The organism is Belnapia rosea, from assembly GCF_900101615.1.
Classification (GTDB): domain Bacteria; phylum Pseudomonadota; class Alphaproteobacteria; order Acetobacterales; family Acetobacteraceae; genus Belnapia; species Belnapia rosea.
In genome coordinates, this window is the sequence record NZ_FMZX01000024.1 from 1 (window position 1) to 56,249 (window position 56,249).

General features: G+C 67.6%; 42 protein-coding genes and 1 pseudogene. 21 read left to right on the forward strand and 22 right to left on the reverse strand.

Annotated features, from left to right (window positions below; all coding sequences use genetic code 11):
* Nucleotides 1–130: 130 nt before the first annotated feature.
* Complete coding sequence (locus BLR02_RS31140) at nucleotides 131–277, forward strand: hypothetical protein (RefSeq protein ID WP_408735538.1); 147 nt, start codon at nucleotides 131–133, stop codon at nucleotides 275–277.
* 71 nt (nucleotides 278–348) lie between these two features.
* On the forward strand, nucleotides 349–834 hold the full coding sequence (locus BLR02_RS23605) for an ABC transporter substrate-binding protein (RefSeq protein ID WP_090664855.1): 486 nt from the start codon (nucleotides 349–351) through the stop codon (nucleotides 832–834).
* Nucleotides 835–900: 66 nt separating this feature from the next.
* Here BLR02_RS23605 and BLR02_RS23610 read toward each other — a convergent pair whose 3' ends face one another.
* Nucleotides 901–1,842: an IS5 family transposase gene (locus BLR02_RS23610; RefSeq protein ID WP_090664856.1), complete on the reverse strand. Its 942-nt coding sequence runs from the start codon at nucleotides 1,840–1,842 to the stop codon at nucleotides 901–903.
* A gap of 91 nt (nucleotides 1,843–1,933) precedes the next feature.
* Here BLR02_RS23610 and BLR02_RS23615 point away from each other — a divergent pair, with 91 nt between their 5' ends.
* From BLR02_RS23615 to BLR02_RS23625, 3 genes are all read left to right on the forward strand, one after another.
* Entirely contained in the window at nucleotides 1,934–2,713 is a 780-nt protein-coding gene (locus BLR02_RS23615) for an ABC transporter substrate-binding protein (protein ID WP_245704924.1), read from the forward strand.
* Nucleotides 2,714–2,929: 216 nt separating this feature from the next.
* On the forward strand, nucleotides 2,930–4,522 hold the full coding sequence (locus BLR02_RS23620; protein ID WP_090664858.1) for an ABC transporter substrate-binding protein: 1,593 nt from the start codon (nucleotides 2,930–2,932) through the stop codon (nucleotides 4,520–4,522).
* Complete coding sequence (locus BLR02_RS23625; RefSeq protein WP_176849768.1) at nucleotides 4,522–6,696, forward strand: N,N-dimethylformamidase beta subunit family domain-containing protein; 2,175 nt, start codon at nucleotides 4,522–4,524, stop codon at nucleotides 6,694–6,696. Before BLR02_RS23620 ends, BLR02_RS23625 begins: the two co-directional genes overlap by 1 nt.
* A 93-nt stretch (nucleotides 6,697–6,789) precedes the next feature.
* Here BLR02_RS23625 and BLR02_RS23630 read toward each other — a convergent pair whose 3' ends face one another.
* The 4 genes from BLR02_RS23630 to BLR02_RS23645 are packed head-to-tail and all read right to left on the reverse strand — an operon-like array spanning nucleotide 6,790 to nucleotide 13,358.
* Nucleotides 6,790–8,067 (reverse strand): NAD(P)/FAD-dependent oxidoreductase, encoded by a 1,278-nt coding sequence (locus BLR02_RS23630; RefSeq protein ID WP_090664859.1) that lies wholly within the window; start codon nucleotides 8,065–8,067, stop codon nucleotides 6,790–6,792.
* A 10-nt stretch (nucleotides 8,068–8,077) separates the two neighbouring features.
* Nucleotides 8,078–9,658 (reverse strand): ABC transporter substrate-binding protein, encoded by a 1,581-nt coding sequence (locus BLR02_RS23635; protein ID WP_090664860.1) that lies wholly within the window; start codon nucleotides 9,656–9,658, stop codon nucleotides 8,078–8,080.
* A gap of 28 nt (nucleotides 9,659–9,686) precedes the next feature.
* Complete coding sequence (locus BLR02_RS23640; protein ID WP_090664861.1) at nucleotides 9,687–11,339, reverse strand: hydantoinase B/oxoprolinase family protein; 1,653 nt, start codon at nucleotides 11,337–11,339, stop codon at nucleotides 9,687–9,689.
* Nucleotides 11,340–11,342: 3 nt separating this feature from the next.
* A complete protein-coding gene (locus tag BLR02_RS23645) occupies nucleotides 11,343–13,358 on the reverse strand; it encodes a hydantoinase/oxoprolinase family protein (protein WP_090664862.1) in 2,016 nt (671 codons plus the stop codon).
* Nucleotides 13,359–13,474: 116 nt separating this feature from the next.
* On the opposite strand from BLR02_RS23645, the gene BLR02_RS23650 reads away from it, so the two are divergent.
* From BLR02_RS23650 to BLR02_RS23670, 5 genes are all read left to right on the forward strand, one after another.
* Complete coding sequence (locus BLR02_RS23650) at nucleotides 13,475–14,077, forward strand: cupin domain-containing protein (RefSeq protein ID WP_176849769.1); 603 nt, start codon at nucleotides 13,475–13,477, stop codon at nucleotides 14,075–14,077.
* A 397-nt stretch (nucleotides 14,078–14,474) separates the two neighbouring features.
* Nucleotides 14,475–15,173 (forward strand): acrylate utilization transcriptional regulator AcuR, encoded by a 699-nt coding sequence (gene acuR, locus BLR02_RS23655; RefSeq protein ID WP_218127548.1) that lies wholly within the window; start codon nucleotides 14,475–14,477, stop codon nucleotides 15,171–15,173.
* A complete protein-coding gene (gene acuI, locus BLR02_RS23660) occupies nucleotides 15,151–16,143 on the forward strand; it encodes an acrylyl-CoA reductase (NADPH) (RefSeq protein WP_090664882.1) in 993 nt (330 codons plus the stop codon). The genes acuR and acuI overlap by 23 nt, the downstream gene beginning before the upstream one ends.
* Before the next feature lie 33 nt (nucleotides 16,144–16,176).
* Nucleotides 16,177–16,755: a peroxidase-related enzyme gene (locus BLR02_RS23665; RefSeq protein ID WP_090569098.1), complete on the forward strand. Its 579-nt coding sequence runs from the start codon at nucleotides 16,177–16,179 to the stop codon at nucleotides 16,753–16,755.
* Between the two features lie 334 nt (nucleotides 16,756–17,089).
* The gene (locus BLR02_RS23670; RefSeq protein ID WP_245704925.1) at nucleotides 17,090–18,304 is read left to right on the forward strand and encodes an ABC transporter substrate-binding protein; all 1,215 of its coding nucleotides are present in this window, start codon (nucleotides 17,090–17,092) and stop codon (nucleotides 18,302–18,304) included.
* Between the two features lie 93 nt (nucleotides 18,305–18,397).
* Here BLR02_RS23670 and BLR02_RS23675 read toward each other — a convergent pair whose 3' ends face one another.
* On the reverse strand, nucleotides 18,398–20,536 hold the full coding sequence (locus tag BLR02_RS23675; protein ID WP_176849770.1) for a molybdopterin-containing oxidoreductase family protein: 2,139 nt from the start codon (nucleotides 20,534–20,536) through the stop codon (nucleotides 18,398–18,400).
* Nucleotides 20,537–20,753: 217 nt separating this feature from the next.
* Between BLR02_RS23675 and BLR02_RS23680 the strand changes: the two genes are divergently transcribed.
* From BLR02_RS23680 to BLR02_RS23695, 5 genes are all read left to right on the forward strand, one after another.
* Nucleotides 20,754–21,182, forward strand: a complete 429-nt coding sequence (locus tag BLR02_RS23680; protein ID WP_090569108.1) for a DUF1810 domain-containing protein — start codon at nucleotides 20,754–20,756, stop codon at nucleotides 21,180–21,182.
* Between the two features lie 268 nt (nucleotides 21,183–21,450).
* Nucleotides 21,451–22,428: an alpha/beta fold hydrolase gene (locus BLR02_RS23685; RefSeq protein WP_176849771.1), complete on the forward strand. Its 978-nt coding sequence runs from the start codon at nucleotides 21,451–21,453 to the stop codon at nucleotides 22,426–22,428.
* 96 nt (nucleotides 22,429–22,524) lie between these two features.
* Nucleotides 22,525–22,722: a hypothetical protein gene (locus BLR02_RS23690; RefSeq protein WP_090664867.1), complete on the forward strand. Its 198-nt coding sequence runs from the start codon at nucleotides 22,525–22,527 to the stop codon at nucleotides 22,720–22,722.
* 195 nt (nucleotides 22,723–22,917) lie between these two features.
* Complete coding sequence (locus BLR02_RS29740) at nucleotides 22,918–23,094, forward strand: hypothetical protein (protein ID WP_176849772.1); 177 nt, start codon at nucleotides 22,918–22,920, stop codon at nucleotides 23,092–23,094.
* A 424-nt stretch (nucleotides 23,095–23,518) separates the two neighbouring features.
* On the forward strand, nucleotides 23,519–25,978 hold the full coding sequence (locus BLR02_RS23695) for a bifunctional metallophosphatase/5'-nucleotidase (RefSeq protein WP_176849773.1): 2,460 nt from the start codon (nucleotides 23,519–23,521) through the stop codon (nucleotides 25,976–25,978).
* A 704-nt stretch (nucleotides 25,979–26,682) separates the two neighbouring features.
* Here the strand turns inward: BLR02_RS23695 and BLR02_RS23700 are convergent.
* The 3 genes from BLR02_RS23700 to BLR02_RS23710 form a co-directional block, all read right to left on the reverse strand.
* Nucleotides 26,683–29,799 carry an endonuclease/exonuclease/phosphatase family protein gene (locus BLR02_RS23700; protein WP_090664869.1) on the reverse strand — a complete coding sequence of 1,039 codons (3,117 nt, stop codon included), beginning with the start codon at nucleotides 29,797–29,799 and terminating at the stop codon, nucleotides 26,683–26,685.
* 278 nt (nucleotides 29,800–30,077) lie between these two features.
* Nucleotides 30,078–30,866: an SDR family oxidoreductase gene (locus tag BLR02_RS23705; RefSeq protein ID WP_090569122.1), complete on the reverse strand. Its 789-nt coding sequence runs from the start codon at nucleotides 30,864–30,866 to the stop codon at nucleotides 30,078–30,080.
* Nucleotides 30,866–31,192 (reverse strand): nuclear transport factor 2 family protein, encoded by a 327-nt coding sequence (locus BLR02_RS23710; RefSeq protein ID WP_090569125.1) that lies wholly within the window; start codon nucleotides 31,190–31,192, stop codon nucleotides 30,866–30,868. Before BLR02_RS23710 ends, BLR02_RS23705 begins: the two co-directional genes overlap by 1 nt.
* Nucleotides 31,193–31,328: 136 nt before the next feature.
* Between BLR02_RS23710 and BLR02_RS23715 the strand changes: the two genes are divergently transcribed.
* The gene (locus BLR02_RS23715; protein ID WP_218127549.1) at nucleotides 31,329–31,658 is read left to right on the forward strand and encodes a winged helix-turn-helix transcriptional regulator; all 330 of its coding nucleotides are present in this window, start codon (nucleotides 31,329–31,331) and stop codon (nucleotides 31,656–31,658) included.
* A 172-nt stretch (nucleotides 31,659–31,830) separates the two neighbouring features.
* On the opposite strand, the gene BLR02_RS23720 is transcribed toward BLR02_RS23715, so the two are convergent.
* On the reverse strand, nucleotides 31,831–34,419 hold the full coding sequence (locus BLR02_RS23720; RefSeq protein WP_090664870.1) for an ATP-binding protein: 2,589 nt from the start codon (nucleotides 34,417–34,419) through the stop codon (nucleotides 31,831–31,833).
* A 570-nt stretch (nucleotides 34,420–34,989) separates the two neighbouring features.
* Between BLR02_RS23720 and BLR02_RS23725 the strand changes: the two genes are divergently transcribed.
* On the forward strand, nucleotides 34,990–35,784 hold the full coding sequence (locus BLR02_RS23725; RefSeq protein WP_090664871.1) for an alpha/beta fold hydrolase: 795 nt from the start codon (nucleotides 34,990–34,992) through the stop codon (nucleotides 35,782–35,784).
* Nucleotides 35,785–35,883: 99 nt separating this feature from the next.
* Nucleotides 35,884–37,569, forward strand: coding sequence for a GMC family oxidoreductase (locus BLR02_RS23730; protein ID WP_245704926.1), 1,686 nt, complete (start codon nucleotides 35,884–35,886; stop codon nucleotides 37,567–37,569).
* A gap of 402 nt (nucleotides 37,570–37,971) precedes the next feature.
* Here the strand turns inward: BLR02_RS23730 and BLR02_RS23735 are convergent, their stop codons facing one another.
* A complete protein-coding gene (locus tag BLR02_RS23735; RefSeq protein WP_090664872.1) occupies nucleotides 37,972–38,919 on the reverse strand; it encodes a LysR family transcriptional regulator in 948 nt (315 codons plus the stop codon).
* Nucleotides 38,920–39,062: 143 nt separating this feature from the next.
* Here BLR02_RS23735 and BLR02_RS23740 point away from each other — a divergent pair, with 143 nt between their 5' ends.
* The 3 genes from BLR02_RS23740 to BLR02_RS23750 all read left to right on the forward strand — a co-directional run bounded on the left by BLR02_RS23740 (nucleotide 39,063) and on the right by BLR02_RS23750 (nucleotide 40,699).
* Nucleotides 39,063–39,791, forward strand: a complete 729-nt coding sequence (locus tag BLR02_RS23740) for an SDR family oxidoreductase (protein WP_090664873.1) — start codon at nucleotides 39,063–39,065, stop codon at nucleotides 39,789–39,791.
* Entirely contained in the window at nucleotides 39,791–40,138 is a 348-nt protein-coding gene (locus BLR02_RS23745) for an Atu4866 domain-containing protein (RefSeq protein ID WP_176849774.1), read from the forward strand. The genes BLR02_RS23740 and BLR02_RS23745 overlap by 1 nt, the downstream gene beginning before the upstream one ends.
* 63 nt (nucleotides 40,139–40,201) lie before the next feature.
* Nucleotides 40,202–40,699 carry a nuclear transport factor 2 family protein gene (locus BLR02_RS23750; protein ID WP_090569150.1) on the forward strand — a complete coding sequence of 166 codons (498 nt, stop codon included), beginning with the start codon at nucleotides 40,202–40,204 and terminating at the stop codon, nucleotides 40,697–40,699.
* A gap of 345 nt (nucleotides 40,700–41,044) precedes the next feature.
* Here the strand turns inward: BLR02_RS23750 and BLR02_RS23755 are convergent, their stop codons facing one another.
* The 11 genes and pseudogenes from BLR02_RS23755 to BLR02_RS30150 form a co-directional block, all read right to left on the reverse strand.
* Nucleotides 41,045–42,490 carry an L-lactate permease gene (locus tag BLR02_RS23755; protein WP_245704927.1) on the reverse strand — a complete coding sequence of 482 codons (1,446 nt, stop codon included), beginning with the start codon at nucleotides 42,488–42,490 and terminating at the stop codon, nucleotides 41,045–41,047.
* A gap of 74 nt (nucleotides 42,491–42,564) precedes the next feature.
* A pseudogene (locus tag BLR02_RS23760) lies at nucleotides 42,565–43,016 on the reverse strand (transposase).
* Between the two features lie 138 nt (nucleotides 43,017–43,154).
* A complete protein-coding gene (locus tag BLR02_RS23765; protein WP_090664875.1) occupies nucleotides 43,155–44,735 on the reverse strand; it encodes a Na+/H+ antiporter in 1,581 nt (526 codons plus the stop codon).
* Between the two features lie 108 nt (nucleotides 44,736–44,843).
* The gene (locus BLR02_RS23770; protein WP_090569155.1) at nucleotides 44,844–46,235 is read right to left on the reverse strand and encodes a coiled-coil domain-containing protein; all 1,392 of its coding nucleotides are present in this window, start codon (nucleotides 46,233–46,235) and stop codon (nucleotides 44,844–44,846) included.
* A gap of 334 nt (nucleotides 46,236–46,569) precedes the next feature.
* A complete protein-coding gene (locus BLR02_RS23775; RefSeq protein WP_090569159.1) occupies nucleotides 46,570–46,827 on the reverse strand; it encodes a GlsB/YeaQ/YmgE family stress response membrane protein in 258 nt (85 codons plus the stop codon).
* Nucleotides 46,828–46,973: 146 nt separating this feature from the next.
* On the reverse strand, nucleotides 46,974–47,993 hold the full coding sequence (locus tag BLR02_RS23780; protein WP_090664876.1) for a YsnF/AvaK domain-containing protein: 1,020 nt from the start codon (nucleotides 47,991–47,993) through the stop codon (nucleotides 46,974–46,976).
* A 244-nt stretch (nucleotides 47,994–48,237) separates the two neighbouring features.
* Entirely contained in the window at nucleotides 48,238–49,368 is a 1,131-nt protein-coding gene (locus BLR02_RS23785) for a hypothetical protein (RefSeq protein WP_245704928.1), read from the reverse strand.
* Nucleotides 49,331–49,513 (reverse strand): CsbD family protein, encoded by a 183-nt coding sequence (locus BLR02_RS23790; protein ID WP_090569170.1) that lies wholly within the window; start codon nucleotides 49,511–49,513, stop codon nucleotides 49,331–49,333. Before BLR02_RS23790 ends, BLR02_RS23785 begins: the two co-directional genes overlap by 38 nt.
* Nucleotides 49,514–49,735: 222 nt before the next feature.
* Nucleotides 49,736–51,247: a helix-turn-helix transcriptional regulator gene (locus BLR02_RS23795; RefSeq protein ID WP_090664878.1), complete on the reverse strand. Its 1,512-nt coding sequence runs from the start codon at nucleotides 51,245–51,247 to the stop codon at nucleotides 49,736–49,738.
* A 293-nt stretch (nucleotides 51,248–51,540) separates the two neighbouring features.
* A complete protein-coding gene (gene fdhF / locus BLR02_RS23800; RefSeq protein WP_218128038.1) occupies nucleotides 51,541–54,279 on the reverse strand; it encodes a formate dehydrogenase subunit alpha in 2,739 nt (912 codons plus the stop codon).
* Nucleotides 54,276–55,955, reverse strand: coding sequence for an NADH-ubiquinone oxidoreductase-F iron-sulfur binding region domain-containing protein (locus BLR02_RS30150; RefSeq protein ID WP_090664880.1), 1,680 nt, complete (start codon nucleotides 55,953–55,955; stop codon nucleotides 54,276–54,278). Before BLR02_RS30150 ends, fdhF begins: the two co-directional genes overlap by 4 nt.
* Nucleotides 55,956–56,249 lie beyond the last annotated feature (294 nt).

Below are 56,249 nucleotides of genomic sequence, written 5' to 3' on the forward strand. Positions count from 1 at the left end.
ACCGTTACGGCGACGACCTCCTACACCACACCCAGGGACGCGACCTGTCCTGCCCTGGGCCGGGATCGTAGGCCCCGCAGGAATGCCGGGCGAGACAACGGAAGCGCTGAGCGCGGCTTTCGTGAGCGCCATGGAACACCGCAATATCCGGGACCGCGCGGAGGAACTCGGCTTCTCGCTCAACCCAAGCCCGGCAGGGAATTTCGCTCAGCTAATCCGGGATCAGCACGTAATCTATGGCCGCGTCATCCGCGAGGTTGGCCTGCCCGTGCAGTGACCAAGGCGCGCTGTCGTCCGGGAGAGCCTGCCGATAGCGTCCGAACCTTTTCCGATATGGAGACAAGGCCGATGCCCCTGACCCGCCGCACCCTGCTCGCCTCCACAGCTGCTGCGGCTGCAGCTGTGTCCAGCACCCCGGCGAGGGCGCAACAATCCATTATCAGGATCGGCGTGTTGAACGACATGTCGGGCCCCTATCGTGATGCGAGCGGGCCCACCTCAGCTGCTTGCGTGCGCCAGGCAGTGGAAGAATTTCGGAACGCGCACGGAGGTCTGGAGGTCGAAGTGTTGACCGCAGACCATCAGAATAAGCCGGATGTCGGGTCCAATATCGCACGGCAGTGGATTGACCGTGATGGGGTGGACCTGATCGTGGACGTCGGAAACAGTGCCGTAGCACTCGCAGTCAATAGCGTCTGCCGGGACAAGGACAAGGCCTATATCAACTCAACCGCTGGCACGACCGAGCTAACCGGCGCGCAGTGCAGCCCGGTCTTGGTTCACTGGACTTATGAGACCTGTGCGCGGATAGCGCATGAGGCGCTTTATGGCTGAGTGCGATTGCTGAGTTCAGCGGACTTGCAGTCCTGCCGGATGGAGGGCCCGGGAAGATTGCTCAGCTCATGCTGCTGGGTTGGTGAGCAGGGTGAGAGAGCGGCGAAGGTTGTAGGCGATGGCGGTGAGATGGACTTGCAGGGTAGCCTTGGCCAGCCCTCGCCATCGCATGCGGCGCAGTCCGTAGCTGCGCTTCCAGGTGCCGAAGATCTTCTCAATGCGGCAGCGGACACGGTGGATGTCGTAGTTCCAGCGGCGGAGCTTGCGCAGCGTGTCATCACCAGGGCGACCCCACATGCCGGTCTGCACGATGCGGGGTGTACCACCGCGGGCAGCGATCGCTGCGCCGAAGATGTGGCCACGATAGGCGCTGTCGGCATAGACCTCGCCGGGTGCTTCAGGCAAGGCGCCGCCGCCGGCTCGGCCGTCATGCACATTGCCCGGCGTCACGCAGAGCGCCTCGACCAGCGCGGTATCGGCATCGGCGCCGACATGGGCCTTGAAGCTGTGGATCGCCTTGCGCCGCTGATGGCCGGCCCAGCCCGCCTCCGGATCGGCATGGCTCGCCGAGGCGATCACGGTGGCGTCGACCAGCGTGCCGGTCTTGACCGTGATCGCCTTGGCCCGGAGCTGACTTGTGACCGCATCGAACAGCACCTGGTCGAGGCCGCAGGCCACAAGCTGAGCCCGCAGCCGCACGAAGGCTGTGCGCTCAGGCGTTGGCTCATGCGCCGAGAAGCCGCAGAAGCGCCGGAACGAGCCGCGATCATCGAGCGCTTCGGCCAGCCGCACGTTGGACAGGTCATGCCAGACCGCGATCAGCATGGCCTTGAACAAGGCCAAGGGCGGCCAGGCCGGCTCGCCCTTCGCAGCACAGGAGATATCCCGCAGCTGGTGCTCGACCGGCACCCAGTCGATCAACTCCAGCAGTCTGTCCAAGGTCGACTGACGTGCAGCACTTTCAGAGCTGAACACCAACATATCCTGGCCAATCCGACGACGCGCCATGGAAGCCTCCGCCGCTGATCGCTCACAGCGAATCAGAGCCAAGGCCCACCGTCCAGCGCTATCCGCGCACAGGTCTCATTACGACAACTACATGCTGTCGCGCTCCACTGGTGGAGCTCTCGTCAAGGCCGGCGGCGACAGCTGGTTCTTCATCACCGCCGACTATGCCTTCGGCCACTCCCTGGAGCAGGAGACATCGAGCTTCGTGCGCGAGGCTGGCGGCAAGGTCCTTGGAAGCGTCCGGCATCCCTTCCCGGCGACCAGCGATTTCGCCTCCTTCCTTCTGCAGGCCCAAAGCAGCCGCGCGAAGGTGATCGGTCTGTGCAACGCGGGCAATGATACCGTGAACACCGTCAAGCAAGCCGCCGAGTTCGGCATTACGCGGCGCGGCGTGAAGTTGGCAGGCATGCTGCTCTTCATCACCGACATCCACGCCCTCGGCCTCCAGACCGCGCAGGGGTTGGTTCTGACCGAAAGCTTCTATTGGGACCTGAACGACCGCACGCGCGCCTTCACCCGCCGTGTCCTGCCGAAGACCGGCGGCATGCATCCCGCAATGAGCCATGCAGGATGCTACGGCGGCACCATGCATTATCTCAAGGCGGTAGCGGACCTCGGCGTCGCCGAAGCCAAGCGCAGCGGTGCAGCGGCGGTGTCACGGATGAAAGCCATGCCGACCGATGACGACGCCTTCGGGGCCGGCCGGATCCGCGAGGATGGGCGTAAGCTGCACCCCTCATTCCTGTTCGAGGTCAAGAGGCCCGAGGAAAGCCGCGGCGGATGGGATTACTACAAGCTCCTGGCAACGACCTCCGCCGATCAGGCTTTTCGGCCGATCGACAAAGGTGGCTGCCGGCTCATCAACTCGTAGCGGCTGCTGAAGCGCATGCTGGCGGAGCGGGATGCCGACAGCGCCATCGCAGCCGTCCGGCTGGCCAGGCCTGCCACGGCCGCGCCCTCTTGTTCATCGCTCGAGACCGGCTCAACCTAGCCCCGAATCCGGCTGGGCAAACCGTAGTCCTCGGCCGCGCCGTTCGGTGCAGTCGTGACGCTTCTGCATGCCGAAGGCTGAGATGGAGACACGAGCATGACGATCCGCCTCACCCGCCGCGCTGCGCTCGGCGCTGTCACGGCACTCGCTGCGCCCGGCCTGTCGCAGGCGCAGCGTGGCGCCGACCCCCGCGTGCTGCGCTTCGTGCCCCAGGCGGCGCTGACCAATCTCGACCCGATCGCGTCGCTGGCCGGCGTGGCCGTCAATCACGGCTACTATGTCTTCGACACGCTCTACGGTATCGACGCCCGGATGCGCGCGCAGCCGCAGATGGCGGAGGGGCATAGCGTTTCCGATGACGGCCTCGCCTGGACCATCCGGCTGCGCGAAGGGCTGTTCTTCCACGACGGGGAGCCGGTGCGCTCGCGCGACTGCGCCGCCAGCCTCAGGCGCTGGGGCGGCCGCGACACCTTCGGCCGCACCCTGGCTGCGGTGGTGCGGGACTACGAGACACCCAACGACCGCACCCTGGTCATTCGCCTCGCCAGGCCCTTTCCCCTGCTGCTGGACGCCATCGCCAAGGCCGGCACCGCCCCGGCCTTCATCATGCCGGAACGCCTTGCGGCCACCGATCCGGTGCGGCCGGTGCCGGAGATGATCGGCTCCGGCCCCTACCGCTTCCTGGCCGACGAGTTCGTCGCCGGCAGCCGCGCCGCCTATGCGCGCTTCGACCGCTACCGGCCGCGGACGGAGACGCCGGAATGGACGTCCGGCGGCAAGGTGGCGCATTTCGAGCGCGTCGAATGGCACATGATGCCGGATGCCGCGACCGCCGCCTCGGCGTTGCAGGCAGGCGAGGTCGACTGGTGGGAGCAGGTCGCCGCCGACCTCATCCCGGTGCTGCGCCGGTCGCGTGACATCACCATCGCGAATGGTGACCCGGCCGGATATATGGGCGTGCTGCGCTTCAACCACCTGCAGCCGCCCTTCGACAAGCCGGCGGTGCGCCGCGCCGTGCTCGCCGCCATCGACCAGCCGGACTTCATGGCGGCGGTGACGAACAGCGACCCGAGCGCCTTCAATGTCTGCCACTCCTTCTTCCCCTGCACCACGCCCTATGGCCGCCCGCCGGCGCAGGACCCGATGGCCTCGCCCGGGCTCGACCGCGCCCGGGCCTTGCTGCGCGAAAGCGGCTATGCCGGCGAGCGGGTGGTGATGCTGAACCCGGCGGACTTCACCTCCATCGCCCCGCTCGGCGTGATCGGGCAGGACCTGCTGACGCGTATCGGCTTCAATGTGGAGTTCGTCACCACCGACTGGGGCACTGTGCTGAGCCGCACACTCAACCGCAACCCGCCCTCCCAGGGCGGCTGGAACATCTACCCAGTCTGGTGGAGCGGCATGGGCATCGTCACGCCGACACAGAACGCGCTGATCCGCGGCCAGGGCACCGGCGGCTGGAATGGCTGGTACGAGAGCGCCGAGATGGAGGCGCTGAACGCCGAATGGCTCAGCGCCCCGGATGAGGCGGCGCGGCTCGCCATCGGCATGCGCATGCAGGACCTTGCCTTCCGCGACGTCCCCAGCGTGCCGCTCGGCCAGTTCTTCATCCGCACCGCCTATCGCCGCTCGCTGACCGGCGTGCTGGAGGGGCCGCGCCCGGTGCCCTGGAATGCGAGGCGCGCCTGATGCCGGAGGTGCCGCCCGTCGCTGGCTATCTCGACCGTCTCTCGCGCCGCCCCGGCGAGCGCTTCACCGCCCATGTGAGCCTGCGCGACCCGGCCCCGTGCCGCGTGCGCGTCCTGCGCGTGGTCAGCGGCGACCCGAACCCCGCGGGGCCAGGCCTTGACCTGCGCCCGGTGCCGGGCCTGGAGGAGATCCGCTTTGAGGGCCGACACCAGCCGGTGCCGATCGGCTCCTGCGCCATGATCCGGCGCGGGCCGCGCTTCGGGGCGACGGAGCCCCGCTGCTGGTCGGCCCTGGTCTGGATGCGTGGCGAGCAGGCGGCGGCGACCGTCCTCTCGGCCGAGGGGGAGGGGCTGGCCCTGGCGCTGCGGGCCGGCACGGCGGGTGCCGAGGCCGAGGTGACGCTCGGCACCACCACCTGCCGCCTGGCGATGGGGGTGGCGCTGGCGCCGCGGTGCTGGCACCGCCTATGGCTTTCGCTTGATCCGTCCACCGGGCGCGTCCTGCTCGGCCAGTCCGGCGCCGGGGCCATGGAGACGGCCGAGGCGAGCCTGCCGGTGGGCCCGGCACCGGCGACGGATGGCGTGGTCGTCGCGGCGCGCGGGCTGGACGCCCCCCGCGACCACTTCACCGGCAAGATCGAGGCGCCGATGGCCGCCGCCGCCTTCGTCGCGGCCTGGCCCGAGCCGCTGGACGTTCCGGCTGAGGCCGCCGCGGCCCTCCGCGCCGCCTGGGATTTCTCCCGGGGCATCGGCACCGACACCGTGCACGACACCGGGCCGGACGGGCTGCACGGCGTGCTGGTGAACGCGCCGACCCAGGCGGTGGTGGGTGCGCGTTGGAGCGGCGAGGAGAGCTGCTGGCGCCACGCGCCGGGGGATTACGCGGCGATCCATTTCCACGCCGACGACCTCGAGGATTGCCGCTGGGCATCCTCCTTCCAGTTCGACGTGCCGGAGGGCATGGCGAGCGGCTGCTACGCCTTCCACATCGCCACCGATGCCGGGGAGGACTGGCTGCCCTTCTACGTCCTGCCGCCGCGCGGGCAGGCAGGGGCGGCGGTGGTGTTCCTGGCCTCCACCTTCACCTACCAGGCCTATGCCAACCACGCGCGCGGCAATGCGGACGAGGCCTACCGGGCGCGCGTCACGGCCTGGGGCGCCTATCCGCACAACCCGGACCAGTACGGCGCCTATGGCACCTCGACCTACAACCGCCACCCGGATGGCAGCGGCATCGCGCTCTCCTCCCGCCTGCGGCCGGTGCTGACGATGCGGCCCGGCTTCCTCACTTTCGACGATGCGCGCGGCTCCGGCCTGCGGCACTACCCGGCCGACACCCATCTGCTGGCCTGGCTGGAGGCGCAGGGCATCCCCTTCGACGTCGTCACCGACGAGGATCTGGACGACGAGGGCGCGGCGCTGATCGCGCCCTACCGCGTCCTGCTGACGGGCACCCATCCGGAATACCATACCGGCCGGATGCTCGATGCGCTGACCCACTACCGCGATCATGGCGGAAGGCTGGTCTATCTCGGCGGCAACGGCTTCTACTGGCGCATCGCGCGCGACCCCGCCCGCCCGCATCTGATCGAGGTCCGGCGCGCCGAGGGCGGCATCCGCGCCTGGGATGCGGAGCCAGGCGAGTACTACCACCAGCTCGACGGCCAGCTCGGCGGGCTGTGGCGGCGCAACCGCCGGCCGCCGCAGGTGCTGGTCGGCGTCGGCTTCTCGGCCCAGGGCCTGTTCGAGGGCACCAGCTTCCGCTGCCTGCCCGCGGCGCGCGCATCCGAGCATGCCTGGATCATGGAAGGCGTGCCGGAGGAGTTCGGCGATACCGGCCTGTCCGGCGGCGGGGCGGCGGGGTTCGAGCTCGACCGGGCCGATATCCGCCTCGGCACGCCCGCCAATGCCGTGATCCTGGCGCGATCAGGGCCGCCGCCGGCCTCTTTCGTGACCGTGCCGGAAGAGCTGCTGTCCCATGTCGCCACCGTCACTGGCGAGCCGCCGCGGGACCTGCAGCGCGGCGAGATCGTGTATTTCGCCGTGCCGGGCGGCGGTGCGGTCTTCTCCGTCGGCTCCATAACCTTCTGCGGCAGCCTGTGGGACGGTCGGGCCTTTGCCGGGCCAGTCTCCCGCCTGCTGGAGAATGTGGTGCGGCGCTTCATGGCGGCCTGACCGATATCCGTCCGGCGGCCATCCGAAGCCCAGGCTGGCATGTCGCCGCATGCTCACCGCTGCGCCTGCTACGGTGATCTGAAGCGCTGCATGCTAGATCCCCAGCCGATCCCGGATGCGGCCCTCCAGCACCTTGGCCATCACGCCGGCCCGCCAGAAGCCATGGAAGGGCATGGGCCGGATCGGCGTCACCGGCATGGCGATCTCCCCGGCCGGCGTGCCGGTCGCCAGGCGCGCGACCTCGCCACCCATCGCGGTCGAGAGGGCGACGCCGCGGCCGTTATAGCCCAGGCAGCAGATCAGCCCCGGCGCGGGCTGGTGGATGTGCGGGTAGTGGTCCGGCGTCATCGCCAACTGGCCGTTCCAGCCATGCGTCCACTCGGCCCCCTGGAGAGCGGGCCAGAGGCGCTCCGCATAGCGCAACAGATAGGCGACGGGGGAGGGATCCCCGATTGGGCGCTGCGGCCCACGGCCACCCATCAGCAGGCGGTTCCGCTGATCGACCCGCAGGTAGACGGTGATGTGCCCGCTTTCGTAGAGCGAGGCGCGCATCGGCATGACCTGCCGCACCACGGCCTCGGGCAGCGGCGCCGTCGCGGCGATCGAGCTGAAGACCGGCACCACGCTGCGGCGGAGCCCCGGCTGCAGATCATCCGTATAGCCGTTGGTGCCGAGGATCACCGTCTCGGCCGTGACCGTCCCGGTCGGTGTCGCAACCTGCCAGCGCCCCTCGGCGCGGGTCAGCGCGGTCACGGGGGTGCCGCCATGCACCGCGGCGCCGGCCTGCATGGCGGCGCGCGCCAGTCCGCGGGCATAGTCGAGCGGCTGCACATCGCCGCCGCTCGCATCGCGCATCACCGCGAGATAGCGGTCGGTGCCCGTCGCCTCATGGGCCGCATCGCGCTCCAGCAGCGTCACCGGCAGGCCGCGGCGCATGCCCTGCTCGGCGGAGCGGCGCACGCCCTCGGCATGTGCGGGCTGATAGGCGGCGCGCAGCGTGCCGCCCTGACGGGCGTCGCAGGCGATCTGCCAGCGCCGGATCAGGGCGAAGGTCGTCTCCGGCGCGCCCCAGGCGAAGCGGACCATGCGGGTGCCGAGTTCCGGCCCGAAATCCGCCTCGACCTGGTCGGGGTCGGGCTTGAGCCCGGGATTGACCTGCCCGCCATTGCGGCCGGAGGCGCCCCAGCCGGGCTCGTTCGCCTCCAGCACCACCACATCGACGCCACGCTCGGCGAGGTGCAGCGCGGTGGAGAGGCCGGTGAAGCCGGCGCCCACCACCACGACATCCGCCTGCCGGTCGCCCGCCAGCGGCGGCGTCTGCGGCGCCGGGCGGGCGGTCGCGGCGTAGAGGCTGGGCGGTAGGGGCGTCATCGGGCGGAGCCTAGCCCTTCTGCAGGTTGTAGAAGAGCGGCATGCCGGTGAGCATCCCCGTCAGGTTCCGGCGATAGGCGGTGAGGTCCCGCCACTGGCCCGTCGGGATATAGGGCACGTCGATGAAGGCCTGCTCCTGCAGCCGTCGCGCGATCGCCTGCCGGGCCGGCTGGTCCGGCGCCTCGACCCATTGCGCGCGGAGGGTCTCCAGGGCCTCGCTGGTCGGCCAGCCCGGCCAGGCGGAGAGGCCGTTGCCGCGCAGCGCGAGATGCGATGTCGGGTCCCAGAGGTCGAGGCCGGGGAGCAGCGTCGTCGTGCAGCTCCAGCCGCCCTGGTCGACCGGCCCGCGATTGGCGCGCCTTTGCAGCCAGACGCCGAAATCGACCGGAATGATTTCCACATTGAGGCCGGCGCGGCTGAACTGGTCGGCGGCGACGTCCACCTGCCGTGCCATCGTTCCGAAATTCACCGCCGACAGGAAGCCGATCTTCTCGCCCTTGTAGCCGGCGGCCTGGAGCGCGCTGCGCACCCTGGCCGGGTCACGCGGGGCGTTCAGCGCCTCCATCCCGGCATCGGAGGCCATGGGCGAGTTCGGGCAGAAGACGCCGACCTTGGCGTTCCAGAGCGCGGGGTCGTTGCCGGCGACCGCCGTCATGATCTCGGCCTGGTTGACCGCGCCGAGCAGCGCGCGGCGGATCGCCGGGTTGTCGAAGGGCGGCTGCAGGTGGTTCAGCCGGAGAATGCCCATATTGCCGGCCGGGTTGTAGCTGCCGACCACCACGTTGCGCTCGCGGCGCACCACCGGCAGCAGGTCGAGCAGCAGGTCCTCGTACCAGTCGATCTCGCCGCTGACGATGGCCGCGGCGGCGGTCGAATGATCGGGGATGATCTGCCATTCCACGCGCTCGATGAAGGCGCGCTTGGGGCCGGAGGTGAATTGCGGCACGCCGTCCGGGCGGGGCACATAGCCCTCGAATTTCTGCCAGACGGAGCGGGCGCCGTTCAGCCGCTCACTGGCGAGATAGCGGTAGGGCCCGCTGCCCACCACCTCCATCACCTGCTTGGTCGGGTCGGCGGCGAAGAGGCGCTCGGGCATCATCACCGGGATGTAGCTCGTGCTCTTGGCCAGCGCGTGCAGCAGCAGCGGGAAACGGTGCTTCAGCCGGAAGAGGATGGTGCGGTCATCGGGCGCCGAGAGCTCATCGGTCGCGGCCATGAGCATCTGGCCCATGACATCGACGCGGCCCCAGCGGCGAAGGCTCGCCACGCAGTCGCTCGCGCGCACCGGCTCATTGTCGTGGAAGCGGAGGCCCTCACGGAGGGTGATGCGCCAGAGCCTGCCATCCTCCTCGGTGACGTGGCCGGCCGCCATCTGCGGCTGCGGGTTCAGCGCATCGTCCATGCCATAGAGCATGTCGTAGCTGAGCAGCGCCAGGTAGCGGGTGGAGAAGGCGGTGCTGAAGAGCGGGTCGAGGATGGTCGCATCCGCATTCGGCTTGAAGCGGATGACGCGGGAGCCCTGTGCCTGGGCCAATGAGGGGGCCGCGAAGGCGGCGGCCCCGGCCGCTTGCAGGAAATGCCGTCGCTTCATGGTCCTGCCTCGCCTGTCAGGGGTGGAGCTAGCTGGCCCAGGAGTCTGCCATTGACCGGGTGATGATGCCGTCCTCAAGGTCGCGCGCGATCAGCGCCGCCGGGCGCTCCGCCGGCTGCCCGTAGCCGCCGCCGCCGCCGAGGCTGATGGTGACGACGTCGCCGCGCCGCAGCGGGAAGGAGACCTTGCTGTCGAGGCTGATGACCTCGTTGCTGCGGCGCACCTCGCATCGGCCCGAGGCACCCTTGCCGCCGCCGAAGAGCCCGGCCGCGGCGCCGGTGAAGCGGTCGCTGTAGTAGGAGACCAGCGCCTCCTCGGCGAGGATCTCGTAGCTGCGGCTGAAGCCGGCGCCGCCGCGCCGCGCGCCGAGGCCGCTGCTGTCGGGCCGCAGCGCGTATTCCGTGACGCGGAAGAAGGAGAAGTCCTGGTCCATCGCCTCGACCGGCGTGTTGGAGCAGTTGGAGAGCGGGTTGTCGACGGCGTCGCAGCCGTCATTGCCGATGCCGGCGCCATAGCCGCCGCCATAGACCTCGAGATAGACCGACCAGCCCTGCGGCCCGAGCCAGGAGAGGCAGAAGGCCGTCGTCGTGTCATAGCCCTGGGCGATGGCCCGCTCCGGCGTGGCCTGCGAGACCGCCATCATCACCGCGTTCCAGGCGCGCGAGGCCGAGATCATGCGGGCCCGCACCGGCGCCGGATGGTTCGGGTTGAGCAGCGAGCCTTTCGGTGCCGTCACGGTGATCGGCCGCAGCGCGCCGTCGTTGAAGGGGATGTCGGGGCTGGTCAGCGCCGCCTTGAGGCAGGAGACCGAGGCGGAGATCAGCGAGGCGAAGGGACAGTTGAGGTTGGTGCCGACCTGCGGATCGGTGCCGGCGAAATCGACGGCGATGGATTCGCCCGCGACAGTGACCGCGACGCGCACGGTGATGGGCCCGCGGCCGAGCCCGTCATCGTCCATCTGCGCCTCGCCGCGATAGGTGCCGTCCGGAACCTGGGCGATGGCGGCCCGCATCCGGCGCTCCGAATAGTCCTGCAGCGCGGCCATGGTGGCCTTCACCTTGGCCGTGCCGTAGCGCGCCGCGAGTTCCTGGACCCGCAGCACGCCGATATTGTTGGCGGCGATCTGCGCATCGAAATCGCCCATGGTCTGCTGCGGCACGCGGACATTGGCGCGCAGCAGCCGCTGGAAGCCGCCGCCATGCCAGTCGCGCGCCATGTTGAGCTTCATCGGCGGGATGATGAGACCCTCGGCATAGACGTCGCGCGCGGCGGCGTTGAGCCCGGGCGCGCCGCCGCCGAGGTCGAGGTGATGCGCGACGGAGGCGGCGAAGCCGATCACCTCGCCGTCGACGAAGATCGGGTGGAAGAAGAAGACGTCCTGCAGGTGCTGGCCGCCTGAATAGGGGTCGTTGATGACGAGGAAGTCGCCCTCCTCCAGCGTCTCCTTCGGGAACATCGCCTTGCAGGGCTGGAAGATCGGCCCGATGCTGCCGAGCTGCATCGGGATCAGCTCGGCCTGGGCGACGGTGAAGCCCTCGGCGTCGAGCAGCGCGGCCGAGCCGTCACGGGCCTCGCGCAGGATGGTGGAATAGGCGGAGCGGATGAGCTTCACGCCCATCTCGCGTGCGGCGGCGATCACCGACTGGCTGAGGATCGCGTATTCGACGGGATCGAGCTGCATGGCTCAGCCTTCCTTCCGTAGCAGCATGTTTCCGGCGGCATCGCGCGCGCCGCCCCAACCGGGCGGGACCCAGGTGGTGGAGGAGTAGCCCTCGATCAGTGCCGGGCCCCGCACCACCTCGCCGATGCCGAGCGTCGCGGCATCGGCAAGGCGGGCCTGCACCGTGGCGCCGCCGGTCACGACCTCGGCCGTCGCCGGGCGCGCCAGTTCGGCGGCGCGCTCCCGCACCTCGGGCAGGGCGTCGAGGCGGCGGCGCAGGCCGAAGCGGAGGCCCACCAGCTCCACCTTCCGCCCCGGCTCGCCGCCATGGAGATAGACCCGGCGGTGCTCCTCCGCGAAGCGCTCCGCCAGGTCGGCGGCGGAGAGCCCGGCGACCGCCGCCGGATCGACCGTGACCGGGATCTCGAAGGCCTGGCCGATGAAGCGCATGTCGAGTTCGAGGCTCGGCTCCAGCGGGCCGGTGAGTCCGAGCTCGGCGAATTCCGCCTCGGTCGCCGCGCGCAGGCGGGCGCAGTCGGCGGCGATGGCGGAGGGCGTCCCCTCGTCGAGCGCCAGGCGCCGCGTCGCACCGCGCACCTTCACGTAATCGGCGGAGAGCAGGCCGAGCGCCGAGATGACGCCAGGGTTGGGCGGGACTAGGATCTCGCGGATGCCGAGCTCCTCGGCGATCTCGGTGGCGAGCAGCGGGCCCGCGCCGCCGAAGGGCAGCAGCGCGTAGTCGCGTGGATCGCGGCCGCGCTCGGTGGAGACGAGCTGCATGGCGCGCACGATATTGGCGACGGCAAGGCGGATCGCCGCCGCCGCCGCACCTCGGATATCGGTGCCGAGACGCCGTGCCACATCCTCGAAGGCACGGTGGGCGGCATCGGCGTCGAGCGACATGCCGCCGCCGAGGAAGGCATCCGGCCGGATAGTCCCGCGCACCACATGCGCGTCGGTGACGGTCGGCTGGGTACCGCCACGGCCATAGCAGGCCGGCCCCGGCTCAGCGCCCGCACTGCGTGGACCGACGCGCAGCATGCCGCCGTCGTCGATCCAGACCAGGCTGCCGCCGCCCGCGCCCACAGTGACGATGTCGAGCACCGGCGTGCGGATGGGCAGCCCGTCTACCTCCGTCTCGGCGGCGAGCGCGGCCTCGCCATTCTGAACCAGCGAGACATCGGTCGAGGTGCCGCCCATGTCAAAGGTGACGAGGTTGCCGCGCCCGGACCGCGCCGCCTGCCGGATCGCGCCGACGACGCCGGCTGCGGGGCCGGACAGCAGGGCGGAGATGGCATTGCGCCGCATGGCCGCCGCCGGCATCCGACCGCCGTTGGACTGCATGACGCTGAAATGGCCGCGGAAGCCGGCGCCGGCCAGCGTCGTCTCAAAGCGGGAGAGGTAGCCGTCGATCACCGGCTGCACATAGGCGGAAAGCGCGGTGGTCGAGGCGCGCTCATATTCGCGGAACTCCGGCGCGACCTCATGGCTGGCGGCGATGGTGAGGCCGGGCAGCGCGGCCGCGATCAGCTCCTTCAGCCGCATCTCATGCGCGGGAGAGGCATAGGCGGAGAGCAGGCAGATGGCGACGGCGCGGTAGCCGCCGGCGGCGAGGGCAGGCAGCAGCTCGCGTGCCACCTCCGCCTCGTCGAGCGACTGGATGACAGTGCCATCGGCGCCGATGCGCTCGGCGACCTCGAAGCAGTCGCGCCGGCGGACGGGCGGCGCGGGCTTCGCATAATGCAGGTCGTAGATGCGGCGGCGGTCGTGCCGCTGCATGAAGAGGATGTCGCGGAAGCCGCGGGTGGCGATGGAGGCGATGTCGGCGCCGCGGCGTTCCAGGATGGCGTTGGTGGCGACGGTGGAGCCATGCACCAGGTCCGTCACCGCCTCAGCCGGGATGCCGGCGGCGCCGAGCGCGTTAAAGGCGCCGATATCGGGGCTGCGTGGCGTCGAGGGAACCTTGATGACGCGCACCTCGCCGCGATCGACCGCGACCAGATCCGTGAAGGTGCCCCCGACCTCGATCCCAACACGCATGCTTTGCTTCCAGACCTGCTGAAGGATAGCTTAACGCATCACGGTGGCTCTGCAACCAGATTGAAAATGCCCGGGTAAATTTTTCAATGAACGAGGAACGCCTTAAAGCCACGGTGATGGCTGACACATCCTCCCCGGACACCGGCCGGGCCGGGCCGGAGCGGGAGCCCGTACTCGGAGGGCGGCTGCGCGGCATGCGCCAGCGCCGGGAATGGACTCTGCAGGAGGTCTCGATCCGCAGCGGTCTTTCGGTCGGCATGCTGAGTCAGATCGAGCGAGGGGTTTCCTCGCCCTCGATCCGTTCGCTGCAGAAGCTCGCTGAGATCTTCGCGGTGCCGATCGGCTGGTTCTTCAGCGACCCGGGCGCCACGCCCCAGGGTCCGGCCTGGGTGCTGCGCCGGGCGCAGCGCCGCGTGCTGGACCTCTCGGCCAAGGGCATCACCAAGGAACTGCTGAGCCCGGAGGACGACGGGAAGATCGAGCTGATGCTGATCACCATCGAGGCCGGCGGCTCCTCCGGTGAGTCACCCTATCGGCATGCAGGGGAGGATGCCGGGACGGTGCTGGAAGGTGCGCTGGATCTTGAGGTGGATGGCGTTGCGAGTCTTCTGCAGGCAGGCGATTCCTTCCGCTTCCTCAGCACCCTGCCGCATCGCTTTGGCAACCGGGGGCCGCTACGGTGCATGGTCCTCTGGGCGGTGACGCCGCCGCTCTACTGACGTGCGAAGCCGCTTACGGCAGGCACCCACTCTCCTTTGGGCTGCATAGCCTAACGCGAGGCAACGACCCAACATGGTGAGGCTCGGCCGGCGCATTCACCTATGTGACGAAACCGGTGTGAAAGGCCCAGCTTACCCCGCCTTCGGACTCTCGGAGCCCGCTTCGGAACGGACGGGTAGGCCCGTAATGGGGTGAGCGGCGGTGGTCCGCAGCGTCCGAGGGGGGCTGGCGGCCTTCGGGGCTGCCAATGTAGACTCCTCGCCGCTGGGCGCACCTTCGCACGGACCGGGTGGTGCCGCCGCCTCGCGCACGACTACACCAACACCTTCTTCGTCCTCGCCGCCGCTACCGACCAGTGCCCCTTACATTAAGGAGACGATCGGTCTAATTGGTACCGTGGATATATTGCTTTCCGCTCAGGCCCCAAAACGCCGCGGCAGGCCACCGAAAGATGGTAGTGCCCATGCGGATACTAGGGAGAGGCTCCTTCGGGCTGGCGTTGCGATCCTGACGGAGAAGGGGTTTGCAGCGGTCGGCCTGGACGAAATCCTGAGCTCCGTCAGCATCCCCAAGGGATCTTTCTACCATTATTTCGGGAGCAAGGATGAGTTCGGCCTCGCGCTGATCGATGCCTATGCCGCGTATTTCGCCGCAAAGCTCGACCGCTGGTTCACCGACGCTGCGCGGTCTCCGCTGCAGCGGCTGAGCGATTTCGTGGATGACGCCAAGTCGGGCATGGCGCGCCACGGCTTCCGGCGGGGTTGTCTGGTCGGCAACCTCGGGCAGGAAATGGGCGTGCTGCCGGAGGTCTTTCGCGTCCGGCTGCACTGTGTCCTTCTCGACTGGCAGGCGCGAACCGCAGCCTGCCTGAATGCGGCGAGAGACGCCGGCGAGATCGCGCCGGACGAGGATTGCGGCATGCTCGCAACTGTCTTCTGGATCGGGTGGGAAGGCGCCGTGCTCCGCGCGAAGCTGGAGCGCAGTCCCGATGCCTTGGACATCTTCGCCCGCGGCTTCTTCGCCGCCCTGCGGCCGCGCCGCCTCTCAGCCTCCCTTATGCCAGGAGCCCCGGATGTTCGACGCTGTCCTGATTGAGAAGAGCGACCATGGGTCGCATGCCACGCTGACGAAGGTCGAGGAGGAGCGCCTCCCGCCTGGCGACGTCACTGTCCGCGTCGCCTATTCGACCCTGAACTACAAGGACGCGCTCGCCATCACCGGCAAGGGGCCCGTCGTCCGCAGCTTCCCCATGGTTCCCGGCATCGACTTCGCCGGCACCGTCGAGCAGTCGAGCGACCCGGCTTACACGGTGGGCGACAAGGTCGTGCTGAACGGCTGGGGTGTCGGCGAAGCCCGTTGGGGCGGGCTGGCCGGAAAGGCGCGGGTGAAAGGCGACTGGCTCGTTCCGTTGCAGTCGCCCTTCACCCTTCGCCAGGCCATGGCGATCGGCACCGCGGGCTACACCGCCATGCTGTGCGTCATGGCGCTGGAGCGGCATGGCGTCACGCCGGATGGGGGTGAGGTCCTGGTCACGGGCGCGGCCGGCGGGGTCGGCAGCGTCGCGGTCGCCCTGCTAGCGAAGCTCGGCTACCGCGTGGCCGCGATGACCGGGCGCCCCGAGGAGGCCGGCTACCTCTCGGCGCTCGGCGCGGGCGAGGTCATCGACCGCGCCGAGTATACGCAGCCAGGCAAGCCGCTGGCCCGCGAACGCTGGGCCGGTGCGGTGGACGTGGCCGGTGGCCAGGTCCTGGCGAATGTCTGCGCGGCGATGAAATACCGGGGCACGGTTGCGGCCTGCGGGCTGGCTGCCGGAATGGCGCTGCCCGCGACCGTCGCGCCCTTCATCCTGCGCGGCGTCACACTGGCGGGCATCGATAGCGTCATGTGCCCACGTGCCGAACGCCTGGAAGCCTGGCGCCGCCTCGCCAGCGACCTCGACTGCGGGAAGCTGGACGCACTCACCAAGGACGTCGCGCTGAACGAGGTCATCCCGGCCGCCGATTTTCTGATGGCCGGCAGGATTCGAGGCCGGATCATCATCCCCGTCAACCCAGACGCCAACTGAGCCCAGCTCTTAATTCCAGACGAAGGTGACGTGATGCCCACGCAGACCCAGTTCCCGATCAGCCGCTTTCCCGTGCCGACGCTCGAGGAGATGCCGGACGACATCCGCGAGCGGCTGCTCGTGGTGCAGGAGAAAGCGGGCTTCATCCCCAACGTCTTCCTCACTCTCGCGCACCGGCCGGAGGAGTTCCGCGCCTTCATGGCCTATCACGACGCCCTAATGGACAAGCCGGGCGTCCTGACCAAGGCTGAGCGCGAGATGATCGTGGTGGTGACCAGCAATGCGAACCAGTGCCAATACTGCGTCGTCGCGCATGGCGCCATCCTTCGGATCCGGGCGAAGAACCCGCTTATTGCCGACCAGGTCGCCATCAATTACCGCAAGGCCGACATCACGCCGCGGCAGAAGGCGATGCTGGATTTCGCCATGAAGGTCGCCTTCGAGGCCTATGCCGTGGGAGATGACGACCTCGCCTCCCTGGCGCAGCACGGCTTCGGCAAGGAGGAAGCGTGGGACATCGCCGCGATTGCGGCCTTCTTCGGCATGTCGAACCGGATGGCCAATGTCACCAGCATGCGGCCAAACGACGAGTTCTACACGATGGGCCGATGATCAGGGCCAGATAACCCCAAGCACGCCGCCATCGGCTGCAGGCTCCTGCGCTCGCTCGGACCAGCAGCGCGCGCAGATAGAGCGGTGCCTAAAGCCGCCGCTCATTATGCCCGAGCGCAGCCAGGAATGGCGCAAGCCAGCTGTCAGGCCATTCTGCGGAACTCGAGAGCATCAGGCTCCAGATGCCCGACAAGCCGCTTGCTGCACCAGCGGCAGGCCGCATACCCTTCTACCCAAATGAGACAAAGCCTCCGAAAGCAAAACGCCTCGCTTGTCTCCCATGCATCCAACGGTAGACAGCGCGGGCCAGAACCAAGGGCAGGGGGAATCCAAGGTGACGACGAGACGCTCTCTTTTGGCCGGGGCCGCCGCCGCCGTGCCGCTCATTGGCCGCAGCCGAGCACAGGGCGCGCCGGTGATGAGGATCGGCGTGCTGAACGACCAGTCCGGTGCCTATCGCACCAATGGCGGTCCGGGATCGGTCGCCAACACCAGGCTCGCGGTGCAGGAACTGGGGGCCGCCCGCGGCCTCAATGTCGAGGTGCTGGTCGCAGACCACCAGGGCAAGCCCGATGTCGGGCTGAACGCCGCGCGCCAGTGGTTCGACCGCGACGATGTGGATGTCGTGATGGACTTCCAGAACTCGGCGATCGCGCTGGCCGTCGCCGGGCTGGCACGCGAGAAGGACAAGGTGGCAATCGCCTGCAACGTCGGCACCAGCGACCTGACCGGCGCGCGTTGCTCGCCGAACACGCTGCATTGGGCCTACGACACTCAGATGCTGGCGCGCGTGATCGGGGGCGCGCATGTCCATGCCGGCAACGACACCTGGTTCTTCATCACCGCCGACTACGCCTTCGGTCATGCGCTCGAGAAGGACACCGCCAACTTCGTGAAGGCTGCGGGAGGTAAGGTGCTCGGGGCTATCCGGATGCCTTTCCCGGGAACCGACTTCGCCTCACCATTGCTGCAAGCACAGCAGTCGCGCGCCAAGGTCATCGGCTTCGCCAATGCCGGGACCGACACGGTTAACTGCATCAAGCAGGCCGCGGAATTCGGCATCACCCGGCGCGGCCCGAAGCTGGCCGGCATGTTGCTGCAGATCAACGACATCCACGCTCTCGGGCTGGAGGCCGCGCAAGGCCTTACCCTGGCAGAGAGCTTCTACTGGGACTTGAATGACCGGACCCGCGCCTATGCCAAGCGGATTGGCCCGGCCATGGGCGGCGCGATGCCGAACATGTCCCAGGCTGCCTGCTACGCCGCGGCGCTGCACTACCTGAAAGCGGCGGCCGATATGGGCGCCGCCGAGGCGAAGCGGAGCGGCGCCGCAGCCGTGGCGCGGATGAAGGCGATGCCGGCCGAGGACGACGTGTTCGGCCGCAGCACCCTCCGCGCGGATGGGCGCGTGCTGCACACCGCCTACCTGTTCGAGGCCAAGGCACCGCAGGAGAGCCAAGGCACCTGGGACTACTACAAGGTGGTCGCCACCGTGCCGCCGGAGCAGGCCTTCAGGCCGCTCAACGAGGGCGGCTGCACCCTGGGCTGAGGCTGACCGTCGGAATGGCCCATGCCTCCGGACGTGGCGGCGCTGGGCTTCCGCATATGGTGGCAGCGCAGCGCAAGACCGCGCTAGCGCTGTTCACGCGTCCTGCATGCCGGCATGGTGCACGACGCGCAGGCGGCACGGCAGTGCGCCGATATCCACCGATCCGCTCATCGGATCGGTTGCGCCACGGTAACTCAGCGCGGCATTGACGTTGATGTCCAGCGCGGCGAATTCGGGCCCCGGTGCCTCCGGCAGCCACCAGCCCATGCCGGTGGTCAGAACGCCGGGCTGGGTCCGGTCGGTGATCGTCACCCGGAGCCGGCAGGCGCCCGGGCCGCCCGGCAGTTCTACCTCGACCCAGTCCCCCTCTGTGACACCGCAAGCCGCCGCAGTGTCCGGATGGAGCCGGATCTCCGGATCCGGCGAGACCTTGCGTGCCCAGGCCTGATCTCGGAAGCGGGAGTGATGGTAGGTCTTTTCACGGAAGCCGGTCTGCAGCAGCAGCGCATGGTCCGGCGCCGCGGCAGAGGGCGGCGGCAGGAAGCCCGGCAAGGGGTCCAGTCCATGCCGCGCGGCGATCTCCGAGTAGAGCTCAAGCTTTCCGCTCGGAGTTGCGAAGCCGCGCCGCGCGAAGTCGCCCAGTTCGTAGGGGAAATGCGCGTAGCCGTCGCGGCGAAGCCCAGCCAGCGAGACCCCACTGTCTCCTAACAGGAAAGCGTTGAACTCCGCCTGGCTGCGCCAGGGCAGCAATTCGGCGGTGAGGGCGCCGCGGGCGCGCAGCCGATCAAGCAGATCGACCGCGATCTCCAGGTCGTTGCGCGCCTCGCCGCGTGCAGGTACGGCGGCGGTATAGGCGATGTTCGGCCCTGACGGATCAAGGGTGACCTCTTCCTCCTCCAACGTTGTCGTCTTCGGCAGGACGAGGTCGGCGATGGCCGCTGTCGGCGTCATGGTATGGGCCGCGACCGCCAGCACCTCCAGCGAGCGCAGCGCGGCCAAGGTACGGCGCGCGTCCGGATAGGTCACCGCGATATTGACCCCGCTGACATAGGCGGCACGGACCGGGTAGGGCCGGCCGGTCAGCATGGCCTCAATGACGGAAGGATTGTGGCAGGCGGTCTGCCAGCCCTCCGGCCCGGCCCAGAGCGGGTAGGCGTCAGCACCGATGGTCTGGCGCTCAATAGCCTCCGGCAGGCGGAAGCGCGGCTCGTGCAGCAGCTCGAGATAGGTGCGGAAACCGGCAGGTTTTTTGACCCGCCGGTTGCCGCCCGGGCGGTCCAGATTGCCGCTGATGGCGACCAGCGCATGAAAGGCGCGGTAGGTCTGCACGCCGTTGCTTGCTGCATCGATGCCGTGGCCGCCGACGAAACAGGATGGGCCCTCGGCGTAGAGCTTGGCGGCGCGTTCGATGGCCTCGGCCGGAACGCCGGCGATTGCGGCGGCCCAGTCCGGCGTGCAGGGCGCCACACGCTCCGCCAGCGCCTCGAAGCCATGACACCATCGTGCAACGAAGTCCGTGTCGTAGGCCCGGTCGCGGATCATCGCATGCAGCAAAGCGAGGCCAATGGCGCCATCGGTACCCGGTCGTGGCTGCATCCAGACATCGGCCATCTCCGCCGCCGGTGTCCGGAAGGGATCGAGCACCACCAGCCGCGCGCCGCGGGCCTTGGCCCGCCTGAGCTCGGCCCATTGGATAGGATCTGCGGCATGCGGGTTGCGCCCGACCAGCAAGGTGCAGCGGGTCGCCTCAATATCCTCGCCGCGGCCGATATTTAGCCCGGTGAGGCGGTCGCTGACCGCGCGGCAGCCGCCGCAGAGATCCTGATTGATCATCCAATTTGGCGAGCCGAGGCTGCGGAGCAGCAGCGCGACCACCGCACCGCGGCTGAAAAACGCTCCACTGACTGCGCCGACCAGCGCCAGCGGGCCGTGTTTAGAGCGCACGGCGGCTAGGCCATCGGCCAGCTCATCCAGCGCCGCGTCCCAGGACACCCGCTGCCACTGGCCACTGCCGCGCTCGCCCACCCGACGGAGCGGGTGCAGGAGGCGGTCGGGATGATCGGTCCAGTCCTGCAGGCCGCGAATGCCTTTGACGCAGAATGCGCCCTTCGATGTCGGATGCGCGGGGTTGGGAGCGATCCTGGCGACGCGGCCAGACTCATCCAGCGTCAGCAGGGCGCCGCAGAGCGTGCCGCATTCCCAACAGGTGCTCGGGATGATGGAGGCTGTCATGCCACGAAGGGTGTCACCCCGGACGGTGGTGCGTCTAGTCGGGGCATGCGAGGCGAGCGGTTGCGCTCGGGTTGGGAGGATCGCCTCGCCCGCAAGGAACGGCAGCGTCCCGGCTGCCGCCCACTCGGCCCGTATCGTCATCCACGCGCGATCCGGAGAAGGGGCGCGACAACGGTAAGCCTTCCGGAACCGGCCAATATCGACATAGCCTGGGGCTATGAACGACCTCTTCGATCTCGAGCGCTTCGTACGGGCCCAGGGGCCGGTGATGGCGGATGTTCACCGTGAACTCCGGGCGGGACGCAAACGAACGCATTGGATGTGGTTCGTCTTCCCGCAGCTCCGCTCCCTTGGCCGAAGCTCAACTGCCCAGCACTACGGGATCGCCTCGCTGGCCGAGGCACAGGCCTATATGGCGCATCCCCTCCTCGGGCCGCGGCTCATGGAATGTACCGAGCTTGTCTGTGCGGTTCAGCATCGGTCCGCGCGTGAGATCTTCGGCAGCCCGGACGACCTCAAGCTCCGATCGTCCATGACCCTGTTCGCGGCGGCGCAGCCAGAGGCGACGGTGTTCGCCGACGTGCTCCATCGGTACTTCGAGGGCAGGGCGGACCAGCTTACCATCGAACTGCTCGGGGCGGGCTGATATGCGACCAATCCAGCGCATTCTATGCAATGCGGCGGCATTGGCCGCGTAGGGCAGGATAGGGAAAGCCACTGGCCTCCTCATTGGCGTGTTGCTGAACCAGCCTCGCCATCCCCTTCCGTGAGGCGCAACTGCCTGCCCCAATCGATGGAATAAGGACTTGAGGGCCGGAACCTTCGCGGTATGAATCAGTTCACATCATGCTGCAATGCAGCATGGCGCTGCCGCCCGCAGGAATTCCTCTATGCCAATGTCCGCTACAACCCGAATGCTTGCCACCAGCCGAGGCCTGCTCATCGGCGCTGCCGCCTTGGCCGGACTTGCCGTAACGAATACTATTCTGGCGCGGCGGGCGGAACGCCAGCATCCGCCAAAGGGCCGCTTTATTACGGTGGACGGTGTCCGCCTGCATTACACAGATCATGGCCGCGGCCAGCCCATCCTACTCATCCACGGCAATGCGGTGAGCGGCGAGGATTACGAAACCAGTGGTCTCGCCGCGCGGCTACGGGAGCGGCACCGGGTCATCATTATCGACCGTCCCGGCTTCGGCCATAGTGAGCGGCCACGCGGCCGGCTTTGGACCGCGATGGAGCAGGCAGTGTTGTTGCGCCGAGCGATGCATCAGATAGGCGTTGAGCGGCCGATTGTAGTTGGTCACTCCTGGGGGGCGATTGTCGCGCTCTCCTTGGCGGCGCGATACCCGGCAGAGACGGCGGGGCTGGTGGTGTTGTCTGGCTACTACCACTGGACGCTACGGCCGGATGTGTTGCTGGTGGTGCCGGGTGCGGTGCCGGTGCTGGGAGACCTGTTACGTTACACAATCTCGCCCGCCCTGGGGTGGCTGCTGATGCCTCTGCTGAAGCGCGGCATGTTTTCGCCGGCGCCGATTCCGGCGCGGTTCCGCGCCGAATATTCGAATGCAATGGCCTTACGACCCTCGCAAATTCGTGCCACCTCGACAGATGGTGCACTCATGATTGCCGGCGCATTGCAGTTACGCGACGACTACGCGACGCTGCCGATGCCGGTGGCCATCCTCGCGGGGGAGGGTGACAAGGTGGTCTTCGCCAAGCGCGCCAGGCGGCTGCACGCCGAGATCCCCGGCAGCACGCTGGAGGTTCTGCCGTATGTTGGGCACATGGTGCATCATTCGGCGCTGGAGGAGGTAGCGACAGCCGTTGAGCGGGTTGCCGCGGCCGCGTTTCCCAACATCGTGCCTGGGGTGATGAACCAGGCCGCCTAGCTTGGTGTACTCATCAAACCGGCGGACAATGCACGGGCCCTGGCTGAACGTCGAAATCGCCTGTAACACCTGTTCTTGGGTCCCGCGAGAACCATCATGCAAGAACTCCACGGCTTCGCAGTCGGCCAGAGCGTCGAAATCATCCCCGGTCGGTACGATGGCGACATTCCGCGCGGCGCCTATACGATCCTGCGCCTGCTTCCTAATGAGGGTGCCGACCGCGAGTATCGCGTGCGCCACCAGCTCGACGGCCAAGAGCGTGTGGCGCGAGAGAGCCAACTACGTCCCATCTAACCCTGCCCCTAGGCTGAGGCAGCAGCCGGGAAAGCCTGGATGCGTCGGATCGGCCGACGGTACTGTCAACATGTCCCTCACCCTCGGTCACAAGCCAGGCATGCCCTTATCCAACCTGGTTGATTGCGACGAGCCTGAAGCCTCACATCCATCGAGGCCGGATAACAAGGATACCCCGTGGTTCAAGCCAATAAGATGAAGTCCGACGCCGTCGATCCGACTGAGGAGGCGCTGATCGAAGAGGAGGTCGCCTACCTCTCCAAGCGGCACCGCGTATCGCCTGCCATCGTGCAGGAGATCATCCGCCGCACCGGCACGAGCGAACGCTCTGCAGTCGAGCGCGAGATCCGCAAGGGCATGGCGCGCCGCTGAACTGGTCAATGGCGGGCCACCCCCGTGCTGACCTTGCCGACCCGCTTCGCCACGATACCCCTGTGCTTTGCACCGGCAGTCTCGCAGCGCAATTGATAGCACGCCGAGGTGTCGCTGGCCGGCGCCAGCCGTTGGCGTTCAGGGTAGTGCTGCGAACCTGGCACCGGGTCGGCGCACGGCTAGCAGCATTCTTCGGCGTCGATGACACGATCGAGCGCTGGCGCGGCAAGCGGATCAGCGCCAAAAGATCTATCGGGATACGGTAGTGGCTCCTCTACCCTCGCGTTCCTGGCCGCTCTGCTCCGCCAGCAGGTCACCCCCATCACCCGCCTGATGCTGATCTCGACCGGCTAGCCCACCACGCCAACCCGACACCATCGGGTGCCCTCGAACCAAAGGTGAGCGCCTGCCAACCCTGGCCGAAGTGCTGGCCAACGAGACCACCCGGTGGCAGCGCCTGATCGTGTCTGGCTGGGATGGCGGAAGCGAGCGCATTGTGGAGCTCTGCTCCGACACCGCCATCCCGCCACATGCCAGCGAGTTGCCAGCAGCGATATCCATTTTGGCTTCGCGCTTATTGGACGTCATTAACGTCACGGATATGTGCCGGACGGACGCTGCCGCTCCGCCTATTCGCTCCCACACGCCATCCGGCGCCACTAAGTTTACGGTAACGGGACGAGAGCCAATGGGCGCCAATTATACGCTGCAGATCCTGCATGCATCGGATTTCGAGGCGGGGCTTGCCGCCCCTGATCGTGCCCCTCAGTTCGCGGCGATCGTTGACCGGCTTGAGGATGCGTCACCGAACAGCATCACGCTGTCTTCCGGCGACAATTTCATCCCCTCGCCCTTTCTCAATGCCGAGGGTGATGCGAGCCTGGCCGAACCGCTGCGCGAAGCCTATGCCGCGTTGCTGGACGTACCTGTCGGGCAACTCCCCAGCCTCACCCAGGACCTCGGCCGCGTCGACATGGCCGTGCTGAGCGCCATCGGAGTGCAGGCCAGCGTTTTCGGCAACCATGAATTCGACCTTGGTACGACGGTGCTGGCGAATGCGATCGACTTCGCCGCAGGCGAGTATGGCATCACCGCGCTTGGCCCGCTTTTCCCCTATCTGTCTGCCAATCTTGATTTCTCCAGCGATGCGCCGCTCAGCCGCATTTATGCAGCCGAACTGCGCGACGCAGCCGACTATGCTGCCACTGCCGAGGGCATCGCGGCACCCGAGGCAGCGGCGGATGCACCACGCATCGCCCCCTGGACAACGATCGAGGAGAATGGCGAGACGATCGGCGTCCTGGGCGTCACGACTCAGATCCTCGCCTCCATCTCCTCCGTCGGCGGCGTCGAGGTGCTGGATCCGAATGGCGACGGTGCCATCGACAACACGGACGAGCTGGCATCGATACTCCAGCCCTATGTCGACCAGATGACGGCGCAGGGGATCGACAAGGTGGTGCTGCTCAGCCACCTGCAACAGTATCAACTCGAGCTCGACCTCGCCACCAAGCTCTCGGGCGTGGATGTCATCGTCGCTGGCGGCAGTCACGCGCTCTTTGCCGATGACGGCACGCGGCTCCGCGCCGGCGATGCGCCGGCCGAGGGCTACCCGGTGATCCAGACCGGCGCTGACGGCAACCCCGTTGCCGTGGTCAATACCTCGAGCGAATACAGCTATGTCGGCCGCCTGATCATAGGCTTCGACGAGAGCGGGGTCATCATCCCCGCCGAGACGGACACTGCCGAGAGCCGCCCTTATGCGACGACCGACGAGACTGTTGCCGAGCTTTGGGGAAATGGGGATCCCTATGCCGAGGGCAGCCGTGGCGCCATCGTGCGTGACCTCACGGATGCGGTCGATCAGGTCATTGATGCCAAGGATGGAGAGGTTTTTGGCTTCACCGATGTCTACCTGGAGGGCCGCCGCACCGCCGTGCGTGCGCAGGAAACCAATCTCGGCGACCTGACCGGCGACGCCAACCTCGCTGCGGCGCGCGAAGTGGACCCGACCACCGCTATCAGCATCAAGAATGGCGGCGGCATCCGGGCCGAGATTGGTACCTACGGAACGGATGCCGTGCCCGAGCCGCTACCGCCGCAGGCCAACCCCGATGCGGTTAAGCCGGCAGGTGGGGTCAGCCAACTCGATATCGAGAATGCACTGCGCTTCAACAACGGCCTCTCGCTGGTGACGGTCACCGCGGAAGGTCTGAAGGCGGTGCTCGAAGGCGCCGTCACCGGTGTTGCGCCCGGCACCACCCCAGGAGCTTTTCCTCAAGTCTCCGGCATCGAGTTCTCCTTCGACCCGGCCCTACCCGCGGGGGAGCGCGTGCAGAGCCTCGCCCTGGTGGATGACGCGGGGGTGCCGACCGAGGTGCTGGTGCAGGACGGCAACATCGCGGTCGATCCCGCACGCGAGTTCCGGGTCGTGACACTCAACTTCCTGGCCGAGGGCGGTGACGGCTATGCCTTTGACGAGTTCGCTACGGGCCGGGTGGACCTTTATCAGGGCGATGATAGCTCCTTCGCTGCCGAGGGGCGCGAGCAGCAGGCACTGGCTGACTTCCTTGCCGCCGAACACGGGACGCCGGAGACGGCCTTCGACGTGGCGGAGGTGCCAGCTGCGCAGGATGAGCGCGTGCAGAACCTTTCCGTCCGTGACGATACCGTCCTCGAAGGCGCGGCTGGTGGCGGTGGCGAAGAACCGGTTGATTGGCATGCGCTCGCCGCACAGGTTCTCGCAAACTTTGAGGCGACCGGATTCTGGTACCTCGACGGCGTGGGGCTCGACGCAATCGATCCCTCCGAGCCGCAGGACTGGAATGCCCTCGCGGCCCAGGTGACCGCGAACTATGAGGCGACGGGCGTTTGGTACCTCTGAACCAGAGGTTGGCAGGGAACGCACAGACATCTTGATCCGGGCGTGGCAGCCAGACCCCGGTTCCGCAGAAATGCGGAATACGCTTGCGCGCCTTGCAGGCTGGCTCGCGGGCGGGTCTGGGCAAAACGGAGTTCCAGCGCCTCGGAGCCGTCCGGCGGCAACACCAGGGAGCCCTGTGCCGAGGATATAGCGACGACACATCCTCGGCTCGGGGTGAGGATGGCCCGGCTGGCTCTGCCGTCGGCGTGGGTCCTCTCCATTCTCGAAGACCGCGCAGTTAATCGGACGTCGCTACCAACAACGCCTGTCGGAAGACGGCGAGTGGCACTTAAGCCTGTTTAGGCACCTCAGCTACTTATCCCCATCTACTCCTGAGGTGAACACCGCGAACCGCTTGGCGGGGCAGAAAGGCGGGGAGAATGTGGGCGGAGCGGCATCGGGCCGCCATGCGGTGGGCCCGAAACAGATAGTTTCCTCGCATACTGTGCGGGAGGTGGCGAATGGCCGGAGCGGGTTGAACCGCCGAGGCTACGCCAATCCGACAACCTTTCATGCCGGCAGCAGCTGGACACGAGAGGCGGCGGTCCAGGCTGCCTGATCCGCATCCTCAGCGCTTGAGTTCAAAGATGTCGCTCGTGCCTCACCGCACGGTGGGTTCGGCGTCCATGGCCCGTCCGTGCATGATCTCGCCAGCCAAAATCTCCTCATGAAAAAAGATAGTCACTGGCCCCTTCACCGAGACCCATTCCAGTCTCCGAGATCAGGATGAAGCGTCCCAGGGTCCCAGTGCCATCGACGATGTTATAGAGATACCGGCTGCCGTCTGGTGAGATGGATGCCACTGTGAGCCTTGCACTATCATCGAAACCTTCAAGGCGCAGGATATCAGTGTCAGCAGACGAGTAAGGCTTACCAGCACCCTCAAAGTCCAGGATGGTGTCGACTGTGCCGTCGGTGACGTCGGCTGCAAAGATCGTGAAGGTGTCATTGCCGTTGCCGCCGGCAACATTGTCCTGTCCAGCTCCGCCGCGGAGGACGTCACGTCCCTCGCCGCCATTGATGGCGTCATTGCCGCCCATGCCGTTGATCGCGTCGTTGCCGGCACCACCGACCAAGCGGTTCGCAGCCGCATCACCGCGGATCGTGTCATTACCCGGGCCGCCAACCACGTTCTCGATGCTGGCGAGCCGGTCCTGGCCCCCTTGACCGTCCTGGCTGACTCGCGCCGCAGCGAGATCGACCACTACCTGCTGAGTGGCGAGTATGTAGTCGGCGGTGTCGCTGCCTTCACCACCATCGAGCGTATCGTTGCCGGCAGCACCCCGCAACGTGTCGTTCCCGGGACCACCGAGCAGTACATCATTGCCGCCCAAACCGTTGAGCGCATCGTTTCCACCACCACCATTCAGTCGATCATCATGGTCGGTTCCGCGCAGGTTGTCATTCCCCTGCGTGCCACCCGGCGTGCCCGTATTGCCGCCAATCTTCAGGCGTAGCACCGAAGGATCGTGGTCGCTGGTCTGGGCAGCGAATTCCGAGTTGATATGGACGATGTCGTACTCCGCCACCTGTCGCAGCGCGTCGCTGACCAGGATATGGTCGAGGGACTGGGAATTGCCCTCGAACACATAGCCGTAGCGCTCGTCCTCGGGCAGCGTCTCGACCTGATCGTTCAGCACCCGCTCACCGCCGGGGACGAGGGTCGCCGTGGCGGCGATCGGGTCATCGCCGGGAACATCGTATTTCTCGATCCGGGTGAGTCCTTCCAGGACGCCCAGCGGCTCCTCGAACTCGAAATCATTGAGATCCCCGGCGACGACCACCTTGGCATTGCCATCAGCGGCCAGGAGACCATCGACGAAGCTGTTCACCGCCTGGGCCTGCGCCGCCCGCTGCACCTCGCCACCGTTGAAGGGTGGCTTCTCTTCACTCAGCAGGGCGGCACTGCCGCCCTTGGAGGTGAAGTGGTTGCTGAGAACGGTGAGCGTCTCGCCGTTGAAGGTGAAGTCCGCCGCGAGCGGCACGCGCGACTGATAGAATGGATTGTCCGGGTTGGTCGCCTGATCGGCGTAGCTGCCGGGCTCGGTGACGGCGCCGCCATTGGCAGCCACGGTCCGGAGTGACGTTTCGAAGAGGTCGACGCGGTCGGTGCGGTACAGGAAGGCGTTGCGGATGTTGCCGCCCGGCTCGCCTCCCACCGCGTCGTCGTTAACGAAGGGGTTGTCGACGAAGGCATACTCCACGCCGCTCGGCGCGATGGCATTCAATGCCTGAACGAGCTGGCCCAGCGTCTGCGACGCAGAGGTGATATCCGAGTTGGCCGGCCCGTCGCTGTCCTGAATTTCCTGTACCGCAACGATATCCGGCGCGCCGAGATTGTTCAGGAGCTCGGTCGCGATCGTGGTGAAGCGTGCTGGGCCGTCGCCAGGATCAAGGTTCTCGGCATTGTAGGTGGCCACGGTCAGGCGGCCGGCGCTGCTGGTGAGCGCAGTGGTCTCGCGCTGCAGGGAGCTCGCCGCCGTCACCTCGAAGGCTTGGGTCGGTACCACCTGATACTGGCCGAAGTCGTAGTTGACGATGCCGGTCACATCGGAGATGCGGGCCCCGACATCGACGGCCGGTGCGCTGAAGCCGGGCAGGACACCGGTATCCGGGTCAAGCTGGAACCGCTCAGGGTTGAAATCACCCCCAGCTGTGTTGGTGTCACCGAAGCTGGGCGTCCCGCCATCGATGTTGAGGGTACCGCGCGCGGAGAAGCCAGTGCCATAAGGCTGGCCATCCGGGCCGGCCACGGCCGTGTAGATCTCGCCGAAGCCGTTCGTAGGCGCGACAGCGGTTGGCCCCGCGAGCGTGACCAGCATGCCCTCCAGGCTCTCGAAGAAGCTGGCGCCGGCTGTCAGGTCTTCGGTGGGCGGCAGTCGCCCGGCAGTGCCGCCAATCAATGTGGTCGTGACGCCGATCTCCGGAGTGGCATCCACCACGGTGTAGGCGTTGGTCCCTGTCGCCACGATCTCTGTGGTCGTCAGGCTACCTGCTGCTGCGCCGGAGGGAAGGAATTCCTCGACTGTTCCGGTTACCTCAACCAGCTGACCCACCTCCACGGCGGGCACCACGCTGGTGAATACGAACACCGCGTCGGAGGTTGCGGCATTGCCGTCGCCGGTCGGCGATTGAAGATAGAAGCCGCGGCTGCCATTGGTGTCGATGGCCGTGACGATGCCACGGGTGGTGACCAGTTGGCCATCGAAGCCGGAGCGTTGCCCGGTACCCTGGATGGCGGAGATTTCGGTCAAGGCGGGCGGTGCAGGATCCTCTGGGCCCTCGCCGCCGGAGGGGCTGAAGGCCTGACCGCCATTAGGCGCAGCTGGCGTGTCGTCGCCCGGCACAGTCCAGCTGAAATCAGAGTAGGCGCGACCGATCCCCGTGAGCTGGAGCGACTGGCCGGCCGGCGTGGAACCGGTTTCCGCAACGCCGATATCGGTGCTGGTCAGGCCATTGGCGGGCCCATTTGTCGCGGTCAGCCTACCTTCGTAGCTGAGGAACTGGACCGTCTGGCCGGCGGCATCCACCAAGGCGACTGCGTCAGGGGCGCCATTCTGGATACCGTCGATCGGGAAAGTCAGGGCGAAGGTGCCGAAGCCATCTTGTTGGTCAGGGATGACCCCTGACAAGGCGCGGGTGCCATAGGCTTGGCCATTGGAGCCATTGTACAGAACAAGGCTCCAGCCGGTGAGATCGGTGCCTGCAGCGCCAGCAACCTCGATGAATTCGCCAGAATCTGCACCAGCATTGTCATAATGGATCTCATTAATCCAAGCCATGTGTTCCGCCCTGAAGATTTAGTGGTCCTTAATACTGCCTGGAGCGGTGACAGCACGTGATGGTGCCATGACATTGGCCTTGCGAATGAGATGGTGCCGTGTGGCGACGACGGCTTCGGAGGATATGTTTATATTTCGTAACAAAAAGTGGCCATGACGGGAGTCGTCAGCCTCCGGGGCAGGTCCGGATCGGCATGCTGGTGGCCGGCTTCGGCGCGCTGTGCGCGGGCGCCTTGCGTGGGATGGTCAGAAGGCGCTGCCCCCTGCGGCAGGCGGGGCTACACCGTCGGGATGGTTCCGCCGTCGATGACGTATTCCGCACCGTGGATGGCGGATGCCCGGTCGGAGGCGAGGAAGGCGACCAGCTCCGCCACATCCTCGGGCCTCGCGGGGCGGCCAAGGGGGATTCCGCCGAGCGCCTCCAGGATGCCCTGGCGGGCGGCCTCCGGCGTGCCCCCGCTGCTGGAGGCGAGCCGCTGCACGAGCGCATCCGCCGCTTCCGTGTAGATCCAGCCAGGCGAGACGACGTTCACCCGCACGCCCTTCGGCCCGACCTCCTTCGAGAGTGCCTTGCTGTAGGTCGTCAAGGCGGCTTTCGCGGCGGCATAGGCGGTTGTTGAATCATGCAGCGGCAGGCGGCGCTGGATGGACGCGACGTGAATCACCGTCCCTGCGCCGCGCGCGATCATCTGTGGCAGGAGCAGCCGATCGAGCCGGACCGCCGGCATCAGATTCAGGTCGAGCTCGGCGCGCCAATGCTCCTCCGTCAGGGCGGCGAAGCCCCCGCCCGGTGCGGTGGAGCCGCCGAGTACATGCACCAGCACATCGACGCCGCTGAGGCGCTCCATGGCCGCGTCCGCTAGTGCGCGGGCTCCTTCCGGACTCGTGAGGTCGGCCACCACGAAGTCGGCGCCCACGTGATCCTCGGGCCTATGTCGCGCCGCGGTCATCACCCGAGCCCCCGCGTCCAGGAAGTGTCGGACGGTCGCGCGGCCGGTGCCTTTGCTGCCGCCCGTGACAAGGATGCGGCGTCCCTCCAGCTCAGCGTGAGTGCTGTGCAAACGCATCAGGCGATCTCCAGCCTGGCGATCGCGCCGCCCTGAAGCATGAAGCTGAGTGTGAAGCGGATCGGGCTGCCGGGGAAATCGCCTTCGGTCAGGCCGTCCACGACGATGCGTCCATCCTGTTCGCGCCAGGCCTTTGGGGTGAAGACGGCCCGTCTGGCGATCGTCGCCGACTGGATCCAGGCTCTGATCTCGCCAGGACCCAGGTGGCGCCCGCCATCATCGCACACCACCGCATCCGGGGCGAAGGGCGCCAGCATGCCATCCGGGGCGAGTTGGGCATTCGCCGCGACATAGGCTGCGATCGGTGCCGGCAGATCATTGGTCATGGCAGTTCTCCGCGGTTTCCTTGCTCCGCCGTGAAGCTGTTTCTAAGCTGACCGAATGACAAGAACGGACAGAAATGTAAGGGACTTACCTTCGGGTAAGCGTGCGTCCTACACGCCGGAGACGGCCGCGCAGGGCGTGCAGAACGTTATCAGGGTGCTCGAGGGGCGATGGAAGCTGGTGATCCTGTTCCAGCTCTTCGGCGGGCAGGTGCGGCGCTTTTCCGATCTCGAGCGGGCCATTCCCGGCGTGTCGCAGAAGATGCTGATCCAGCAGTTGCGCCAGCTCGAGGCAGACGGCGTCGTTGCCCGCATCGTCCATCACCAAGTGCCGCCGAAGGTGGAGTACCACCTGACCGATTGGGGGCAGTCGCTGTGCCCGGCGCTTGATGCCCTGCTCATCTGGGCGGAATGCGCGCCAGCCGAGCGTCGCCCACGGTCCGTCGAGGCGGTTGGGCCCATGGGCTGACAGTGTGAGTAGAAACGCCGTTGCGCCGCATGCCCTTGCGGGGAGCTGCTTGTGGAGACCGACCGAATACGGGTGCCGCTTGTGGTGGCACGCCCGACGCCTTCACCTGCCCGGCGTCGAACCGCGCCCCGGCCAAGCATGAATCCGGCACCGGGATCTACCGGGTGCCGCATCATGACCGCAACGCAATGGCGAAGGCCTCCGCCACCATCTCCTCCTCGCCAAGCTTGGCTCCGTATGCTGCCATCTGCTCCAGCTCGTCCGGGGTCAGGCTCTGGCGCAGCACCGCCTGCAGCCGATCATGGACAGCCTCCGAGCCGAAGCTGCGCAAGATGCCGCGCTGTGCGTGGCAGAACTGGACATAGCCGAAGAGCCGCCCGGCCGTGGCGAAGCTGCCCTCCATCGCGGCGATCAGTGCCAGCCTCTCGAGATTGGCGACCATCTCATGCGGCAGCCCCATAAGCCGGGCCGCTGCCAGCCTTTCCGCGACGATCGGGCGCGCACCGGCGATGTCGCCCTCCGCCAGTCGGTAGGATGCCACGGCCCCAGCGATATGCTGCACCCAGGCGGAGCGCGCCTGCGCTGGCCCGAGGGAGGCCAGCGCCTCCTGCGCGACCGCGATGGCCTCTTCCATCCGGCCTGCGGCGCAGTGGAGCTCGGCCATGCTCCCCAGCGTCAGGGCGATGTCGCGCGGGCTGCGGAGGCGCTGGGCGATGGAGAGCGCCTCCTCCAGGTCCGCGCGCGCCGTGGCAGGCTGGTTGCCGCGCAAACGGAAGACGGCCCGGGCCCTCAGGCAGGATACAAGGGCCTTGCTCGCCTGCTCACCGCGGAGCAGGTCTTCGGCCTCGTCGATCAGGGGGCCGGCGGCGGCGAGGTTGCCCATGAGGGCGTGCTGCCAAGCCTGGCGCCATAGCGCACGCCCAAGGTCGACCCGGCTGCCGGCGGCACGGAACAGCGCGACTGCCCGGCGCGCGGCGTCGAGCGCCTGGGCACCCCTGGGGGAGACCCACCCACAGCGACCAAGCCACAACCGGCCCGCGACCTCGGGCGGGGTCGCCTCGTCGATCCTGGAGATCGCCAGGTCGAACCAGTCATGCAGTTCGCCCGTCAGGGAGAGTTCGGCCCAGACATGCTCGGTATGGCTCGCCAGCTCGACGCCGAGGCGCTCGTCGCCGTCCGGCCCGAAGGCCCAGGCCAGGCCCACCCGCAGGTTCTCGATCTCGGGCGCGTAGAGTGCGAACCAGTCGTCGTCGGCCATGAACGGCCAATCCGCCTCGGCCCGCTCGTAGGCCTTCACCAGCCACCGCACCAGGCTGCGCCGCGCCTCGGCCAGGCCGGACGCGGAGAGACGCTCGGCGGCGTAGTATCGCGTCGAGGCCAGCAGGCGGTAACGCGCCTGCACCCCTGTCAGGTCTGCCTGGACCAGCGACTTGTCCACCAGCGCGGCGATCAGGCCGCAGACCGCGTCCTCCCCGGATGCGCAACCCGCCAGGAAGGCGGCAGAGCCCGCAGTCCAGGTGCCGCCGAAGACTGACAGCCGCAGCAGAAGCGCGCGCTCCAACGGCTCGAGCCGATCGAGGCTCCAGCCGATCGTGGCCCTGAGCGTCTGCTGCCGCGCCAGCGCTGTCCGCCGCCCGGCGGTGAGCAGCTCGAAGTGACGCTCCAGCCTCCCGCGAAGCTCCGTCAGGGTCATGGCCTGCAGCGCCGGGGCGGCGAGCTCGATGGCGAGCGGGATGCCGTCCAGGCGCTGGCAGATCTTCATGATCTCGCCCGCCTCGGCATCGCCCGGCACGAACTCGCCGAGCGCCGCGCAAGCGCGCTCGACGAAGAGTTCGCTGGCGGGGTAGTCCGCCAGCCGCTCGGCGGTGATCGCAAAATCGGGTGCCGCCGCGCCCAGAGGCTGCAGCCGGTGGAGCCGCTCGCCCTCGGCGCGGAGCGGCTCGCGGCTGGTCGCCAGGATCACGATGCCGGGGCAGCCTCGCAGGATCGCCTCGGCGGCGTCGGCGGCGGCACGCACCAGGTGCTCGCAGCTGTCGAGTACCAGCAGCCCGCGCCGGCCGGCCAGCGCGGCGATCACGACGCGGAGCGCATCCCCGCCGCCGACATCGACACCAAGGCCGGCGGCGATCGTGGCCGCAACGAGGCGGGGGTCCTCCACCGGGCCGAAATCGGCGAACCAGGCGCCGTCCGGGTAGCAATGCCGGATGCGGTCGGCGGTGGCCAGGGCGAGCCTTGTCTTGCCCACGCCGCCGGCCCCCACGACCGTGACGAGGCGCGCATCGCGCAGTCGCGCCTCCACCCGGTCGAGGTCTCCGTCGCGGCCGATGAGCTTCGTCAGCGGGCGGGGCAGGTCCCCCGGCCAGGGCGTGGCGCCCGCCGGACTCGGCGTCTCCGCTTGGGCCGACGGCGGGAGGGAAGGGGCGGGCAGGGGTCGCCACCCATCCTCGGCTGGAATTTCGGTGACGGCGGCGACGAACCGGTATCCCCGCCCGGACAGCGTCGCGATGATGCCGCTGCCGAGCAGCCGGCGCAGGCCCGCGACATGGACGGTCAGGTTCCCCTCCTCCACGACGCGGCCGGGCCAGACCAGATCCATGAGCTGGTCCTTCGAGACGACACGGTCGCGTCGCTCCACCAGGGCGAGGAGCAGGTCGAAGGCGCGCCCGCGGATCGGGACCTCCCTGCCCTCGGCGGCAAGGATGCGGCGGTCCGGGACCAGGCGAAAGGGCCCGAAGGCGAAGGCTTTCGCGGTCTCGGCCATGGCGACGCTCCTCCATTTGGAAAAATTTGCATTTCTTTGCTCGGCGCGGCCATGCGCTGGCCGCCATCATCCATCGGACCGCAGACTACACGCGGCGGGCGTGACCGACCCACCCCCAGCCAGGGGCGGAGGGGCAAAGTGCACCCTGGACGCCCTCTGCACGGCCGCCGGGCCAGGAACGAGCCCTGCTGCGGGCGGCCCGACGCGGCATCGCAGGTTCGGAAAATTTGGATCTATTTGGCGGGAGGGCCAGGACTTCGAGCCGCCGGAGCGTGATTCTTCCCTCGGTCGTCGCCCAATGGCGGCGCGCCAGGCATGGGAGATGCGATCGTGGGCACCCATCCCGCGCGGCGTGGTTTTCTTCGCAGGGGTGGCTTGGCTTCGGCTGCCGCGGCCGGGCAGCCGCGCAGAGTGGCGGTGAAGGCCGCCAAGGACTCCCAAGACCTGCGCGATGCTCCCGCGCGGCATCTGCACGACACATGCGGATGTCGTGCACCCAAGCCTCCACGCAAGCTGAAGGCGTCGTCGCTGACCGCCCGCTTCCCACCCCCTCAGATAGGAACCCCTGCTATGTCCGCCACCCGCCGTGATCTCGTCGCATCCGCCGCCGCCGCTACCATTGTCGCCACCGCTGCGCAGGCGCAGCCTGCCGGCCAGGGTCCTGGCCCGCAACCTGCCAGGAACGTCGTGCTCGTGCACGGCGCCTTCGCCGACGGCTCCGGCTGGCGTGGCGTCTATGACGAGCTGACCGCCCGGGGCTACCGCGTCAGTATCGTCCAGAACCCGCTTACCTCGCTCGCCGACGACGTCGCCGCTACCCGCCGTATCCTCGACCGCCAAGACGGGCCCACCATCCTCGTCGGCCATAGCTGGGGCGGCACCGTCATCACCGAGGCGGGCGTCCACCCGAAGGTCGCAGGTCTCGTCTATGTCGCCGCCCTCTCCCCCGATGCCGGCGAGACCACCGCCCAGCAATATGAAGGCTTCGTCACGCCGCCCGAGTTCGTCATCGACACGCATGGTGATGGCTTCGGCTTCGTGAAGGCGGAGAACTTCAAGGCCGGCTTCGCCGCCGACACCAGCGACGCCGAAGCGGCATTCATGCGCGACTCCCAGGTGCCGATCGCCATGTCCGCATTCGGTACGAAGCTGTCCCAGGCTGCCTGGCGCAGCCGGCCGAGCTGGGCGGTGATCGCGACCAGGGACAAGGCCTTCGACCTCCGCATGCTGCACCACATGGCAAGCCGCATCGGCGCCAGGGTCACGGAGGTCGCGGCCAGCCACGCCGTCTTCATGACCCAGGCGAAGGTGGTCGCCACCGTCATCGACGAGGCGGCACGCGAAGCCCCGCGCGCACCACGCTGACCACACCAACACCAGCCCGCATGCAGACAGCACCACAACCACGGCACCGGCGCCGCCTCGGTTGGCTTCGGGCGAACCGCTCGGGGGGGCGACAAGGGCGTGTGCATCGTCGGCTCGTGCGCGCCGCGTCCGGACGATGCCGCCCCATGCAAGAAGGAATTTCAGACCATGACCGATGCTGTTTCCCCTGAAGAGCGCGATTTCGCCATGCGGGCGCGCGACAACCAGTCGTGGCTGACAGCCAAGTTGCGGCCGTACTACGATTTCGTCGTTTGCGGAGCCGGCGCCTCCGGCTCGATTGTCGCGCGGCGGCTGGCGGAGAATCCAGAGGCCCAGGTGCTGCTGCTCGAAGCGGGCGGCAGCGACGAGGTGGAGTCCGTGCTCAACCCCGCGTTGTGGCCCACCAATCTCGGCAGCGAGCGGGACTGGGGCTTCCAGGCGGAACCGACCCCGCATCTGAACGGGCGGCAGCTTCCGCTGTCGATGGGCAAGGGGCTTGGCGGCGGCTCCAGCATCAACGTGATGGTGTGGGCGCGTGGACACCGCAGCGACTGGGATTTCTTCGCCCAGGAATCAGGCGATCCGGCCTGGGGATACGAGAACGTCCTCGACATCTACCGCCGCATCGAGAACTGGCAGGGCGTCCCCGACCCGCAGTTCCGGGGGACGAGCGGACCGGTCTGGGTACAGCCCGCGCCCGATCCAAGCCCGATCGCGCATGCCATGCTCGACGCCGCGGGCGAGATCGGCATTCCCACCTTCGCGCATCCGAACGGCCGCATGATGGAGGGCGAGGGCGGTGCCGCCATCAGCGACATGCTGGTCCGCGACGGCCGCCGCCACTCGCTGTACCGCGCCTATCTTGGGCCCTGGCTCGATCGGCCCAACCTGACCGTGCTGACCGGCGCCCTAGTGCGTCGCATCGTCTTCGACGGCCGCCGCGCGATTGGTGTGGAATTCCTGCGTGGCGGGCAGGTCACGACGGTAGGCGCCAGCGCTGAGGTCGTGCTGTCGCTGGGGGCGATCCAGACGCCGAAGGTGCTGATGCATTCCGGCATCGGCGACCGCGCGGAGCTGGGGCGCTTCGGCATCCCGGTGCTGCAGCACCTGGCCGGCGTCGGCCGGAATTTCCAGGACCATGTCTCCTTCGGCTGCACCTGGGAATATGCCGAGCCGATCGCGCCCCGGAACAGCGGCAGCGAGGCGACCCTGTATTGGAAGAGCCGCTCCGACCTCGACGCGCCGGACCTGCTGTTCTGCCAGGTCGAATTCCCCGTCCCGAGCGACCGGACGGCGGCGCGCGGCGTGCCGGCGCATGGGTGGACGATGTTCGCGGGGCTCGCACAGCCGGCCAGCCGCGGCCGCCTGCGCCTGCAGAGCACGGATCCATCGGCACCCGTCGCCATCGAGGCGGGCTTCCTGTCCGATCCGGCGGACATGACGACGGCGAGGGCCTGCGTCGAGCTCTGTCGCAGCCTGGGCAATGCGCCGGCCTTCCGTCCCTTCGTGCGGGGCGAGGTCATGCCGGGCGAGCTGAAGGGCGAGGCGCTTGACCTCTATATCCGCGATGCCGCCGTCACCTACTGGCACCAGAGCTGCACGGCCAAGATGGGACGGGACGAGATGTCGGTCGTGGACGGCACGCTGAAGGTCTATGGCGTGGACGGCCTGCGGGTGGCGGACGGCTCGATTATGCCGCGCGTGACCACCGGCAATACGCAGGCGCCTTGCGCAATCATCGGCGAGCGGGCTGCGAAGATGATCCGGCAAGCATACGGGCTGTAGCCACCTCTGGAAGACGCCGGAAGGCTTAGGGTCCCGATCTGCTGCGGAACTCCCGCGTTGGCCAACATCCCATTCGGCACAGGACCCGACCCGTCCACTCGGCGGATCTCCTGTTTCGCTACCGTGCGCTCATGCCTGCCGTGCCGATCAGCGGAAATCGCGGTCGTCGCGCAGCATGTGACGCAGGATGACGGAGAGTTTGCGCGCGACGGCGACGGTGGCCTTCTTGACCCCAACCCTCTTGGCTGGCCGGGTCCACCGGACGAGCTATTCCGCTGCCGGCCAGCTTGGGCCATGGCAGCTGAGCGCCCGGTAGCACAGCTGGATGGCTGGGCAGCTGTCCGGTTACCGGTGGGCAGAGACGGGTGAAGCGAAAACTATGTCCCTCGATGATAAAAGGCGTCATGGCGGAGGCTTTCGCTGCAATCTCCTTGAGCCAGGCAAGTCAATATTAGAATTGCAGCGATGTCGTTGGACATAATCGACGAGTGCGCGAAGCTTGGGCGCGACGTTCCGGCGGTTCGGGTAGTAGAGGTAGAAGCCCGCGAAGGGCGCGCTGAACTCCTCCAATAAGGGCACGAGCTCGCCTCGCTCCAAAAAGCTCCGGAACGTGTCCGCCATACCGAAGGTGATCCCAGCGCCGCTGAGCGCCATGCGGATCATGAAACCCATGTCATTGGTGGTGACCTCGGGTGCCACGTCGACGGCGAATTCCCGCCCACCTTCGGCGAACTCCCAGCGATAGGGTGGGCGGTGAGGGGCCGGGCGCCAGCCGATGCAGCGATGCCGCGCCAGGTCGCGCGGGTGTTCAGGCCGGCCGCGCTCCGTCAGGTAAACAGGCGAGCAGACGGCGAGCTGGCGCTGATCGTCCGAGACGGAGACGGCGATCATATCCTGCTCGATCACCTCGCCCAGACGCACGCCCGCATCAAAGCCCATCGCCACGATGTCGCTATCCTCGTCGGTGACGAGGATGTCGAGCTGTATCTCCGGAAAGGCCCGGGCGAAGCCGGCGAGAAGGGGGCCGGACAGGAAGGTCTCGGCGATGGAAGACACGGCGATGCGCAGCTGTCCGCGCGGCGGGCCGCCGAGGCTGCGCACGCCCTCCATGGCTGCGCGCATCTCGGCGATCGCGGGGGCGATGTCGGCGCGCAGCCTCTCGCCGGCTTCGGTCAGTGCGACGCTGCGCGTGGTCCGGTGCAGGATCGCCGCGCCGAGTGTTTCCTCCAGCCGACGGATTGACTGGCTGACGGCGGATCGGGTGACTCCCAGGCGGTCTGCAGCGGCGCGGAAGCTGCGTTCCTCCGCCACGGTGGCGAAAACGGCAAGGGCGTTGAGATCGGACCGCATTGTCCAATTATACTAACCAACCTGTTGTCGAGAAGGCGGATTATCAGGCCAATCTGGAACACCTAGTTTTCCCCCGCCGGCCGAAGCCGCGACCCCTGCCAGTAGGGAGCGGGATCGTGGCCGGGCAGATGGGAGAAGCCACCATGGCTCTTGAAAAGGTTGTTCTTGTCACCGGCGCCTCCAGCGGCATCGGGCTCGGCATCGCCAGGGAACTCGCGGCGGCCGGTGCGACGCTGGTGCTCGGCGCCCGCCGCACGGAGCGCCTGGACGCGCTGGCGGAGGAGCTTCGTGGCACCGGCGCCCACATCCTGACGCGCCATCTCGACGTGACGGAGCGTGGCAGCGTCGAGGCCTTAGCCCAAGCGGGACGGGAGGAGTTCGGCCGCGTGGATGCGATCGTCAACAACGCCGGGGTGATGCCGCTGTCGCTCATGGCCTCGATGAAGGTCCAGGAGTGGGAGCGCATGGTGGATGTGAATATCAAGGGCGTGCTCTACGGCATTGCCGCCGTGCTGCCCGAGATGACGGCGCGCGGCTCGGGCCATGTCGTCAACATCGCCTCGGTGGGCGCGCTCACCGTTTCGCCGATGGCGGCGGTGTACTGCGCCACCAAATTCGCTGTGCGCGCGATATCGGACGGCTTGCGGCAGGAGCGCGACGATATCCGCGTCACCTGCATCCATCCGGGTGTGGTGGAGAGCGAGCTTGCTGGCACGATCACCGACCCCGCAGCGGCGGAGGCCATGAAGACCTACCGTGCCGTTGCGATCCAGCCGGACGCGATCGGCCGCGCTGTACGCTTCGCTCTGGAGCAGCCGGAGGAGGTGGACGTCAACGAGATCGTGGTGCGGCCAACCCGGGCGGCGCATTGATGCGCGGCCTCGGCGCAGCGGTGGCGGTCCTGGCCATGGGGCTTTCCAACCCCACGGCCGCAGAGCAGGACGCGGCGCGGCCAACGCATCCCTATGTGGGCATGTGGGTCAGCGATGACGGGCGGGTGCGGCACGAGCTGCTGCCGAACGGCCGCTACGACGAGGCGCGTGGCAGGAGGGAGAGCGCGTATCGGGGTCGCTACGAAGTGACCGGCAATCACATCGAGTACTGGGACGACACCGGCTTCACCGCCGATGGCGACTTCGTCGATGCCGATACCCTTCATCACGGCGGCATGGTGCTGCGCCGGCGGGTGCAGCCGAGCCGTGCCCCGTCGCCGCCTTGATCACGCGGCGCCTCTGTTCGAACAGTCCGGACTGCGGATTCCTACAATAAGGGAGATGATGTCATGGATCTGAGAAGCTTGGTTCGGCCGTTCGCGGGGGCGGCGCTGGCGCTCGCACTCGCTGCGGCGCCCGTAGAGGCTGCGGGGCCCGCAAAGTCCCGCAATGAGGAGATCGTGCGGCAGGCCTTCGAGGGATGGAGAGCGGGCGACAATGTCTTCACCGCACTGCTCGCGCCTGATGTGGTCTGGACCATCCATGGCTCCGGCCCAGTGGCGGGGACCTATCGGAGCCGCGAAGATTTTGTCGAGCGCGCGTCGCGTCCCCTTATCAGCCGGCTCGCAACCCCGCTCGTCCCGCAAGTTCACTATATCTGGGCGGTCGGCGACACGGTCATCATCCGCTTCGAGGCAAGTGCCACAACCACCTCGGGTGGTGCCTACAGCAACCAGTTCGTGTGGATCTTCCGGATGAGGGGCGGTGTGGTCGTGGAGGCCGAGGCCTTCCTCGATCTCGTCGCCTATCAGCGGGTCGTGGATACAAGCGAGCCGCGCAGGCCTTAATGGAGTATTCCTTGATCTCCCGCACACAAGATTTGCTATTGAGCGCGGGCAGGTGGCGTTGGACGAAACCCGAAGGCGAGACCCGCTGAGGCTACCCCGTGCCTCAACAACTCCTTCCTTATAGCCGAAGCCGGAAGCGGAGCCGCTGCTTCCGGCCACGCCAAGCTATAACGGATGAATCTGAGCGGTCTAATTCCATCTCCGCTCACGAGGGCGAGCCGACGCTCGGGCGATAGCCTGCCCGCTGCATTCCATCCAATTCAGCCGCAAAAACGAGACTGACCGGCGGCATAGAGACCATGCCCAAAGATTTGGGGAGCCGCTTTCTCTTGCGATAGGGTCCGCTTACCGTCCGGCTCCCCAGGCAACAACCAGAATCGCTGCAGTCAGGAGCAGGGCAATAGTCACCAATGCGAATGGCAACATAGCCCGATAGGCCTCGCGCTCGCGGCCTGGGGTGCCCGCAAGGCTGCAGGCGATGGCGATGCGCACAGGCGAGACCAGGTTAAGCGACAGTGCTGCTGCATGCTGAAGTGCAATGGCAGCTGCAAGGTGGAGACCGGCTTCGACTGCCAGATTGACCTGTGCCGCCATGAAGAGCCCGTTAGCGGCGTTGCTGCTGTTGGCCAGCGCGCCATAAACGGCTGAAACAACCGACATCAGCACGACCGCTGTACGGCCAAGCGTGAGGAAAAGGCCTTGGGCAAGGCCGGTGGCAATGCCTGAACCGGCCAGGATCTCTGCCATGGCGGAGAAGGTAAAAATGCTCAAAATGGCAAGGCGCCCGGTGGTCCAGGCAGCCCGAACATCTGTCGGAAAGATCCGGGCCTGTCCCCGAAGCAGCCCGGTAAGGATTGCCGCAACGACAAGCCAAGTCCCGGCGTGGAAAAGCGGCGCCCAAGCCGGTGTGCCGGCGAAGGGCTGCAGGCGTCCGGCCGCCAGGAGAAAACCCTCCAGTGGCGCGAACAGCCGTGTGGCCGCCAACCAGCCGATCAGAACGCCAAAGGGCAGCATCCGGCGCAGCATTCGGCCCAGCGCGCGACGGTTTGGACGTTCATCCACCAGGTAGCGCAGTGCGATCATCGGGCCATAGGCAGCGAGCATTGCGGTCTCTGGACCCAGCAAGGCGGTTGCGGTGATGACAAGGGCCAAGCTGGCTCCAAGCCAGAGAGCTTCGCGGAGCCGCTCGCGCCAGCCGGCAGTGAAGCCGGCCTGATCGGCCAGGCGCCAGTAGAGCGCCAGCCAGGCGATGTTGAAGGCAACAACCAGGACGCTGGCATGAACGGCAAGCGTGGTCGGGTCGGTGCGGGCCAGGGCGGCGGCCATGATCGTACCACTGCCCATCGCACCCCACAGGATCATGGTTTGGCTAAGCAGGGAGAAGACGAGGAGGTGCACCGGCCCAACCTGGAGCCGGCGCACCAGCGCCATAGTACCGATGATACCGACACCGAAACCCGTGGCCGCTTCGGCGAAGGGGCCAATAAGAAAGCAGGCCGCAAACAGAAGCCGTCGTCCAGCGCGAACGTCTGGCAAGGCACCCGCGGCCGGCAGGGCGGCGTCGGGCCGCATCGCTATCTGCCAGAATAAAACTCCGCCCAGGATATAGGGAACGACGACCCAACCAATCCAGATGCCCCTCGCCAGCGAGACAGCGGCATCCGCGAGTTGGAAACTATGCGGTGCAGCCGTCAGGGCAACGGCGACCGAGACGCCAAGGCCAAGCATCGATGCGACGAGCGTGCTGGCCTTGCCGCTCATTATGGCGCCGATCACGACGAAGGCAGGCAAGATCCAAACAAAATACATCAATGGATGGTCTGCCTTCTTGGTTGGGCATGTCCTGCCTGTAAGAACCCGCTTCATTACGGCTTTGCCAATCGTCTGAGAAGGACGGTGGCAGCGGCGAGGACGAAGAAGGTGACGGCGGAACTGGGCGTGGCTTCATGATCGCGTGCGAGGTGGCGACATCGCCCTCTTCGGCGAAGATGCGCTCGATAACCCAGTGGCGGGGCTGCACGGCGAAGCCGCGCTGGCCGGGCTTCGGCTGGACGAGTTCAAGGCGGACCAAGCGCAGGAACCAGCGCAGCGTCTGCCGGGGCGGAAAGTCGCGTGTTTGGTGTCGCCAGGCACAGCCGGTCCGCAGCACACAAAGCACGCCGTCGAGCAACGCCAGCATCGGCCAGCGTCGTGGTCGGCCGCAGGGCGCCGGGGCGGGCAGGAACGCTTGCGCGATCTGCCACTCGGCATCTGTGGGGCAGGTTGCATAGGGTTGGGACCGATGAGCAAGTTCGGCCCGGGCGGCGGGGTGCCCTATGGGCAGCCTCGAAAGACGTCAGACGCCTCTCGAACGCTGCGGACCGCCGCCGCTCACCTCATCTCAGATCCACTCGGTCCCGTTCCAAAGCGGGCTCTCAGTCCACCGGCTCTCCACCACAGGTTACATCATCGCCCTTTATGGTCCGCCTTCGAGGGCACGCCGAATCTGCTGCTCCTCAAGATCCAGCTCCTCGCCCAGTGCTCGGTGGGCCTCGGTGTCCATTGTCTCGCTCCGGTCAGCCAGCCGCTCACGCGCCGCAGCGATGGCGACGAGGCGCAGGCGCTGCTGGGCCTCCAACTGGCCGCTCTTGGTCTCAAGGTCCTGCCCCTCGATGCTCGCCCGTTCGGCGCGGACCTCGTACTCCTGTACCAGCTCGGTCGCGGCCTCCGTGTGCTCGGTGGGCTTCGGGCCGTCCAGATGTTGCCGGACAGCCTCCAGCGCAGCCGTCGCAATCTCTGCCCGGGCCTCAGCCGTTTCGGGCTCGGGAAGCACGCTTTCCTCCTCTGTGACGCCGAGGCGCCCGACAACCCAGCCCAGGGTCGTACCCTGGATCACCAGCGTGACGAAGATCGAGCAGAAGGCGAGGAACAGGATGATGTCGCGGCCCGGGAAAGCTTCCGGCAGCGCGAGCGCCGCGGCCAGGCTGACCACGCCCCGCATCCCCGTCCAGGCGATGACGATCGAATGGCTCCAGGGCGGCATTGGGTCGCGCTCCCGCAGGTTTCGCGACAAGGCACGGGGCAGCCAGGCTGAGGCGAGTACCCAGACGAAGCGGCTCACGATGAGGGTTGCCGACACGGCTGCTGCCAATATTGCCAGCTGCTGGAAATTATCCTCCGCCAGGCGTGCGGTGATGCCACGCAGCTGTAGCCCGATGAGGATGAAGACGAGGCTGGTCAGGGCAAACTCCAGGAAACCCCAGACAGCGACCAACTCGATCCGCGTGCGCGCGGTGAACTCGGCATGCTGCTGCCGCCCCAGCACCAAGCCGCAGGCAACGGCTGCAAGCACGCCGGAGGCATGGATGACCTCGGCGGCGATATAGGCAGCGAAGCCGGCGAGGATGGTGATCATGAGGTCGAGCAGGGTGTTCTCGAGATGGGCGAGTATCCACATCGCAACCCGACCGACGAGCCAGCCCACCAGCGCCCCGCCCAGCGCAACGCTGAAGAATTGCAGCGCGCCCTGCCCGTAGCTGACCGTTCCAACGCCGACGGCCGCGACCGCGAATTTGTACAGCACGAGTGACGAGGCGTCGTTGATCAGGCTCTCTCCCTCCAGCACCGTCACGATCCGCTTGGGCAGCCTGAAGCGGCTCAGGACAGAGGCAGCGGCGACGGCATCGGGTGGAGCCACGATTGCGCCAAGGGTGATGGCGGCCCACCAGGGCAGGGATGGCACGAACAGCTTGGCTACTACTCCGACCAGCCCGGCCGTGAAGAACACGGCCCCGATCGCCAGCAGCAGGATCGGGCGCAGGTGGCTGCGGAAGGAGGGCCAGTCCGTCCGGTAGGCACTGACCTGCAGAAGTGGTGGCAGAAAGAGGGCCAGCACGAGCTCGGGATCGAGCACGATCGTCGGCAGCCCCGGGACGAATGCCAGCCCCATGCCGCCAAGCACGAGGGTGACGGCGGCGGGAAGGTTCAGCCGGTCCGCGAGTACCGCGAGGGCGACACAGGCCGCAAGGAGGACCAGCAGAAGCTCGAAGACATGCATGGGATCAGCGTGCGGCAGGGCTGGCCCAGGCCGCCTTTCATCTGTCGAAGCATCCCGGCCACCACGAGAGGGCGGTCGGGATGATCATGTCAGGGAGAGGAAGGCATCCTATGGCGAGGGTGCTACCGGCATCGTGGTCGTGGCGCTCGCCCCTCTCGCCGCCGCCTCGAGGGCTAACAGCTCCTGGCGTCGTTGAGCGAACTGACGCTCCAATTCCGCCGCTTCCGCCTTGGATCGGTCAAGAGTCAAAGTTCCCGCATTGAGGTCCGTCTCCAGCGCCGTAGCCCGGCCCTCCAGCGACTGGACCCGGGCGGCCGCCTCCGCCGCACTGCGATCCGCCGCCGCTGCGCGCTGCGCAGCAGCCTCGGCTTCAGCCCGCCGGTCTGCCACAGCCTTCTCGGCCACTCCCACCTCGTCACGCAACGCGGCCAGCCGCTGCTCGGTCTCTCCTACAGCCTGCTGCTTGCCGGCGAGCGCTGCCTCAGCCTCGCTGGCCTGCGCTCGCAGCGCGGCGACACGCTGCTCTGCCGTCCCGACTGCCGTGTTTGCCTCGGCAAGGCGTGCCTCTGCCGCAGCGAGCGCGACGCCGCTGGCCTCCACGGCTGCTGCCAAGCGGGCGCGCTCAGCCTCCACTGCAGCGACCGCAGCTTGGCGCTCGCTCAAGGTCGCCGCGGTGGCTTCGGTTGCACTACGCAGCTCGGCCAGACGACCTTCCGCGCCGGTCGCCGCGTTGAGCAGCTCGGCCACCCGGGCCTCGCCGGCCCGGACCCGCTCGGCTGCGGCATCAGCTCCACGGCCGGCTTCGGCCAGGCGTGCCTCCACCCCGGCCAGCGCCCCCTGGCGTGCGGCGAGGTCGGCCTCGGCGGCCGCAATCCCCTCACGCAAAGTCTGGACCCGGCTCTCCGAACCGGCGATCGTTGCCTCTCGGGTCGTCAAAGTCTCCTGGGCCCGACCGGCCTCTGCGACCAGGGCCGCAACGCGCCCTTGCGCCGCTTCTGCCCGGGCAGAGAAATCGGCCGCACGCTCTTCGGCCTCGCGTAGAGCAGCGGTCGCGGCGTCGCGCTGAGCAGTCAGCCGCTCAACCTCGCCTCGGCGCTCGGCCAGCGCAGCATCGGCTGCGGCAGCCTCTGTGCGGGTTTCGGCCAGAGCAGCCGTCGCGGCCTCGCCGGCCTGTCGCAATTCCGCGGCTCGCGCCTCGGCCGCGTCGGCAGCGGCCTTGAGCTCGGCGACCCGGCCCTCTCCGGCCGCGGTCTGTCGTCCGAGCTCCGCGAGGCGTGCCTCCGTCTGCGTCGTGCCGGCGGTGAGCTCGCGGCTTCGCGCTTCCGCAGCAGTAATCCGCTGCGTCAAGGCGGCGAGATCACCCACTGCCTGCCGCTCCTGCACCAAGCTGCCCTCGAGCTCCGCCACGCGTGCTGCACGGGCCTGGCCAGCCTGCTCGGCGGCCTCCAGTCGGTTGCCACGGGACACGGCGATGGACCATCCGAGGACGAGCAGGATCAACGCTGCTCCTGCGGCACCGAGCACAGGCCAGGATAGCCCAAACATGCCAGCCGGGCTGACCATTGCAGGAGCCGGTGCCGGCCGGTCCCCTGGCGCTGGCGTCTTGTTCATCTGCTTGTCCACCATGGTCAGGAAGCTTTCAAAAGGGTCTGACACATCTGTGAAGCGTTCGGTGCCCACCAAGACACGTCAAAGACAGTGACCGTGATCATCTCGATGGTTGTTCAGCCACTCATGACGTCTTCTGCGCCATCACCGGGCTGCAGATTGGCCCATGGAAGACGGCGCCGCCACATGCTGTGGCGGCGCCGTCTTCCTCCATCCTTGAACCGCCTCAGACGTTCCGCCGGCCGGTGACGGCATGGTAGACCCACAGCACGACAACCGCGCCGATCACGGCGACGATCATGCTGTACAGGTTGAAGCCGGTGATGCCAGCTCCACCAAGCATGTTGAACAGGAAGCCGCCAACGAAGGCACCGACGATGCCGAGGACGATATCGATGACAGCCCCTTGGCCGCTACCGGCATACAGCTTGCTGGCGATGAAGCCAGCAATAAGTCCCAGGACAAGCCAGGCAATAATGGACATGGGAGTGTTCTCCGGGCGGAGTGGGGTGTGGCGGGTACGTACCGTTCAGGCAGTGGCTCGCCCTGTCGCCACTGCGGGGGCGGTCTTGGTCATTAGCAAGCAGGGTGGAGACAGATTGCTCCGGTCTCCACCCCATCCAGCATTCGTCAGCGCTTGGTGGGATTGGCGCCGCTGACGTTGGTGCCCAGCGTCTTGTCGACCGCGCGGCTGGCCATCGTGCCGGGCGGGTTGCCCGGCGCGTCATCAGGGGCGGCGCCGGCAGTGCCGACACCCGTCCTCGCGCGGGCGGCGTCCGTCGTGGTGTCGTCGATATCCACTTCGGTCCGGCGGACGGTATCCTGCACCGTCTCGGTCCGCTCGGTGGCCTCCTTACGGATGACGACCTCGCCGGTGACGCGGGCTTCCTTGGAGATCACCGCCTCTTCGGCAGTCTCGGTGGCCTCAATGGTGCGGTCCTGGAACACGGCGTCAGCGCCGGTTACCGGGCGATCGACCACGCGACGCTCTACATCGACATGCTCCTGGTGCAGCATCACCTGCTCGCTCACCGGCGTCTCGACCACGTAGGAGCGCACCCGGACCCGCCCGCGCTCCACGTCGCGCTTGCCCACACGCAGGCTCTCCTCGACGATCGGGATCGCCTCCTCGCCGCCGACGCGGGCGGTCGTGGCGACCGCGGGCGCCGCCGTGGAAGCGGCAGGGGGCGTGGTGGAGCCGACGGCCGTGCCAGTGGCAGCGACACCAAAGCCGCTGGCGGACGGCACGCTGGCTACCCCGGCATCCGAGGCAACGGTCTGGGTGCCTGTCCAGCCTTCCTGCCGCCACTCGGCTTCGCGGGTGTCAAGGTCCACGGCGCCGTGCCCTTCGAGAACGTCCATAGCTTGGTCAAGCATGTTTTCGTCGACCGTCGCTGACACGACGACGGAACCGCGGCGCACGCCCTCCGCATAGGTAGTCCGGTCTTCGTCAGGCACGAAAAGATCCTTCAGCGACGCCCAAAAGCCGGTATCGCCGGACGCGGCGGCGGTACCGCCGGTTGTCGATGCTGCGTCGGCCGCATGCATCTGAATATCACTGCTGGTGATGCTGAGTTGCTGCGTCAGTTGCTGAACGGCGGCGTCTGCGTGCGCGCGATCGTCGAACATGGCGGTGATGGTTCGCGACATGATGGTTTCTCCTGGGGCTGTTGCTTCACTGCGTCGTTCCGGCGGGCAGGGGTGTTGCCCCTCCCGCTGGCACTTTGTCGATCGTGGCATGCTGGGTCCGCGTTCGACGGACCACTCCACGGCGTTCTCGCCCCCCTGACGGATTTGGGGCGCCTTGCTCACCTTCCTGCTCGGACGCATTTCCGCCAGCAAGGTCACTCGAGGGTGCGGCTGCGTCGCCGTTGTACCCTCTCGGGTACTGCAGTCAGGCGACGTGCCGGGTGCTCCGGAACGTCAGCAGGTCGCGGGTGCCACGGCGGGCACCAAGAACTGCGGCAATGGCGCCCAGCAGCATGATGCCGAAGACCGAGAAGGCGGCTACCGATGTGCCGGAAGCGGCCGTGTCCGCAGCGCGGCGGGCGGTTTCCTCAGCCTGGCGCGCAGCCTGGGTGGCCTGCTGCTCCGCCTGTGCAACGCGCGCCTGAGCATCTTGCGGGCTGATGTTGTACTCAGCTGCCACAAGCTGATTCAGGCGTTCGCGATCCGCTTGCGACAGCTGACCATCCGTTACTCGCTTGGTGACAAGCTGCCCCATCTCGGCCTTGCGCTGGTCGGACGTCATCGCGGCTGGATTGCCACCAGTCCCACTCAGCGCGCTCTGAACACGATCGGTGACGCTCTGCGCCATCGATTGCAGCGTCCCAGTGCTCGTACGGTCGGCAGCCTGCTGGCCGGCGGCCGAGGCCACGGAACCCGCACCTGATGCGACACTGCCCAGCAGGCTGGAAGCGCCGGAAGTAGCGGTAGAGGCGATGCCGGACACGAGGTTGCCCAGCAACACAGCGGAGATCAGGAAGGTAGTGCCCCACACGGCCAGGCCGTGCAGCGTGCCATCAGTGTTGTCGGCGGTGCCGGACAGGCGCGCGGCGACGTATCCGCCGACTGCGAGGCCGATGAGGTTGGACACCAGCAGCCAAGCAGCCGCACCGATGCCGAAGGATGATGCAGAAGGTGTTCCGCGCGCCGCAGCATCGACCGTCGTGGCACCCACGCCGGCGCCCAGGGCGTTCAACATCAAGCCAATGGTGAGTGCCACGACGGCGCCGGCGATCACTGCGCCCCATGACATGCGCGAGGGCAATGACGGGGCGCCCTCTGGAAGAACCGTGGCGGCAGCGGCGTCGTCATAAGTGCCTGCTGTTGTTCGAGTCTGCATGTTCAAAGTCCTCTCTGTAAAATACGAGGTGGAAACATCGCCGGTGTTGGCCGATACGCTACGCATCTCGACAGGACGCGCGTGTGGAACCGGCCCGGCAGACGCCGGACCGTTGAGTTTTCCTCGTATCGTTGTTGGGTGGCTATTTTCCGGTGGCGTTTCGAACAGCGGCTTTGGCATCACCGGCGGTGTTCTGGACCTTGCCTTCGGCCTTCTCTGCGGCACCCTCGGCCTGGGCCTTAGTGTCGCCGGTGAGCTTGCCGATGGCCTCCTTGATAGAGCCCTTTACCTGCTTGGCCGTGCCCGCGATGCGATCGCTGTCCATCTGGCCTTCCTTCAGGGCGCCTTTGACTGAAGCCAGGATCGGTCAGCCACGGCGCTGCCGGCATAACTGCATGGCGTGATCCGGAGTTCGGCGAGTAGCCGAGCAATCGGCAGATTCGACTGGTATGCCTGCACTATTCCAGTAGGGGCCCAGCACTAGTGCCCAGAAATCAAGCTGCTCCACAGGCCACACCGTAGGCAGGGGCGATGCGATCGGCCGCTCCTATCCTGGCCTGCTGGTCGGCTCCGGCGTCTTGCGCGGCGGACCTCCATCGAAGCCGCGCTCGCGGGCCCAAATGACCAGGGCCGTCCGGCTGTTCACTCCGGTCCGGCGATAGAGCGCGGCAATGTGGTTGCGCACGGTATTCTGGGAAATCCTCAGCTTGCGGGCGATCGAGGGGTCTGCCATGCCACGGCAGACTAATGTGAGCACCTCGCGCGCTCGCTGCGGCAGGTCGCCCAATTCCGCTGCGGCACCATGGGGCGCATCGAACCGTCGCAGCTTGGCCAACTTCTCCAGCACGACCTGGCTGAACCAGGAGGTGTCCTGCATCACCGCCTCAATCGCCGCCACAACCTCGGATTCCGTGCGACGGCGCTCGGCAACATCCTGTGCCACCACCAGAACACACGGGCGGTTTCCGATGGTCATCGCCTCGGCCGATACGAGGCAGTCGAGTATGCCGCCTTCCTTGGTCCGCAGCTTCATGTCCAGGTTGCGCACCGAGCCATCCCGGTGGAGTTGCCGCTCCAATTCCTTCCCCGCCATCTTGTCAACCCACAACCCGATCTCGTCAGTGCCCTTCCCAACAAGTTCCGCTTCGGCGTAGCCGCATTCCTGGGTGAAGGCGTCATTGATCAGCATGACACGGCAGCCGGTACGCTCTGCAACGAAGGTCGGCACGGGTGTGAGGCGGAACGCCGTAGCGAAGCTAGCTTCGCTCTGCCGCAGGGCATCTTCGGTCAACCTATGGCGCTCGAGATCGACGAAGCTGAACAGCATGCAGGCCGTATCACCCAACTCGATCGGTTGCCCAGCGACGATGACCCGCTTCTCGCCTCCCCCGGATAACTGCAGCACCGCTTCCATCTGCGGGATGGTGCGCCCGTTCTGGAGCCGTTCGATGGCGAGCTCCCGCCGCGCGGCACCTTCGAGAACGTCGATCTCGTAGGCGGAATGCCCGAGCACCTGCTCCTCCGAGTAGCCGGTCATCTCAAGGAAGCCACGGTTGACTTTGACGTGGCGATGATCCGACAGTCTGAGGATTACGGCGGGTGCCGGGTTGGCAGCGAAGGTCGTCTCGAAGCGTTCCTCAGCATCGAAGCGCTCGCTCTCGTCGTTCAGGATCAGCACCAGGCAGTCCGGGACACCGGCAGCGTCGTTGAGGACCAGGCTGCGAATGCGGTGGGTCCACTGTGCCTCGTTTTGTCCGGCTGGGGCCACCTCGACCACTACCTCGTCAAAGGCCTCGCCCGCCAACACCCGTTCCATCGGGTAATGGCCCTTCGGCAGGTGATGCCGGTTGCGGTAGCGCAGTTCGAACCGCTCGCGGTATTCCGAGACGGTGGCACCAAGGTCCGCGATTTCGCGCACTCCGTGCATCTCGAGGGCGGCCCTGTTCGCCCAGGAGATATGCTGGCTAGGCTCGAAGAGGATCACCCCGTCCTGTAGCGCCGCGAGTATGAGTCGCAGCTGTTGCTGGTCAACGTGATCTTGCGCGGGCAAATCTGACATGTAGACGCTCCAAGCCTGTGGCGTTGCTATCCGCGCTACATCTTAACGGCGGAGTATGACGCTGGTGCATGGATCAGACCAGTGGAGCTTCGGACCAAACCGAGGTTTGGGCGTTGCTGCTTCCCTGATCTCCGAATGCCTCTACACAGGCTATAAGGCCTCCGCAGCAAGTCAGCGGTGCCCGTTAAGCACCGTCGCCGCTAGCAAGGCACGGCGACCAACATCGTGCACTTTCTGCAAAGTGCGCCGGTTAATGCAGGTACGATCAAGCGCAGGCGTCGGCTCTAGCGCATTCAGATCCGTTCCACGCGCACCGCACAGAATTTGAACTCGGGGATCTTTCCCCAGGGATCGAGCTGCGAGGTTGTCAGCAGATTCGCTGCCGCCTCACGGAAGGCGAACGGGACAAAGACCAGCCCGTCCGGCAGGGCCGGGTCGGCCCGAGTCGCGAGCTCGATGGCGCCACGGCGTGTGGCAAGGCGTACGCGGTCACCGGGCGAGAGGCCGAGCCGCGTCAGCTCGGCCGGCGCCAGGGCGGCGGTCGGCCCCGGCTCCAGCGCGTCCAGCGGACCGGCGCGGCGTGTCATGGTGCCGGTATGCCAGTGCTCCAGCTGCCGGCCCGTAGTGAGGACAAAGGGAAACTGCGCGTCCGGCATCTCCGCCGGGTCGGCGAGGCCGGCGGGGACGAAGCGGGCGCGGCCCGAAGCGGTCGGGAAGCGGTCGCCGAAGACGATCTCCTGCCCTGGCTGATCGGGTCCGCTACAGGGATAGGTGACGCTGCCCTCCCGCTCGAGGCGCGCCCAGGTGATGTTGGCGAGGGACGGCGTGGCCTCCGCCATCTCTGGAAAGACGTCGCGCGGGTGCGTGTAGGACCAGGAGAGGCCGAGACGTCGGGCGAGTTCCACGATGATGGCGAGATCCTGCCGCACCCCCTCAGGCGGCGGTACAGCGGCACGGCCCAGCTGGACCTGACGGTTGGTATTGGTCACGCTGCCATCCTTCTCCGGCCAGGCGGAGGCCGGCAGAACCACATCGGCCAGCGCCGCGGTCTCGGTCAGGAACAGGTCCTGCACCACCAGATGCTCGAGCCGCGCCAGCGCGGCGCGGGCATGCGTGACGTCGGGGTCCGACATGGCCGGGTTCTCACCCATGACGTACATGCCACTGATGTCGCCCCGCTCGGCGGCGTGCATGATCTCCACCACCGTCAGGCCTGGCCGTGGATCCAGCCGCGCGTTCCAGAGCTGCTCCAGATGGGCGCGCGCCGCATCGTCCCCGGTTCGGCGGTAATCCGGGAACATCATTGGAATCAACCCTGCGTCCGAGGCGCCCTGGACGTTGTTCTGGCCACGCAGCGGGTGCAGCCCCGTCCCGGGCCGCCCGATTTGGCCGCAGAGCAGGGCAAGCGCGATCAGGCAGCGGGTGTTGTCTGTACCGTGGGTCGACTGCGAGATGCCCATGCCCCAGAGGATCATGGCCGATCCCGCGCGCGCATAGAGGCGCGCCACGCGCCGGAGCTGCTCGGCGGGGACGCCGGCGATCGGGGCCATCGTCTCCGGCGTATAGGCCACGACATGGTCGCGGATCAGAGCGAAATCCTCGGTATGGGCAGCGACGTATTGCCGGTCGTACAGCTCCTCCACAATCACCGTGTGGAGCATGGCGTTCAGCACGGCGACATCGCGGCCTGGCGCGAAACGCACCACCTCGGCCGCATGGCGGTCCAGCGCGCTACCACGCGGGTCCATGGTGACCAGCATTGCGCCCCTGGCCGCCGCGTCCTTCAGGTAGGTGGCTGCGACCGGATGGTTTTCGGTCGGCCGCGCACCGATGACGACGATGACCTCGGCATCGCGGACGGCGGTGAAGGGGGCCGTGACGGCGCCCGAGCCGATGCCCTCCAGAAGCGCAGCCACGCTCGCCGCATGGCAGAGCCTGGTGCAGTGGTCGACATTGTTGGTGCCGAAGCCGGTGCGTACCAGCTTCTGGAACAGATAGGCCTCCTCATTGGAGCCCTTGGCCGAACCGAAGCCGGCAAGCGCGTTCGGCCCCCGCGTGTCGCGGATGCGGGCGAGGCCGGCGGCAGCTCGACCAAGCGCCTCCTCCCAGCTCGCCTCGCGGAACTTGCCGCGCGCGGCCTGGGGGTCCAGGCAGTCGGCCGGGTCCTTGGCCGCACCCGCGATGCGGATCAGCGGCCGCGTCAGCCGGTCGGGATGGGTCAGGTAGCCGAAGCCGAAGCGTCCCTTGACGCACAGCCGCCCCTGGTTGGACGGGCCGTCGCGGCCGACCACCTCCTCGATCCGGTCCTCGCGTACCCGGAAGCCGACCTGGCAGCCGACGCCGCAATAGGGGCAGATGCTGGAGACCTCACGCTCCGGCGGCGCGGCACGGCGGCCGGCCTCGTCCAGAACGGATTTCGGCAGCAGCGCACCGGTCGGGCAGGCCTGCACGCATTCGCCGCAGGCAACGCAGGTCGAGGTGCCCATGGGGTCCAGCAGGTCGAAGCTGACGGTCACCGCCATGCCACGTTCCGCCAAACCGATGACATCGTTGTGCTGCACCTCGCGGCAGGCTCGTTCGCAGAGGCCGCACTGGATGCAGGCGTCGAGCTGCACCGCCATGGCGGGATGCGAGAGGTCCGGCGCCGGCCGCGTGTCCTCCGGCGGGAAGCGGGACCGGGCGACGCCGAGCTGCCTCGCCCAGCGGGCGAAGCTGCCGGTTGCATCACGCGCCTCCTGCTCCGGCTGGTCGGCCAGGAGGAGTTCGAAGACCATCCGCCGGGCGCGGGCGGCACGCTCGCTCGCGCTCCGCACCACCATGCCCTCGCGCGGCACGCGGATGCAGGAGGCGGCGAGCACCCGCTCCCCCTCGACCTCGACCATGCAGGCGCGGCAGTTGCCGTCCGGCCGGTAGCCCGGCCGTGGCAGGTGGCAGAGATGCGGGATCTCCACCCCCTCGCGCTGTGCCACGGTCCAGATCGTCTCGCCGGATGCGGCCTCGACCTTGCGGCCATCCAGGGTGAAGCGTGTCACGGCACCGCCTCCGGCATGTGGCGCAACAGGCTGCGCACGGGGTTCATCGCCGCTTGACCAAGGCCGCAGATCGAGCCATCCGCCATGGCCGCCGCGAGTTCCTCGAGCAGCGTGCGATCCCAGCGGGGGGGGCGCAGCAGCGCGTCGGCCTTGGCGGTGCCGACGCGGCAGGGCGTACACTGGCCGCAACTCTCGTCGCGGAAGAAGCGCACCAGATTGCGCACCGCCTCCGCCAGGTCGTCCTGATCCGAGAGGATGACGACCGCGCCGGAGCCGACGAAGCAGCCGACCGAATCCAGCGTGCCAAAATCGAGCGGCAGGTCCGCCATCGAGGCGGGCAGGATGCCGCCCGAGGCGCCGCCTGGCAGATAGGCCGCAAGGCGGTGCCCCTTGGCCATTCCGCCGGAAAACTCCTCGATGAGCTCCCGCGCGGTGACGCCGGCCGGCGCCAGCTTCTCGCCCGGGTCACGCACCCGGCCGGAGACACTGAAGAAGCGCAAGCCCTGCCGCCCGCGCCGTCCATGCCCGGCGAAGCGCGCCGCGCCGTCGGGCTCGCCCAGGACGTCCGGCAGGAACCACAGCGTCTCGACATTGTGGATCAGGGTCGGCCGGCCAAAGAGCCCCTGCTCGCCGGGGAAAGGTGGCTTGTGCCGTGGATAGCCGCGGCGCCCTTCCAGGCTTTCGAGCAGCGCCGTCTCCTCGCCGCAGATATAGGCGCCCGCACCGCGGCGGAGATGGATGGGCAGCTCGGCGATCCCGGCGGCATCGAGCGCCGCGATTTCGCGCCGCAGCGCGTGATGGAGGTGCGGGTACTCGTCCCGCAGATAGATCCAGCAGGCCTCGGCGCCGACGGCATGGGCTGCGATCAGCATGCCCTCCAGCACGCGGTGCGGTTCGGTCTCCAAGCAGTACCGGTCCTTGAAGGTGCCGGGCTCACCCTCATCGGCATTGACCACCATATGGCGCGGTCCGGGCTGTGAGAGCACCAGCCGCCACTTGCGCGAGGTTGGGAAGCCGGCACCGCCCAGTCCCCGGAGCGAGGCCGCCTCCAGCGTTGCGAGCATCGCCTCCCGCCCCGCATCGCCGGCCTGCCGGATGGTTCGCAGCGCCGTATACCCACCCTGGGCGAGATAGGCGTCAAGGGCAGGTGGTGAGGGCAAGGCCGGTGGGCCGCTTTGTACGGCAGCGGCGACCGTCGTGAGCGTTGCGGATTCTACGAGATCATGGCCTAGAGCGCAGGCCGGCGCACGGTGGCATGCGCCCATGCATGGCGCGGCCGCCACCCGGGTTCCCGACGGCGGTGCCGCCGCGAGCGCGTCGAGCAGGGCGCCACCCCCGGCGAGCTGGCAAGGCAGGCCGGTACAGACCCGGATCGTCAGCGGCGCCGGCGCCGGCGCCGTGTCCTCCAGGATCTCGAAGTGATGGTAGAAACTGGCCACCTCGAAGACTTCGACGGGCGCCAGGCGCAGGACCTCGGCCAAGGCCACGAGATGCCCGGCGCGCAATCCGCCGTGCCGGTCCTGCAGCGCATGAAGGTGTTCGATCAGCATCTCCCGCACCGGTGCGAGGCCCGCAACCGCTACGGCTACGGCGGCGCGGTCCGCCTCGCTCGGGTGACGGCCGCGCGGCCCGCGCCTTGGTGCCATGGCATTGCCGCTGGTCGGTCCGGTCGTCATGAACCTTGGCCCTGATGTCACGCCTTCGCTTCCTCCCGGCGCTTGGCAAGGTATCGGTCGCCTCCCGTCGAAAGCAATACAGAGTCACCTCGGCATGGGGCTAACCGCTGGTGCCCTACGGTCTCAATCAGCGACCGCAACCTCAACCTGATGCTCGCCGAGCGTGGCGCCGCGGTCGCGCGGGGCACTCTTTGGCGCTAGTGAGGTGGTCCCTGGATTTCGGACAGGCGGGTAAGCTCGGTTCGCTTGTGAGAAGGATGGCCCTGGATGACGGGCAAGCGGACGCGGTACTCG

Excerpts from the sequence above, each read along its gene's own strand:
- BLR02_RS23750 (WP_090569150.1), top strand. The coding sequence starts at position 40,202 with ATGGATCTGAGAAGCTTGGTTCGGCCGTTCGCGGGGGCGGCGCTGGCG.
- BLR02_RS23735 (WP_090664872.1), bottom strand. The coding sequence starts at position 38,919 with ATGCGGTCCGATCTCAACGCCCTTGCCGTTTTCGCCACCGTGGCGGAG.
- BLR02_RS23620 (WP_090664858.1), top strand. The coding sequence starts at position 2,930 with ATGACGATCCGCCTCACCCGCCGCGCTGCGCTCGGCGCTGTCACGGCA.
- BLR02_RS23710 (WP_090569125.1), bottom strand. The coding sequence starts at position 31,192 with ATGACCAATGATCTGCCGGCACCGATCGCAGCCTATGTCGCGGCGAAT.
- BLR02_RS23625 (WP_176849768.1), top strand. The coding sequence starts at position 4,522 with ATGCCGGAGGTGCCGCCCGTCGCTGGCTATCTCGACCGTCTCTCGCGC.
- BLR02_RS23740 (WP_090664873.1), top strand. The coding sequence starts at position 39,063 with ATGGCTCTTGAAAAGGTTGTTCTTGTCACCGGCGCCTCCAGCGGCATC.
- BLR02_RS23780 (WP_090664876.1), bottom strand. The coding sequence starts at position 47,993 with ATGTCGCGAACCATCACCGCCATGTTCGACGATCGCGCGCACGCAGAC.
- BLR02_RS23690 (WP_090664867.1), top strand. The coding sequence starts at position 22,525 with ATGCAAGAACTCCACGGCTTCGCAGTCGGCCAGAGCGTCGAAATCATC.
- BLR02_RS23615 (WP_245704924.1), top strand. The coding sequence starts at position 1,934 with ATGCTGTCGCGCTCCACTGGTGGAGCTCTCGTCAAGGCCGGCGGCGAC.
- BLR02_RS23630 (WP_090664859.1), bottom strand. The coding sequence starts at position 8,067 with ATGACGCCCCTACCGCCCAGCCTCTACGCCGCGACCGCCCGCCCGGCG.
- BLR02_RS23605 (WP_090664855.1), top strand. The coding sequence starts at position 349 with ATGCCCCTGACCCGCCGCACCCTGCTCGCCTCCACAGCTGCTGCGGCT.
- BLR02_RS30150 (WP_090664880.1), bottom strand. The coding sequence starts at position 55,955 with ATGACGACCGGACCGACCAGCGGCAATGCCATGGCACCAAGGCGCGGG.
- BLR02_RS23720 (WP_090664870.1), bottom strand. The coding sequence starts at position 34,419 with ATGGCCGAGACCGCGAAAGCCTTCGCCTTCGGGCCCTTTCGCCTGGTC.
- BLR02_RS23685 (WP_176849771.1), top strand. The coding sequence starts at position 21,451 with ATGCTTGCCACCAGCCGAGGCCTGCTCATCGGCGCTGCCGCCTTGGCC.
- BLR02_RS23645 (WP_090664862.1), bottom strand. The coding sequence starts at position 13,358 with ATGCGTGTTGGGATCGAGGTCGGGGGCACCTTCACGGATCTGGTCGCG.
- BLR02_RS23785 (WP_245704928.1), bottom strand. The coding sequence starts at position 49,368 with ATGCCAAAGCCGCTGTTCGAAACGCCACCGGAAAATAGCCACCCAACA.
- BLR02_RS23635 (WP_090664860.1), bottom strand. The coding sequence starts at position 9,658 with ATGAAGCGACGGCATTTCCTGCAAGCGGCCGGGGCCGCCGCCTTCGCG.
- BLR02_RS29740 (WP_176849772.1), top strand. The coding sequence starts at position 22,918 with ATGAAGTCCGACGCCGTCGATCCGACTGAGGAGGCGCTGATCGAAGAG.
- BLR02_RS23610 (WP_090664856.1), bottom strand. The coding sequence starts at position 1,842 with ATGGCGCGTCGTCGGATTGGCCAGGATATGTTGGTGTTCAGCTCTGAA.
- BLR02_RS23675 (WP_176849770.1), bottom strand. The coding sequence starts at position 20,536 with ATGACAGCCTCCATCATCCCGAGCACCTGTTGGGAATGCGGCACGCTC.
- BLR02_RS23680 (WP_090569108.1), top strand. The coding sequence starts at position 20,754 with ATGAACGACCTCTTCGATCTCGAGCGCTTCGTACGGGCCCAGGGGCCG.
- BLR02_RS23640 (WP_090664861.1), bottom strand. The coding sequence starts at position 11,339 with ATGCAGCTCGATCCCGTCGAATACGCGATCCTCAGCCAGTCGGTGATC.
- acuI (WP_090664882.1), top strand. The coding sequence starts at position 15,151 with ATGTTCGACGCTGTCCTGATTGAGAAGAGCGACCATGGGTCGCATGCC.
- BLR02_RS23725 (WP_090664871.1), top strand. The coding sequence starts at position 34,990 with ATGTCCGCCACCCGCCGTGATCTCGTCGCATCCGCCGCCGCCGCTACC.
- BLR02_RS23745 (WP_176849774.1), top strand. The coding sequence starts at position 39,791 with ATGCGCGGCCTCGGCGCAGCGGTGGCGGTCCTGGCCATGGGGCTTTCC.
- BLR02_RS23795 (WP_090664878.1), bottom strand. The coding sequence starts at position 51,247 with ATGTCAGATTTGCCCGCGCAAGATCACGTTGACCAGCAACAGCTGCGA.
- BLR02_RS23705 (WP_090569122.1), bottom strand. The coding sequence starts at position 30,866 with ATGCGTTTGCACAGCACTCACGCTGAGCTGGAGGGACGCCGCATCCTT.
- BLR02_RS23790 (WP_090569170.1), bottom strand. The coding sequence starts at position 49,513 with ATGGACAGCGATCGCATCGCGGGCACGGCCAAGCAGGTAAAGGGCTCT.
- BLR02_RS23775 (WP_090569159.1), bottom strand. The coding sequence starts at position 46,827 with ATGTCCATTATTGCCTGGCTTGTCCTGGGACTTATTGCTGGCTTCATC.
- BLR02_RS23665 (WP_090569098.1), top strand. The coding sequence starts at position 16,177 with ATGCCCACGCAGACCCAGTTCCCGATCAGCCGCTTTCCCGTGCCGACG.
- BLR02_RS23765 (WP_090664875.1), bottom strand. The coding sequence starts at position 44,735 with ATGCATGTCTTCGAGCTTCTGCTGGTCCTCCTTGCGGCCTGTGTCGCC.
- BLR02_RS31140 (WP_408735538.1), top strand. The coding sequence starts at position 131 with ATGGAACACCGCAATATCCGGGACCGCGCGGAGGAACTCGGCTTCTCG.
- BLR02_RS23700 (WP_090664869.1), bottom strand. The coding sequence starts at position 29,799 with ATGGCTTGGATTAATGAGATCCATTATGACAATGCTGGTGCAGATTCT.
- BLR02_RS23650 (WP_176849769.1), top strand. The coding sequence starts at position 13,475 with ATGGCTGACACATCCTCCCCGGACACCGGCCGGGCCGGGCCGGAGCGG.